This is a genomic window from Actinomadura xylanilytica, from assembly GCF_030283145.1.
Taxonomy (GTDB): Bacteria; Actinomycetota; Actinomycetes; order Streptosporangiales; family Streptosporangiaceae; genus Spirillospora; species Spirillospora xylanilytica.
In genome coordinates, this window is the sequence record NZ_JASNWE010000004.1 from 1,028,659 (window position 1) to 1,085,119 (window position 56,461).

A 56,461-nucleotide genomic window follows, 5' to 3' on the forward strand; every position below is an offset into this window, starting at 1 on the left:
GGGCAGCACGGCACAGCAGGTGACGGCGATGATCGCCGTTCCGGCACGCGTCCAGTGGCGAACCATCTGACTCCCGGTCATCCGCAGATCAGTGGCGAAGATACACCGGCCGTCCGCCGGGTGACAGGTCGCGGCGCGGCGGGCTCACCCGAGGGAATGGAAATGGTTATCGTTGTGTTGTGCGGGGCAGCCCCCGAGGACACACCAGACCACACGATCTTCCGGGAGGAACGATGAAGAACGGCACCCACCCCGCCTACCGCCCCGTCGTCTTCCGCGACCGCGGCGCCGACACCGCCTTCCTGACGCGGTCGACGGCCGCCACCGACAGGACGATCACCTGGGAGGACGGGAACACCTACCCCGTCGTGGACGTGGACGTCTCGTCGGCGAGCCACCCGTTCTACACGGGCAAGGCCCGCACCATGGACTCCACCGGAGCCGTCGAGAAGTTCAACCGGCGCTATGCCCGTCCCCAGGACTGAGACAGGCGTCACACGACGAACGAACGCCCGCACCGCGCCACCGGTGCGGGCGTCCTCATGCGCGCACGCGCGGGCGCGCAGAGCGTCGGTTCAGTCCGATTCGACCTCTAGCGTGGCGACGCGCGTCCGCGCCTGCGCCATGGCCTCCTGATAGCGCGCCTCCCACTCCGGGTCGCCGTCCGGGATGGTCGCGACGATCTGGCGGCCGGTCTCGGCCACCTGCTCACCGGCCGCGTTCAGCGTGACGCGCCGCACCACGACGGTGGTCACGCCGCCGTCCGACTCGGTGCGGGTCTCCCAGCGGGACGAGCCCGGCGGCGCGGACGCCGAGGCCCCCGCGCCGCCGATCGCGTACACGATCAGGACGATGACCACGGCGGCGAGCGCGAGCGCCGCCAGGATGATCAGGAATCGCACGGTCCGGCCTCCTCGGTCGCGGCGGTCACTTCTTCGGCAGCAGCGGCCCGTTCGGGTTGCCGGGCGCGTAGACGGTGATGCCCTGCGGCAGCGCCTTCAGCTCCTCGATCCGCGCGCAGGTCGGGCACTTGGTGTAGCCGTCCTGGCGGGCCTTGTTGGCCGCCGCCTCGGCCTTCGCCGTCGCGACCTTGGCCTGGGCCTCGCTCACCTGGGCGAACGCCGCCTGCGCGCGGTCCACGGCCTCCTGCACCCGGGCCGGCAGCGTCACCCGCACCAGGTTGAAGTGGATGTTGGTGACGAAGGTGCCGCCGAGCGTCGACTCCAGATCCGCGGCGAGGCTGGTGTTGATCGCGTTCTGGACCTTGGCGATGTTCCCGTTGTTGCTCTGCGCCGCGGCGCCGGTCGACGTCCTGGCGGGCACCGAGGCGTTCTGCACCAGCGCGCAGGACGAGACCAGTTCGGCGCAGCGGAAGCTGTTGACCTGCCCGCGCAGGTCGTTGTCGATCACCGGCCGGACCACCTGGTCGAGGAACGCCGACCAGCCGGCGTCGCCGTCCCACGGGTGGTAGGTGTCACCGCCCGCGCTGCGGAACTTGCGCGTCCCGTACTTGTCGTCGAACGACCTCAGCGCGGCATGGTCCAGGTTGAGGGTGAAGTAGAGCGTCCCCTCGATCCCCATGTTCACGCCGTCGGCGCTCGGCACGGTGACCACGTCCACGCCGGACTCCTCGCCCTTCCGCGCGTCCGAGGTGATCGTGTAGAAGCGCTGCTGGGCCGGGTACATGTGCACCTTGGAGTACAGCCCGATCCAGATGCGGCCCGATCCGGGGTCGATGACCTGGCGGATCCGGTTGTTGTCGAAGAACCCGCCGTTGCGGACGACCGCGATCTCACCGCCGCCGGTCCGCTCGAATCCGCCGAACAGCGCGCTCAGCGCGGGCCCGCCCACCACGACCAGCGCGACCGCGAGCACGATCGCGGTCCGGCGGCGCGGGACCCTGAGCATCGAGAATCGCGCTGCCCCGCCCCGTCCCGCCGCCGCGGACGACTTCTTCTCGGCCACCTGTGCCTCCTCTCACCCCCCGGCCCGGACGGCCCGCGGGGACGCCGATCTGACGCCGGAGGGCGCCGCCCGGATCCCGGGCACGGCAAGTACCCGGCATCCTGTACACCGCAGGAGGAATCGTCCATAAGGTGGGGCTTACGAAATCGACCACGGGCGATTACCTAGACTGCGCGTGCGAGGTTGAGGGAGGAGAACCCACGTGCGTAAGGTCCTGATCGCCAACCGCGGAGAGATCGCGGTTCGAATTGCCCGCGCTTGTCGCGATGCCGGGTTGACCAGTGTCGCGGTGTACGCCGAGCCGGACCTGGACGCCCTGCACGTTCGGGTCGCGGACGAGGCGTACGCCTTGGGCGGCCAGACGGCCGCCGAGAGCTACCTGAGCATCGACAAGCTGTTGAAGATCGCCGCGGACGCCGGCGCGGACGCCGTGCACCCCGGTTACGGCTTTCTCGCCGAGAACGCCGACTTCGCCGCCGCGGTGCAGGCCGCGGGGCTCACCTGGATCGGTCCGCCGCCCGCCGCGATCACCGCGCTGGGCGACAAGGTGCAGGCGCGGCACATCGCCGACAAGGTCGGCGCGCCGCTGGTGGCCGGCACCAAGGACCCCGTCTCGGGCGCCGACGAGGTCGTCGCGTTCGCGCAGGAGCACGGGCTGCCGATCGCCATCAAGGCCGCCTACGGCGGCGGCGGGCGCGGGCTGAAGGTGGCCCGCACCCTGGAGGAGGTCCCCGAGCTGTACGAGTCGGCGGTGCGCGAGGCCGTCGGCGCCTTCGGCCGCGGCGAGTGCTTCGTCGAGCGCTACCTCGACAAGCCCCGGCACGTCGAGACCCAGTGCCTGGCCGACCGGCACGGGAACGTGGTGGTGGTGTCCACCCGCGACTGCTCGCTCCAGCGCCGGCACCAGAAGCTGGTCGAGGAGGCCCCGGCCCCCTACCTGAGCGAGGAGCAGCTCGACCTGCTGTACACCTCGTCCAAGGCCATCCTGAAGGAGGCCGGGTACGTCGGCGCGGGCACCTGCGAGTTCCTCGTCGGGCAGGACGGGACGATCTCGTTCCTGGAGGTCAACACCCGGCTCCAGGTCGAGCACCCGGTGACCGAGGAGGTCGCGGGCATCGACCTGGTGCGCGAGATGTTCCGCGTCGCCGATGGCGAGGAGCTCGGCTACGGCGACCCCGAGCTGCGCGGCCACTCGATCGAGTTCCGGCTGAACGCCGAGGACGCGGGCCGCGGGTTCCTGCCCGCGGTCGGCACCCTGACCGGCTGGGAGCCCCCCTCGGGCCCCGGCGTGCGGCTCGACTCGGGCTACGTCGCCGGGCAGACCGTCCCCCAGGCGTTCGACTCGCTGATCGCCAAGCTGATCGTCACCGGCGCGACCCGGCGGCAGGCCGTCGAGCGGTCCCGCCGCGCGCTGGCCGAGTTCGTGATCGACGGCATGCCGACCGTGCTGCCCTTCCACCGCGCCGTCCTGGACGACCCGGCGTTCGTCCCCGAGGGCGACGACGAGCCGTTCACCATCCACACCCGGTGGATCGAGACCGAGTTCGACAACCGGATCGAGCCCTACGACACCGCCGCTACGGCGGGCGAGGCCGAGGCGGGCGAGCGCGAGCGGGTCACCGTCGAGGTCGGCGGCCGGCGCATCGAGGTCGTCCTCCCGGCCGGGCTCGGCGCGGCGGCGGCGCCGGCCGGCCAGGCCGGCCCGGCCAAGCGGCGGGCCGGCAAGAAGGGCGGCGCCGCCCAGGCGTCCGGCGACTCCCTGGTCTCCCCGATGCAGGGCACGATCGTCAAGCTGGTCGCCGAGGACGGTGCGACCGTCGCGGCCGGCGACACCATCGTGGTCCTGGAGGCCATGAAGATGGAGCAGCCGCTCACCGCGCACAAGGCCGGGACCATCACCGGCCTCGCCGCCGAGGTCGGCCAGACCGTCTCCAGCGGCGCGGTCATCTGCGAGATCAAGGACAGCTGACCTCGAACCGCAGTCCAGGGGCCCCGCGATCGGTCATCGTGGGGCCCCTGCCGCGTTCCGGCGCCGGCCGAGGGTGCCACCCGGGATCGCCGTCCCGTGGCTGGCACCCCTGACCGGCGGGGCGCTCCAGCGCTCTGAAGCCCGCCTCCTTGGCCGCACCGCTCCTGTCGGCCGAGGTGCGAGGGGCCGTGCCCGCCCGTCGCTCCTAGAGCTTCTCAAGGCCGCGGACGGGGCCCTCCACCCGACCCGCCGCCCCGGCGGGGCCAGATTCGAGAACCACGGCAATGGGGACGGAACGGACTAGGGCGGCGGATCGTCCTACCTGGTGAGGAGGCACACCGTGACCATGAGTTCCGTGCTTCGGTCCACCCGGACGGCACGCCGCGGCGCCCTGGCGGCGATCATCGCCCTGGCGGCCGTGCTGCTGCTCGGATTCGGCGCGCCCGCCCAGGCTGGCGACAACGTGGGCCAGATCGCCAAGGCCCTGACGAGCTCCCGCGTCTACGTCACCTCCGGGGCCGGCCCGGTGCTGTCCGCCTCGGACCAGTCCGAGATCAACGCCGCCCTGGACCGCGACAAGGACGCCGACGTCCGCGCCGTGGTGGTGTCGAACGACGTGACGGGCCCCCAGGTCCAGCAGATGCTCGTCGCGGTGCGGGAACGGGTCGGCAAGGACGGCATCTACGCCGCGGTGACCGCCGACGGCCGGCGGATGGCGGCGACCACGGGGCAGTTCAGCCGGCCGGAGATCAACCAGCTGATCACCCAGACCAGCGGCACACCGCTGAAGGAGCGGCTGATCCGGTTCGGCGAGGTCGCCGAGAAGAAGGCCGAGGCCAAGGCGCACTCGAGCACGGTGGGCATGTTCGTGACGCTGGGCGTGGTGATCGTCCTGGTGGCGGGCGCGGCCGGGACGTTCCTGGTGGTGCGCAAGCGCACCCGGGAGCGGGAGGCCCAGCAGATGGCCCAGCTCAAGCTGGGCGTGGAGGAGGACGTGACGGCGCTGGGCGAGGACATCGCGCGGCTCGACCTGAACGTCATGGACCACGACCTCCACCCCGACACCCGCTCGGACTACGAGCACGCCATGAACTCCTACGACGCGGCGAAGCGCGCGACCGACAAGGCCGCGCGTCCCGAGGACATGCTCGCCGTGACGACGTCGCTGGAGGACGGGCGCTACTACATGACCGCGACGCGCGCCCGGCTCGCCGATGAGCCGGTGCCCGAGCGGCGTGCACCCTGCTTCTTCAACCCGCAGCACGGCCCGTCGGTGAAGGACGTCACGTGGGCGCCTCCAGGCGGCGTGGCACGTTCGGTGCCCGCCTGTGAGGCGGACGCCGAGGCGGTGCTGCACGGGCACGCTCCGGACGTGCGGATGGTGCCATACGGCGACGGGCGCCGTCCTTACTGGGACGCCGGACCCGCGTACGGCCCGTACGCCGGTGGCTACTACTCCTCCTACGGCGGCATGGACCTGATCAGCGGCATGATGATCGGCACCATGCTCGGCTCGATGATGAACGGCGGCTGGGGCGGCGACGGAGGCGGCATGGGCGGCTTCGGCGACGGCGGAGGCGGAGGCGACTTCGGCAGCGGCGACTTCGGCGACTTCGGCGGCGGGGGCGACTTCGGCGGGTTCTGACCCGCCGACCCGGCGGTGGGTGGTGGGGAAGGGTGCCCTCCCCGCCACCGCCTCACACGAGTCCGTCCAGGCCGTCCAGGACCGCCAGGTCGAGCCGCCGCAGGCGCTCCGGGTCGGCGATCAGCTCGTACCCGGCCACCCGGTCGCCCTCCACCGTGACCGCCAGGACGAGCAGCAGCCGGCCGTGCGGCGCGACCACGACGCCGACCGCCCCGTCCACCAGCGCCGGCTCCGCGACACGCGCACGCCGTCCGAACAGCAGCATCTCCCGCGCCACGGACTCCGCGCCGCGGAGCACCGCGTCCCGGCCCGGCCCCAGCGCGGCGCGGTCGGCCCGCCGGACGACGTCGGGGGCCAGCACGGCGAGCATGGCGTCCAGGTCCCCGCTGCGCGTGGCGGCGAGGAAGGCGTCGACGACGCGCCGCTGGTGGGCGAGTTCCGCGCTGGGCACGGAGGTGGCGCCGCGCAGCCGCTGCCGCGCCCGGCTCGCGAGCTTCTTCGCGGCGACGGGCGTGCGGTCGACGATCGGCGCGATCTGATCGAACGGCACGGCGAACAGGTCGTGCAGCACGAACGCGACCCTTTCGGCGGGGGCCAGCGTGCCGAGCACCACGAGCACGGCGCGGCCGACCGCGTCGACGAGCTCCGCCTCCTGCTCGGGATCGCCCTCCCGCGCCCGCGCGGGCGCCTGCCCGTCGAGCGGCTCCTCCCGCCGCGACCTGCGCGTGCGCAGCATGTCGAGGCAGAGCCGCGACACGACCGTGCGAAGCCAGCCGCCCAGGTGGTCGATGCCGGTGAGGTCGGTGCGGCTGAGCCGGAGCCACGCCTCCTGGACGGCGTCGTCCGCCTCGCTCGGCGAGCCCAGCATCCGGAAGGCCACCGCGCGCAACTGCCCGCGATGCTCCTCGAACCGTTCGGCCAGCGCGGCCTGCTCATCCATCGGTCACCTTTCCTCGTCGCCTTCCGTCTGGTTCGTGGGATCGATGCAGACAACGCGACAAGGGGACACTTCGATGATCCGACACCGTCAGGGTAGCGACCCCGACGAGCTCCGGCCCCAGCCGCTGCTGCGGCCGGTGGACCTCGGCGGCCTCCGGCTGCCCAACCGGGTGGTGATGGCGCCGCTGACGCGGTGCCGGGCCGACAACGGCGGCATGCTGCCGACGGAGCTGCACGCCGCCTACTACGCCCAGCGGGCCGGCGCCGGGCTGATCATCGCGGAGGGCAGCTGGGTGAGCCGGCGGGCGGTCGGCGTCCCCGGCGCCCCCGGCATCTTCAGCGAGCGGCAGGTCGAGGCGTGGCGCCGGGTCACCGGCGTCGTGCACGCCCTGGGCGGACGGATCGTGCTCCAGCTCTGGCACGCCGGCGCCAACTCGCACCCCGACCATCTCGGCGGCGCGCTGCCCGCCGGGCCGTCGGCGATCAACCCGGACGAGATCTCGCCCACCCCGTCCGGGCCGAGGGGGACCCGCACGCCCCGTGCGATGACCGTCGCGGAGATCGAGGGCACGGTCGCCGACTACGGCGCCGCGGCCGGGCGGGCGCGCCGCGCCGGGTTCGACGGGGTGGAGATCGCCGCGGGCGGCACGTACCTGATCTCGCAGTTCCTCAACCCGCGGCTCAACCGCCGCACCGACGGCTACGGGACGGACCGGGGCCGCCTGCTGATGGAGATCGTGGACGCGGTGGCCGCCGCCTGGGACCGGCGGCGGGTCGGCGTGCGGCTGGCGCCGTACTGGACCGCCGCCGACCGGTCCGGCGCGGGCCGGCCGCACGAGGGGTACCACTACACCGCCGACGCCCGTACCCTCGCCGACCACGACGGCCTGGTGGCCGAGCTCGGCGAGCGCCGGGTGGGCTACCTGCACCTGCGCGGACGCGCCCCGGACGGCCCGGGAGCCGCCCCCCGCTTCGACGAGGTCGCCCGCTACCGCGCGCTCTTCGGCGGCCCGCTGATCGCCAACCACGGCTTCGACCGGGACACCGGCAACGCGATCATCGAGGCGGGGCTCGCCGACGCGGTGTCCTTCGCCCGGCTCTTCATCGCCAACCCCGATCTCGTCGGCCGGTTCGCGCTGGGGCACGAGCCGGCCGCCGGCGACCGGAGCACCCACTACTCCGGCGGGGCGCGCGGCTACGTCGACTATCCGATCTGGCCGGGGCCCGGGGTGACGTCGGCAGCACCCGCGTCCCCCGGCTAGGGCCTGTCTTAAAGTGCCTCGGCCGTCGCGCGAGCGCGTTACCCGCACGGTGGGGCGAAGCCGGAGGCGAGCCCCACCGGCCAGATCGCGAAGCGATGTCGCGCTCGCCCAAGCCAGGTCGGTGTCCGAGCCGCCAGGCGAGGACGCCGGGCCGGGCTTTGAAACACGCCCTAGTTGTACTGCCCAGGGAGGTTGGTTGAGGTTGTGTGACGACACGGTGTGAATGTGCGCGATGGTGAAGGCCTCCGGTTGTGGAGTGGAGCTGTCTAGGAACCGCTCCGCCAACAGGAGGCCTTCGTGTCCCACGCTAACGCTGCTTTGACTCCTCGCGGGCGTCTTCGGCTGGCGCGTCTGATCGTTGATGACGGCTGGCCGATCGCCAGAGCGGCCGAGCGTTACGAGGTTTCGTGGCCGACCGCCAAACGCTGGGCCGAGCGGTACCGCCGGCACGGCGTGGCCGGGATGGCCGACCAGTCATCGCGGCCGCGCACCAGTCCGTCTCGGACGCCGCAGCCGGTGGTCCGCAAGATCGTGCACCTGCGGTGGAAGCAGCGACTGGGGCCGGTGCAGATCGCCGGACGCCTGGGCATGCCGTCCTCGACCGTTCACGCCGTTCTGACCAGGTGCCGCCTCAACCGGCTGTCGCACATCGACCGCGCCACCGGCGAACCCATCAGACGCTACGAACACGACCACCCGGGCGCGATGCTGCACGTCGACGTCAAGAAACTGGGCAACATCCCCGACGGCGGCGGCTGGCGCTACGTGGGCAGGGTCCAAGGTGAGCGCAACCGCGAGGCCACCGCCCGCCGCACCGGTGCCCGCAACACCCGCTACGAGCCCAGGGTCGGCACCGCGTTCGTGCACACCGTCATCGACGATTATTCCCGCGTCGCCTACGCCGAAATCCACGACGACGAGAAGGCCGCCACCGCGATCGCAGTACTGCGCAACGCCGTCGCCTGGTTCGCCGCCCGCGGCGTCACCATCGAGCGGGTGCTGTCCGACAACGGCTCGGCCTACAAAGCCCACGCCTGGCGCGACACCTGCAACGAGCTGGGCATCCGGCCCAAGAAGACCCGGCCCTACCGACCACAGACCAACGGCAAGGTCGAACGCTTCCACCGGACCCTGGCCGACGGCTGGGCACTGGGCCGCTTCCACAACTCCGAACAAGCCCGCCGCAAAGCCCTGCCCGCCTGGCTACATCACTACAATCACCACCGACCCCACACCGCAACCGGCGGCAAACCACCAATCACCAGATTGACCAACGTCCCTGGGCAGTACACCTAGTCGCCGGTCAGCTCCCGCGTGGCGTCGCGCCCGGCGTCCGCGGTGCGGGCGAGGAAGCCGGCGAGCAGCTCGAGTTCGGCGTCGTCGTAGCCGGCGCAGAGGTCGTCCATCGCGGCGTTCATGCCCGCGTAGAGGTGGAGCAGCTCGGCGTTGCGGTCGCGCAGGACGCGCAGGACGACGGCGCGGCGGTCGGACGGGTCGCGTTCGCGCGCGACCCATCCGCCGCGTTCGAGCCGGTCGAGGATGCCGGTCAGCGTGGCCGGGTGCAGCCCGGCGCGGCGGGCGAGCGCGCTCGGGCTGAGCGGGCCGAACCTGGTGATCAGGTCGAGGCAGTCGATGTCGACGTCCTTGAGCCCGAGGCGCGCGCCGACCTGGTGGGTGAGCAGGGAGAGCTGGACGCTCAGCTCGCGCAGCGACTCCTTGATGCCGATGCCGATGCCGAGCCGGCGCCGCGCGGCGCCGCCGTCGCCGTCCCCGCCGTCCCCAGGTGGTACGGAACTCATCTGTCATGCTCCTCGCACGATCTCGACCGCGGACCTCGCGCCGAGCCCGTCCGCCCTCCCGGCACCGGGCCGGGCGGCCGGCTCAGTAGGCGTGCTCGGACATCAGCCGGCGAGACGCCTCGGTGATGCTGCCCGACAGCGACGGGTAGACGGCGAAGGTGTGCGCGAGCTGGTCGACGGTCAGATGCTGCTGGACCGCGACCGACACCCCGAGGATCAGCTCGCTGGCGCGCGGCGCCACGATCACGCCGCCGAGCACGATGCCGGTGGACGGGCGGCAGAACACCTTGACGAAGCCGTCCTCGAAGCCCTGCATCTTGGCCCGCGCGTTGGTGAACAGCGGCAGCATCACCGTGCGGGCGTTGACGTCGCCCGTGTCGACCATCTGCTGCGTCACGCCGACCGAGGCGACCTCGGGGTCGGTGAAGATGTTGGAGGAGACCCAGCCGAGCTTCAGCGGCTGGACCGCCTCGCCCAGCGCGTGCCACATCGCGATGCGGCCCTGCATGCCCGCGACGGACGCGAGCATCAGGATGCCGGTGCAGTCGCCGGAGGCGTAGATGTGCGGGACGCTGGTGCGCGACACCTTGTCGACCTCGACGAAGCCGCGGGCGCTGAGCCGCACGCCGGCCTTCTCCAGGCCGATGCCGCGGGTGTTGGGCTCCATCCCGACCGTCATCAGGCAGTGCGTGCCGGTGACCTTGCGGCCGTCCTCCAGCGTGACCACCACGCCGTCGCCGGTGCGTTCCACCGCGCCCGCGCGGGAGCGCGACATGACGTTCATGCCGCGGCGCAGGAAGACGTCCTGGAGCACCGCGGCGGCGTCGGCGTCCTCGGTCGGCAGGATGCGGTCGCGGGAGGAGACCAGCGTCACGTGCGAGCCGAGCGACAGGTAGGCCCCGGCCAGCTCGGCGCCGGTGACGCCGGACCCGACCACGATCAGCTCGCGCGGGAGCTCGGGCAGGTCGTAGAGCTGCCGCCAGTTGAGGATGCGCTCGCCGTCGGGCTCGGCGCCGGGCAGCACCCGCGGGGTGGCGCCGGTCGCCACCAGCACGATGTCGGCCTGGAACCGGCGGTCGCCGACCGCGACGACATGCGGCTCGACCAGCCGGGCCTCACCCCGGACGATCTTGACCTCTTCGTAGGCGAGCCGTTCGGCGACGTCGAACGACTGGGCCCGGGCGAGTTCCTTCACCCGCTTGTTGACCGTGGCCATGTCGGCCTCCAGGCCGCCGACGATGCCGTCCGGGCCGCCGCTGAAGCGCAGGCCGAGGGCGGCCGACTCCGACATCACGGCCATGCGGGTGGAGGTGGCGATGAGCGTCTTGGAGGGGACGCAGTCGGTGAGCACGCACGCGCCGCCGGGACCGTCGCGTTCCACCACGGTCACGTCGGCGCCGAGCTGCGCCGCGACGAGCGCGGCCTCGTAGCCGCCCGGTCCTCCTCCGATGATCACAATGCGGGTCACGCTTCCATTGTTTCCTACCCGCGGCAGTGACCCGACCGGCCCCCCGGGGTCGAACGCCCACGTGGCCGGGGGTGCCCCGCGGACCCGCCACCTCGCGTACCCTTGGCGAACGTGGCACTGTACGCGGCGTACGCCTCCAACATGGACCCCGAGCAGATGTCGGCACGGGCTCCGCACTCGCCCATGCGCGGCACCGGCTGGCTGACCGGCTGGCGCCTCACCTTCGGCGGTCAGGACAAGAGTTTCGACGGCGCCCTGGCGACGGTGGTCGAGGACCGCTCCGAACAGGTCTTCGTCGTGATGTACGACGTTCCGTCCTGGGACGAGAAGGAGCTCGACGGCTGGGAGGGCGCGGCCCTCGGCGTCTACCGCAAGACCAGGGTGCGGGTGCAGACCCTCGACGGTGACGCGCTGTGCTGGATGTACGTGCTCGACGACTACGAGGGCGGCCTCCCGTCCGCCCGCTACCTGGGCATCGTCGCCGACGCGGCCGAGTCCGCCGGGGCCCCCGACGACTACGTCAAGGAACTGCGCACCCGCCCCTGCACCTCCATCGGCGGCTGAGCCCCCGCCCCGGGGGTTGATCACGGCGGTAGTGTCGGCGGCGTGAGCAATGACGCCTATGCCGCGGCGCGGGCGGCGGCCACCGAGCTGCGCGCCCGCACCTCCTTCGACTCCTTCGACGTCGCCCTGGTGATGGGCTCGGGCTGGCTCCCGGCCGCCGACGCGCTCGGCGCCCCAGTCGCCGAGCTGGCGGTGACCGACCTGCCGGGGTTCGCGCCACCGGCCGTCGAGGGCCATGCCGGACGGATCCGGGTCGTGGAGGTGGCCGGCCGCCGCGCCCTGGTCTTCCTCGGCCGCACCCACCTGTACGAGGGGCTCGGCGTCGACCCGGTGGTGCACGGCGTCCGCACGGCGCTGGCGGCCGGGGCGGGCACGGTCGTGCTGACCAACGCGGCGGGCGGGCTGCGGCCCGAGCACCAGCGCGTCGGCGACCCGGTGCTGATCTCCGACCACCTCAACCTGACCGGCGCCAACCCGCTGACCGGCGCCACCTTCCTCGACCTCACCGAGGCGTACTCGGCGCGGCTGCGCGCGCTCGCGAGGGCGGCCGACCCGACGCTGGCGGAGGGCGTGTACGCGGCGTTCCGCGGCCCGACCTTCGAGACCCCCGCCGAGATCAGGATGCTGCGCGGCCTCGGCGCCGACCTGATCGGCATGTCCACCGTGCTGGAGACGATCGCGGCGCGGGAGGGCGGCGCGGAGGTGCTCGGCGTCTCGCTGGTGACCAACGTCGCGGCCGGGCTGTCCGACGGGCTCCTCGACCACGAGGAGGTCCTGGCCGCCGGCCGGGCCGCCGCCGCCCGCATGGGCGGGCTGCTCGCCACCGTCCTCGCCGGTCTGTGATGGACGAGCCCGCGCGGGACGTGCCGATGGACGCCGCACCGGACGTGCCCGCGCAGGACGGCCTTCGCGAGGCCGCCGCGGCGTGGCTGGCGCAGGATCCCGATCCGGAGACCCGCGCCGAGTTGCGCGCCCTCCTGGACGCGGACGACGGCCCGGCGCTGGCCGGGCGGTTCGGCGCCCGGCTGGAGTTCGGCACGGCGGGCCTGCGCGGCGAGCTCGGAGCGGGCCCCAACCGGATGAACCGGGTGACGGTCATGCGCGCCGCCGCCGGCCTGGCCGCGCGGATCCGGCAGGACCACCCGGCGGGCGCCGCGGTGGCGATCGGGTACGACGCGCGGCACGGGTCGCGGCGGTTCGCGCTCGACACGGCGGCGGTGCTGACCGGGGCGGGCCTCGCCGCCCGGCTGTTCCCGCGGCCGGTGCCGACGCCCGTGCTGGCCCACTACGTGGGGGCCTCCGGCGCGGTGGTGGCGGGCGTGATGGTGACCGCCAGCCACAACCCGCCGCGCGACAACGGCTACAAGGTCTACTGGGGCGACGGCGCGCAGATCGTCCCGCCGCTCGACGCCGAGATCTCGGCGGCCATCGACGCGGTCGGCCGGGTGGACGGGCTGCCCCTCGGCACCGGCTGGGACCTCCTCGGCGATGCCGAGATCGACCGGTACCTCGACGCGGTGGCCGGGCTGCGGCTCGGCGCCGCCCGGGACGTGTCGGTGGCCTACACGCCGCTGCACGGCGTCGGCCGCGACGTGCTGCTGCGGGCGTTCGGGCGGGCCGGGTTCCGCGCCCCGGCGGTGGTGCCCGAGCAGGCCGAGCCCGACCCCGACTTCCCGACGGTGGCCTTCCCCAACCCCGAGGAGCCCGGGGCGATGGACCTGGTGCTCGGGCTGGCCGAGGCGGCGGGCGCCGACCTGGTGATCGCCAACGACCCGGACGCGGACCGCTGCGCGGTGGCGGTGCCCGGCCCGGACGGGTGGCGGACGCTGACCGGCGACGAGGTCGGCGGGCTGCTGGCCGAGCAGGTGCTGGCGCACACCGCCGGCGACGACCGGCTCATCGCCAGCACCATCGTCTCGTCGTCGCTGCCCGCCGCGATCGCCCGCGCGCACGGCGTGCGGTTCGCCGAGTCGCTGACCGGGTTCAAATGGATCATGAAGGCGGGCCGGCCCGGCGACCGGCTGGTCTTCGGGTACGAGGAGGCGCTCGGCTATAGCGTGGGCGACGACCGGGGCCTGCCGGTGCGCGACAAGGACGGCGTCGGCGCCGCGCTCGCCATCGCCGCGCTCGCCGCCACCGCCGCCCGCGACGGCCGGACGCTCGGGGACCTGCTCGACGACCAGGCCCGCCGGTACGGGCTGCACGCCACCTCGCAGCTCTCGTTCCGGGTCGCCGACCCGGCGCTCATCACCGGTGCGGTCGCCCGGCTGCGCGCGGACCCGCCCGCCGAGATCGCCGGACGCACCGTCGCGTCGTTCGACGACCTCGCCGAGGGCGCGGGCGGCCTGCCACCCACTGACGGGCTCCGGTTCCGGCTCGCCGCCGGGCCGTCCGGCGGGACCGCCCGGGTGGTGATCCGGCCGTCCGGCACCGAGCCCAAGCTCAAGTGCTACCTGGAAGTCGTCCTACCGGTCGGCGACGGTGACGGCGATATCGCGGCCGTGCGGGCGCGGGGGGCCGCCGAGCTGGACGCGCTGCGGACCGCACTGTCGGCCGCGCTCGGCCTCGGCTGACCGTCCCTCCGGGGTGCGCGGGGTGCGCGTGCGGGCTAGGCGAGCAGGCCCGCGATGATCACCGCGAGCAGCAGGAGCAGCGGCACGCCGAGGGCCACCGCCGCCGCGACCGACCAGGTCACCGAGCCCGTGGCCTCGGGCCGGGCCTCCGCGCCGCCGTCCACCGCCCCGGCCTCGGCCGTGGTCGGACCGGCCGCGCCGGACCTGCTCCGGGAGCGGCTGCGCTCCCTGATCTCGTCGAGCTGCCCGGCCGTGAAGTCGGCCGGGGTGCGGCCCTTGATCAGCGCGGCGGCGGACCGGTCGCCGGCGGGCCGCCTGGACTCGTCCCGCCGCGCCCGCGCCTCGGTCTTGGCCTGGGCGCGCGGCGAGGTCTGGAGCACCCAGGCACGGGTCTTCCGCTCGGCGCCGCCGGGGCCGGTGAACCGGACCGTCACCGCGGTGCCGCCCTCGACCTCGCGGACGGCGGGCCAGGGCGCCCGCGTGTCGCGCGCCGGGTTGCGGACGGTCACCCCCGCCTCGTCCGCGACGATCGCCGGGCGCAGCCCGACCACGTACGCGATGCCGCTGCCGAGCAGCAGGAGCGCGGCGATCGAGGCGGAGGTCAGGTTGTAGCGGGCCGAACCGGTGATGCCGATCGCCAGGTCCAGGAGGTTGAACGCGGCGAACGCCAGCCAGACGTACGCGCTGACGTGTGCGGCGGTGGAACGGACCGTGAGCTGCGGGGTCATCCCCCGATCATGCCAGGGGCCGGGTGCCGCGCCACTTGAGCTGTGCGAATCCCGGCTTGATCACGCCGTTGATCAGTTCGAGCCGCTCGGTGAAGCCGACGAACGCCGACTTCATCGCGTTCACCGTGAACCACTGGAGGTCGTCCCAGCCGTAGTCGAAGGCCTCGGTGAGCTCGGCGAACTCGCGCGACAGCGTGGTGCCGCCCATCAGCCGGTTGTCGGTGTTGACGGTGACCCGGAAGCTCAGCCGCCGCAGCAGCCCGATCGGGTGCTCGGCGATCGACTTGGCCGCACCCGTCTGGATGTTGGACGTCGGGCACATCTCCAGCGGGATCCGCTTGTCGCGCACGTAGGCGGCGAGCCGGCCGAGCACCGGGCCGTCGGCGCCGCCCTGGACGATGTCGTCGATGATGCGCACGCCGTGCCCGAGCCGGTCGGCCCCGCACCACTGGATCGCCTGCCAGATCGACGGGAGCCCGTAGCCCTCGCCCGCGTGGATGGTGAAGTGCGCGTTCTCCCGCTGGAGGTACTCGAACGCGTCCAGGTGCCGGGTGGGCGGGTAGCCGGCCTCGGCGCCCGCGATGTCGAACCCGGCCACGCCCGCGTCGCGGTACCGGACGGCCAGCTCGGCGATCTCCCCGCTGCGCGGCTGGTGCCGCATCGCGGTGAGCAGCGCGCCGACCCGGATCCCGTGGTCGCGCCCGCCCTTGGCGAAGCCCTCCAGGACGGCCTCGACGACCTGGTCGAGCGGCAGCCCGGTGCGGGTGTGCTGCTCGGGCGCGTACCGGACCTCGGCGTAGACGACGCCGTCCTCGGCGAGGTCCTCGGCGCACTCGTAGGCGACGCGGGTGAGCGCCTCCTTGGTCTGCATGACCCCGACGGTGTGCGAGAACGTCTCCAGGTAGCGCTCCAGGGAGCCCGAGTTCGCCGCCTCGGCGAACCAGGTCCGCAGGTTGTCGGGGTCGGTGGTGGGCAGCGCGTCGTACCCGCCCTCCCGCGCCAGGTCCACGATCGTGCCGGCCCGGACGCCCCCGTCCAGATGGTCGTGGAGCAGGACCTTCGGGGCGCGGCGGATGTCGTCGAGGGACGGGCGCTCGTTCATCCTCAGAATCTACCCCCGAAACCCGCCCTGTTCTTCGGCAACTTCCGCCAACCGGAGCAGGACGCGGAGCGCCGGTCCGGCGTGCCGGAGCGGTGACGATCACCGCAGGGCCCGCGACCCGAAGTGATCACCGCGATGGGAGATCTCCCGGCCCGAAGACGTTTAATCCCCGGTCGGGGCACTTCGCGACGGCGGCCACTCCATTCAGCCTTCCATTAAGATCGGGACAGTGCCGGCCTTTTCTCTCCCGCACCCGCCGCCAAGAAGCATGCGGGGGACGACCTGGAGCCAATATTTAAGTAACGCGGCGACCGTGGTTGAGTAACCGGAGAAGCGGCTTGAGTCAGAGCCGACTTTCCGCAACCTCAACGCTCTGACCTCACCGAAGGTGATCCGACAACCGCAGCCGGAGATCATCGCAGCTCCCTCCCGGGACGAGGACCGAGACGAACCGTCAGAGTTGATCCAGCTCGCGGATATTCGCACCAAGATCCTACAAACGGTCATGTTGCCATTATTTAGGTCTTGCCGCTTTCCCTGGGACCCGTGTACTACTTGGTCCCGTGCCCGCCAGGGCAGCAATTCCACCGAGGCAAGAAGTGGTGGCGCGGGCCCTAGAGCTTCGCGCCATATCCGGTCGCCGACCACCGATATCCCCCAGCCCTTCTTGCCGAAGACGCCAAAAAGGGAGCGTCATGAACCGTCTGATCGATCGCCTGCTGGACCGGCTCGCCCCCCGGGAGGACGCGTCCGCCTGTAGCACCAACTACTTCTGCGACGCGGCCGGCCACCCGGGCTACTGGTACCGCTTCTGCTGCCTGGACAGCGGCTGCGAGTGGACCAAGATCCGCAACTCCTGCTGATCCGGTCGTAGGAACGCCGCCGGGCGGTGGCGTCACGCCACCGCCCGGCGCGCGCACCGGCGCCGGCCGCGGCACCGCCGCCCCGCATGTCCGCGAGGACCGACTCCCGTTGCCCGCCAATGGCGGCAGTGCGGTAATGAGTAGCGCGATCGTGGTGATTGAGTCATCGACGGCGCCGCTTGAGTCGATGCCGATACACCCCCTCAACTTCAGTGCCCCCACCTGACGCAACGCGTTCTCTTGACTGCATTCAGAGATCATCACCGCGCGATTCCGGGTGCCCGGCCTGCACAAACCAGCGACAAGTGATCTTCCTCACGGGTGTCCGTCAACAAGATCCTACAAACGGTCACGTTGCCATTAATTAGGTCTTGCCGTTTTCCCCGCGTCCCGTGTACTACTTGGTCCCAGCCCGCCACTGCGGCGAATGAGCCGGAGCAAGGAAGGGGTAGCGGCACTCGAACTTCGTGGCATATCCGGTCGCCGACCTGCGATATCGCCCTCGTCCTTCCTGTCGAAGCTGCCAAAAGGGAGAAGTCATGAACCGCCTCATCGACCGAATGATCGACCGGATCGCCCCCCGGGAGACCGCGTCCGCATGCAGCGGCACCTACTTCTGCGACGCGGCCGGCCACAAGGGCTACTGGTACCGCTACTGCTGCCCGGACAGCGGCTGCACCTGGAGCAAGGTCCGCAACTCCTGCTGATCCGGTCGTAGGAACGCCGCCGGGCGGCGGCATCACGCCGCCCGGCGCGCACGGCGCCGGCCGCGCCGCCGCCGATCTGTTCGTGAGGACTGACTCCTGATGCCCTACCTTGTGGCCGCCGTGGTACTACTCGGCGTGCTGTGCCTGCTGAACCTGCTGCTCACGCTCGGGGTCCTGCGCCGGTTGAGGGAGCAGGCGGGGAGCGGTCACGCATCGCTGTTCGCGCTCGGACCGGGCTCGACCATCGGGGACTTCACCGCCCTGACGACCGATGACGAGCCGGTGTCCCGCGACACCCTGATGGGCGTCGTCGCGTTCTTCTCCGCCGCCTGCGACTCCTGCCACGAGTTGCTGCCCCGGTTCGTCGAGCACGCTCGCGGGCAGGGCCGCGAGAACGTGCTGGCGATCGTCGGCGGCGACGACCCCGAGACCGTGCGGGCGCTGACCCCGGTCGCCCGGGTCGTCCAGGCCGAGTTCGACGGCGGGCCGGTGGCGCGCGCGTTCCAGAACACCCTGACCCCGGCGCTGTACCTCGTCGGCGAGGGCGGCCTCGTCGCCGCCACCGGCCACCGGGTCGAGGACATGCCGCAGCCGCCGCCGCGCCGGTCCTCGCGCGAGCCGGTCGCGGGCAAGGGCTGAGCGAGTGAGCCGCACCCCGAAGGGGGAACCGGGCCTCGGCCTGCGGGACATGCGGGCCGCCGGCGCGGCGGCCGTCGCGCTCATCTGGCGGTCGGCCCCCGGCGGCGTGGCCGCGTTCCTGATCATGACGCTGGCGGGGGCCGCCGCGCCGATCGTGACCGCATGGCTGACCAAGCTGGTGATCGACCGCCTGACGACCCCGCACGGGGAGGTCGGCGGGCTGGCGCTCGGGCTGGTCGCCGCGGGGCTGGTCGCCGCGGGGCTGCCGGGCATGGTCCAGTACCTGCGGGCGCAGATGGGCCGGTCCGCCGGCCTGACCGCGACCGAGGGACTGTTCCAGGCCGCCGAGCGCCAGGTGGGCCTGCGCAACTTCGAGGATCCGGGATTCCAGGACCGGCTCCGGCTGGCCCAGGACAGCATCACCCGCATCGCCGAGATCGTGGACGGCATCGGCAGCGGGCTCGGCGGGATACTGTCCCTGGTCGGGTTCATCGGGTCGCTCCTCGTCCTCAGCCCGGCCATGACCGCCATGGTGCTCGCCGCCGCCGTCCCCGCGCTGGTCGCGGAGATCCTGCTCTCCCGGCGCCGGGCGGCCATGGAGTGGAGCATCGAGCAGTACTACCGCCGCGAGTTCTTCTACGGCCAGCTCCTCACCGGGACGGCGCCCGCCACCGAGATCCGGCTGTTCGGGATCGGCGCGTTCCTGCGCGCCCGGATGATGGCCGAGCGGCGCAGCGTCAACGCGGCCACCCAGCGGATGGACCTCCGGGAGCTGCGCACCCAGGGCGGGCTGACCGTGCTGAGCGCGGCGGTGGCGGGGGCCGGGCTGTGGTGGGCGATCACGGCGGCGCGGCACGGCCGGCTCAGCATCGGCGATGTGTCCATGTTCCTCGCGGCCGTCCTCGGCGTGCAGGCCGCCCTGTCGACGCTCACCACGGCGATCGCCGGCGGGCAGGCGCGGCTGCTGTCCTTCACCCACTACCTCGCCGTCGTCCGCGCCGAACCCGACCTTCCCAGCGCGATCGAGGGCGACGCGCCGCCGCTGCGGGACGCCATCGAGCTGCGGGACGTGTGGTTCCGCTACAGCGACGACCACCCCTGGGTCCTGCGCGGGGTGGACCTGACGATCCCGCGCGGGCACGCGGTCGCGCTCGTCGGCCTGAACGGGGCCGGGAAGAGCACCCTCGTCAAGCTGCTGTGCCGGATGTACGACCCGACCCGCGGACAGATCCGCTGGGACGGCGTCGACCTGCGCGACATCCCGCCGGCACTGCTGCGCGAGCGGATCAGCGCCGTGTTCCAGGACCACATGAACTACGACATGACGGCCGGCGAGAACATCTCCCTCGGCGACCTGGGCGCGATCGGCGACCAGCGGCGGCTCACCGCGGCGGCCGTCCGTGCGGGCATCCACGACAAGCTCACCGGGCTGCCCCGGGGCTACGACACCCCGCTCACCCGCATGTTCGTGATGGGGGACGACAAGGACGACCCGGTGACCGGCGTCGTCCTGTCCGGCGGGCAGTGGCAGCGGCTCGCGCTGGCCCGCGCGTTCGTCCGGGAGGGCCGGGACCTGATGATCCTGGACGAGCCCAGCTCCGGCCTCGACCCCGAGGCCGAGCACGAGATCCACACCCGGATGCGGGAGCACCGCGAGGGCCGCACCAGCCTGCTGATCTCGCACCGGCTCAGCGCCGTCCGCGACGCCGACCACATCGCGGTACTGAAGGAGGGCCGGATCATCGAGCAGGGAACGCACGACTCCCTGCTCGAGACCGGCGGCAGCTACGCCGGGCTGTTCCGGCTCCAGGCATCCGGATACCAGGAGGTCCCGTGACCACCGCCCTGCCGGTCGCCGGAGCGGCGGCGGCGCTCGGCCTGCTGGCACTGTCGATCCGCCTCCGCCTCATCGTCACGACCGTCGACGGCGACAGCATGGAGCCGACGCTGCGGTCCGGCGACCGCGTGCTGGTCCGCCGGACCAAGCGGGTCCGCTCCGGAGACGTCGTCCTCGTCCGGTTCCCCGACCTGCCGAACGAGCGGCGGCCCGTGGCCGACCGCCAGCTCCTCCTCAAGCGGGCGACGGCCGTGCAGGGCGACCGGGTGCCCGCGGGCTGGGCGGACCCGGACGTCGCGGGGCTGGCCGGCATGACGGTGCCGCCCGGTTCCGTGGTGGTGCTGGGCGACAACCGTCCGACGAGCTGGGACTCCCGGCACTACGGCTTCGTGCCCCGCGAGCGGATCGTCGGCGTCATGGTCCGGCACCTGTCCGCCGCGCCGTCCCCCGAACCCGAGCCCGCTCGCTCCCGCTGAGCTCAGGGCGGTCAGGCGATGCGGTCGATGATCAGGGGATGGAGGTCCGGGGTGCCGGATTCGGTGATCTCGAACGCGCCGTCCAGTGACTCCAGGGCCCGGTCGAAGCGGGACGGCTCGTCGGCGTGCAGGGTCAGCAGCGGCTGGCCCTCGGTGACGGTGTCACCGGGCTTGGCGTGGCAGATGATGCCGGCACCGAACGACACCGGGTCCTCCTTGCGGGCGCGGCCGGCACCGAGCCGCCACGCGGCCACGCCGACGCCGTAGGCGTCCAGCCGGGTGAGGACTCCCGAGGACGGCGCGGTCACCTCGTGCGCCTCGTTCGCGACCGGGAGCGCGGCGTCGGGGTCGCCGCCCTGCGCGGAGATCATCCGGCGCCAGACGTCCATCGCCGAACCGTCCTGGAGCGCGTCGGCGGGGTCCTTGCCGTCCGCCAGGCCGGCCGCGGCGAGCATCTCGCGGGCCAGCGCCACGGTCAGCTCGACCACGTCGGACGGGCCCGCGCCGGCCAGCACCTCGACCGACTCGGCCACCTCGACCGCGTTGCCGACCGCGCGGCCGAGGGGACGGTCCATCGCGGTGAGCAGCGCGACGGTGCGCAGCCCGTGGTCGGTGCCGATGCCGACCATCGTCTCGGCCAGCTCGCGCGCGTCCGCGACCGTCTTCATGAACGCGCCGGAGCCGACCTTGACGTCCAGCACCAGCGCCCCGGTGCCCTCGGCGATCTTCTTGGACATGATCGAGGACGCGATCAGCGGGATCGACTCGACCGTCCCGGTCACATCGCGCAGCGCGTACAGCTTGCGGTCGGCCGGGGCCAGGCCGCCGCCCGCCGCGCACACCACCGCGCCGGTGCCGGTCAGCACGTCCAGCATCTCGCCGGTGCTCAGCGACGCCCGCCAGCCCGGGATCGACTCCAGCTTGTCGAGCGTCCCGCCGGTGTGCCCGAGGCCCCGCCCCGACAGCTGCGGGACGGCCGCGCCGCACGCGGCCACCACCGGCGCCAGCGGCAGCGTGATCTTGTCGCCGACGCCGCCGGTGGAGTGCTTGTCGGTGGTCGGGCGGTCCAGCGCCGACCAGTCCATCCGCTCGCCCGAACGGATCATCGCGTCCGTCCAGCGGGACACCTCGGCCCGGGTCATCCCGTTCAGCAGGATCGCCATGGCCAGCGCCGCCATCTGCTCCTCGGCGATCGCCCCCCGGGTGTAGGCGTCGACCGCCCAGTCGATCTGCTCACCGGTCAGCCCGGTCCGGTCGCGCTTGGCGCGGATGACGTCGATGGCGTCCACAGCTCTCCTCACCTCTCAGCGGCGCAGCAGGTCGTCCGGGCCGAACGCGTCCGGCAGGACCTCGGTCATCGGCAGCACGCCGCGCACGGTCTCCAGCAGCAGCGCCGCGCCGCCCTGCTCCCACAGGAGCTGCCGGCAGCGCCCGCACGGCATCAGCGGGTCGCCGTTCCGGTCGACGACCGCGACCGCGACCAGCTGCGGCGCCGCGGTCGCCTTCCCCTCGCCGTGCAGCGCCGACACCAGGCTGCACTCGGCGCACAGGCCGACGCCGTACGAGGCGTTCTCCACGTTGCATCCGGTGATGGTCCGGCCGTCGTCCACCAGCGCCGCGGCGCCGACGGGGAAGCCGGAGTACGGCGCGTACGCCCGCCCCATCGCCGCCCGCGCCGCCGCGCGCAGCGCCGGCCAATCGATCTGTTCGGTCATGTCCCCATGATCTCCCGCGTCCGGCCCGTCCCGGGCCATCGCCCGATCAGCGCGACTCGCCGCGCCGGTACTGGATCCCGTTGGCGGCCGGCATCCGCAGCCGCTGGCTGGCGAGCGCCAGCACCAGCAGCGTGGTCAGGTGCGGGGTGAACGACACCAGCTCGCCGGGCACCACGTCGCTGCTCAGGAACCACGCCAGCAACGCGGCGGCGAACACCACCGACAGCGCGCCGCCGACGAACGCGTTGCGGACCGCGCGGCGCTCCACGTCGGTGGTCACCAGCGGGCGCATCCGGTTGCCCCGGACGAGCTGCCAGATCGCGACGGCGACCAGCAGGACGGTCACGAACAGCAGCAGCGCGTGCACCGCCTGGCCTCCGCCGCGCACGTTCATCGCGTCGGTGTAACCGAACAGCAGCGATCCGGCGGCGAGCCCGCCCGGACGCCAGTTACCGAAGATCATCGCGGCCAGGCCGATGAAGCCGCGTCCGCCGGTCTGCCCGTCCTGGTACAGCGGGGCGGCGACCGTGACCAGGAACGCCCCGGCCAGCCCGGAGAACGCACCGGAGATCGTCACCGCCAGATACTTCATCCGATAGACCGGCACGCCCAGCGACTCGGCCGCGTACGGGTCCTCGCCGCACGACCGGATCCGCAGCCCGAACGCGGTGCGCCACAGCACGAAGAAGGTCAGCGGGACCAGCAGCAGCGCGACCAGCGTCAGCAGCGACATCCCGCTGGTCAGCCCGCGCAGCACGCCCGCCAGGTCCGACGCCAGGAACCAGTGGTGCCGCTCGACCGAGCCGAGCCAGTCCGGGCTCCGCCACCCGAAGATCTCGCCGCCGGACAGCACCGGCAGCGTCAGCGTGCTGATCGGATCGACCGGCGGGGACTGCCGCGGCCCGCCGCCCAGCGCCTTCGCCGCACCGGTGTCGAAGATCAGCCCGGCCAGGAACTGGGTCAGCCCGAGACCGAGGATGTTGATCGCGACACCGGAGACGATGTGGTCGACGCCGAACGACACGGTCGCGACGGCGTGCAGCAGCCCGCCGAGCGCGCCACCGGCGATCCCGGCGGCCACCCCGGCCCACGGGCCCCACTGGTAGCCGGCCCAGGCGCCCGACCAGGTCCCGAGGATCATCATGCCCTCGAGGCCGATGTTGATGACGCCCGACCGCTCCGCCCACAGCCCGCCCAGCCCGGCCAGGAAGATCGGCACCGCGAGCCGCAGCGTCGCGCCGACCGTCCCGCTGGACGTCACGTCGTTCGCGTCATCGATCAGCCGGACCAGCGACAGCAGCACCAGCAGCGCCGCCGCGATCAGCAGGTGGTGCGGCCAGCGGAGCCGGCGGCCCGTGGTCAGCGCCTTGGCCTTGCCCGCGGCCGTGGTGACCGTGCTCATCCCGCCTCCCGTGCCAGGTCGTGTCCGGTGGCCAGCTCGACCGCCACGGCCCGCTGCTGGAGCCGGATCTCCCAGCGCCGCACCAGCTCGTAGACGATGACGACGGTCAGTACGACCACGCCCTGCATCACCCCGACGATCTCCTTGGGCACATCGACCTCCTGGAGCACGTCGGAGGTCTGGTCGAGGAAGGCGAACAGCAGCGCCGCCAGCGCGATGCCCACCGGATGGTTGCGGCCGAGCAGCGCCACCGTGATGCCGGTGAAGCCGAGCCCGGCCGGGAAGTTCAGCGAGTACTCGTGCGAGGCGCCGAGCAGCTCGGGCATCCCGATCAGCCCGGCCACCGCGCCGGACGCCACCATCGTGACGACCACCATCCGGCGCGCGCTGACCCCGCTGGCCTGCGCCGCCGTCGGCGACAGCCCCGACACCCTCATGTCGAACCCGAACCGGGTGTGGTTGATCACCACCCAGAACACCACGCCGACCACGATCGCCAGCGGCAGCAGCCCGTACAGCCGGCCGGGCAGGTCGAGCCCCACCGCCGACAGCACCCCGTTCAGGTCGCCGACCTGGCCGGACTTGGGGATCGGCGGGGTCGCCACGTTGTTGCTGCCCGGCCGCACCTCGGCCAGCCGCTTGTCGTTCAGCAGGTAGGCGATCAGCCCGGTCGCGATCGCGTTCAGCATGATCGTGGACAGCACCTCGCTGACCCCGCGGGTGACCTTCAGTACGCCCGCGATCGCGGCCCACAGCCCGCCGACCAGCATCGCCGCCACGATCACCAGGAGCTGGCCGAACGGGGCGGGCAGCGTCAGCGCGCCGCCGAGCGCCGCCGACAGCATCGCCGCCAGCCGGTACTGCCCGTCCACGCCGATGTTGAGCAGCGCCATCCGGAACCCGATCGCGACCGCGACCGCCGACAGGTAGTACCGCGTCGCCCGGTTGACGATGTCGACCAGGGAGTTCTCGGTGGTGCCGAAGCTGACCATGCTCTGGATCGAGCTGACCGGGTCGGCGCCGGTGACCCGCAGCAGCAGCATCGTGATGGCCAGGGAGATCAGCAGCGCCAGCACCGGCGCGCCGATCTTCAGGCCGAGCCCGCGCGGCCCGAGCCCCTGGAGCACCGCCTTCCACGCCGGCACCTCGGCGGGCCCGGACGGATCGCCGGGCTCGGCCGGGTCGGTCTCGCCGGGCTCCGGCCCGCGCGGCGCGGGCACGCCGGGCCCGGCCTCGCCCAGGTCGGGCACAGCGTCCTTCGCGACACCGGAGTCCTTCGCGACACCGGAGTCCTTCGCGACGCCGGAGTCCTTCGACGCGGCGGGGCCCGCCGTGTCGCCCGGCTCCCGCTCGTCCCTCGGGTCCTTCTCGTCCCGGGGTTCCTTCGGGTCGCTCATGGGGTGTCTCCCGCGCCGGTCATGGCGGAGCCGAGCTGCTCGGGGGTGACCGTCCCCGGGTCGACCTCCGCGACCAGCCGCCCGCGCAGGATCACGTGCAGGGTGTCGGACATACCGATGAGTTCCTCAAGATCGGCGCTGATCAGCAGCACGGCCAGCCCGCTCGCGCGGGCCAGCCGCAGGTACTCCCAGATGGCGGCCTGGGCGCCCACGTCGATGCCGCGGGTGGGATGGGCGGCGATCAGCAGCCGCGGGTCGCCGGACATCTCCCGGCCCACGATGAGCTTCTGCTGGTTGCCGCCCGACAGCGCCGCGGCCGGCACCTCGATCCCGGGGGTGCGCACGTCGTAGTCGCGGACGATCCGGGTGGTGTCGCGCCGCGCGCCGCGCCGGTCGACCCACGGGCCGCGCACGTTCGGCCGCTGGGTCTGGTGGCCCAGCATCCGGTTCTCCCAGAGGCTGCCCTCCAGCACCAGCCCGTGCCGGTGCCGGTCCTCGGGGATGTAGGCGATCCCGGCCTCGCGGCGGCGCCGGGTCGTCCAGCCGGTGATGTCGTGCTCGCCATAGGTGATCGTCCCGGCGTCCGCGCCGCGGATCCCCATGATCGCCTCGATCAGCTCGCTCTGCCCGTTGCCCTCGACCCCGGCCAGACCGACGATCTCGCCGCGCCGGATGCGCAGCGACACCCCGTCCACGACCGGACGGCCCTCGGCGGTCAGCACGCTCAGGCCGCCGATGTCGAGCTGCACGTCGTCGGTCACGGTGGACTCGCGCAGCTCCGGCTTGGGCAGCTCGGAGCCGACCATCAGCTCGGCCAGCCGTCCCGAGGTGATCTGCCCCGGGTCCAGCCGGGTGGCGACGGTGGTGCCGCGCCTGATCACCGAGATGGTGTCGGCGACCGACAGCACCTCGTCGAGCTTGTGCGAGATGAATAGCACGGTGAGGCCTTCGGCGCGCAGCTCCCGCAGGTTGCCGAACAGCTCGTCGACCTCCTGCGGGACGAGCACCGCGGTGGGCTCGTCCAGGATCAGCACCCGGGCGCCGCGGAACAGCACCTTGAGGATCTCGACCCGCTGCCGGTCGCCGACGCCGAGCGTCTCGACCAGCACGTCGGGGTCGACGCGCAGCCCGTACGCCTCCGACATCTCGCGGATCCTCGCGCGGGCGGCGGCGAAGTCGATCCGGAACCCGCGCCGCGGCTCGGCGCCGAGGATCACGTTCTCCAGCACCGTCAGGTTGTCGGCCAGCTTGAAGTGCTGGTGCACCATCCCGATCCCGCGCGCGATCGCGTCGGCGGGGGTGCGGAGCACCGCCTTGGCGCCGTCGATCTCGATGGTGCCCTCGTCCGGCCGCTGCATCCCGTAAAGGATCTTCATCAGGGTGGACTTGCCGGCACCGTTCTCCCCGCACAGCGCGTGCACCTCGCCGCGCTCGATGGTGAGGTCGACGTCGTGGTTGGCCACCACGCCGGGAAACCGCTTGGTGATCGATGTCAGCCGGACGGCCGGCATCTGCTCAGGCACGTGTGGCCCCTCCCGCTTCGGACTACCCGCTGCCCCGCTGTCTCGGAGTACCGCGCTCCCGGCCGACCGGCCGACCGGCCCGCCTCCCGACGGCCGGTCCGGGGCGCCGCCGTCGCCACGGCGGCGCCCCGGTCACGCAGTACGGCGCGAGGTCAGGACCCGGTCGGAACCTCGATCTTGCCGGCCACGATCCCGGCCTTCAGCTCGTCCAGCTTGGCCTTGATGTCGTCGATCTTGCCGCCCGACACCGAGTAGCCGACGCCGTCGTTGGCCAGGTCGTACTTCTTGGTGCCGGCCTTGAAGGTGCCGTTCCCGACGCCCTCGACGAAGTCGAGCACCGACGAGTCGACCCGCTTCACCATGGAGGTGAGGATCTGCTCCTTCACGCCCTGCACGGCCGGCAGGTTGTACTGGTCGGAGTCGACGCCGATGGCCCACTTCTTGGCCCCGCCGACGGTGTTGATGACGCCGATGCCGGCGCCGCCCGCGGCGTGGAAGATCACGTCGGCGCCGCCGTCGAGCTGGCCCTTGGCCGCCTCGGTGCCGAGCGCCGGGTTCTTGAACCCGTCGAAGTTCGGCGGCTGGGTCAGGTACTTGGCCGGCAGGATCTTGATGCCCGGCTTGGCCTTCTTGGCGCCCGCCTCGTACCCGGCCTGGAACCGCTGGATCAGCGGCACGTTCACGCCGCCGATGAAGCCGATCGTGCCGGTCTTGGACTTCAGCGCGGCGGCGGCGCCGACCAGGTAGGAGCCCTGCGCCTCGGCGAAGCACGCGCCGAGCACGTTCGGGCCCTCGACCTTGCACTGGTCGGCGTCCACGACCAGGAACTTGGTGTCCGGGAAGTCCTTGGCGACCTTGATCACCGAGGCGGTGTAGGCGAATCCCACCCCGATGATCATCTTGTAGCCCTCGTTGGCCATCAGGCGCAGCCGCGACTCCTTGTCGGCGTCCGGCTCGTCGGGCTTGGCGGAGATCTCCTTGGTCTGGACGTTCAGGTCCTTCTTGGCCTTGTCGAGCCCGGCCGCCGCCGAGTCGTTGAACGACTGGTCGCCACGACCGCCGATGTCGAAGGCCAGCCCCACCTTGACGGTCTTCTTGCCGTCCGCGCCGCCGCCGTCGTCAGCGGCCTTCTTGCCACCGCAGCCGGAGGCGCTGAGCACCAGCGCTGCGCCCGTCACACCGACGAGCGAGATCTTCAGTCCACGGCGCAAGAGAGCGCTCCTTCCGGTCCCACCTGAACGGGCATAGCGGCCCATGGCGGGCCACTGAAATCGATGGGACGTTATCTCGGGAACGGCAGGAAACACCCCAGGGTGCACCGTTTCGCAACGCGTCCGTTACCAATGCGTACGCTTATCGCCACAGGTCAGCGTGTGAAGCGTCACCGCATGTGATCGATCTCGGGTGGGCGGCCGGCCCCGGCGGGGCGGACGGCGCGGATCAGGCGAGGGCGGCGCCCTCCATCGGCTCGGGCTCGGCCGGACGGCCGCCGTCCCACAGCGCGGTGAGCGCCGTGGCGGTCAGCACCCGGATGCCGACCCCGACGCACCGCTCGTCGACGTCGAAGTCGCCGCGGTGCAGGTCGTACTCGGCGGGCGATCCGGGCGTGCGCACACCGAGCCGGGCCAGCGCCCCCGGGATCGACTCCAGGTACCAGCCGAAGTCCTCACCACCGAGGCTCTGCGGGGTCGGGACCACGCCCTCCTCACCGATGACCTGCGTCGCGGCGTCGCGGAACATCTGCACGCTCGCGGGGTCGTTCACCGTGGGCGGCACCCCCCGGACGTACTCCAGCGTCGCCTCCACGTCGTAGGCGGCGGCGACCGACTGGAGCAGCGACTTCATCATGTCCGGCGCGCGGTGCCACGCCTCGTCGTCGAGGCAGCGCACCGTCCCCTCGGCGATGCCGTCGTCGGGGATGGCGTTGGCGACCGACCCGGCCGACACCCGCCCCCACACCAGCGACAGGCTGGAGCGCGGGTCGACCCGCCGGGACAGCGCCGAGGGCAGCTCGGTGACGATCTTGGCGAGCGCGTAGACCAGGTCGGCGGTCAGGTGCGGCCGGGCGGTGTGCCCGCCGGGCCCGGTCACCTTCACGTACACCTTGTCGCAGGCCGCGGTGATCGGCCCGCTGCGCAGGCCGAGCCGCCCCACCTCGTTGCGCGGGTCGCAGTGCAGCGCGAACGCGCGGTCGACGCCGGCGATGCCGCCGGCCGCGATCACGTCCAGTGCGCCGCCCGGGGTCTCCTCGGCGGGCTGGAACAGCAGCCGCACCCGGCCCGGGAGCAGCCCCGCCGCCGCCTGCTGCGCCAGGAACAGCCCGGCGCCCAGCACCATCACGGTGTGCACGTCGTGCCCGCAGGCGTGCGCCACGCCCGGCACCGTCGAGCGGTACGGGACGTTCTCCTTCTCGTCCTGCAACGGCAGTGCGTCGATGTCGGCACGCAGCGCGATGGTCGGCCCCTCCTCGGGACCGACGTCGCAGAACAGGCCGGTGCCGCGCGGCAGCACCCGCGGCCGGAGGCCGGCCGCGGTGAGCCGCTCGACGACCAGCCGCGTGGTGCGGTGCTCGGCGTACCCCAGCTCCGGATGCCGGTGCAGGTCGCGGCGGAACGCGATCAGCTCGTCCTCGTGCCGGCGCAGGAACGCGTCGAGCTGCGGCTGAAGCGCCGCGCCCCGCTCGTCCCGCCGCGCCGATGCCGGGGCGGCCGGTCGGTCGAGTCCGGGCATCACCCCGGGCCCCTGATATGTCATGTGCGCCCCCTGCGCGATGGCGGGGCCGGACGGCGCCCGCCGGATGGTCTGCCCTCTGGTGTTGTCGCCGGGCGGGCCGGCCGGCTTCTCAGGGTCCGGCATGGGCGACCTCCCCCAGCGTGACGAATCTGTCCTGTGCGAGCTCGGCGACGGCGGCGTCGACCACGTTCTCCAGCGTCCCGCCCTCGGCGCGGATCGCGCGCTGGCGTTCGTACGGCGCCCCGTGCGCGAGCACCTCGCTCGCGACCTTGAGCTCCTCGGCGCAGCCGAGCCGGTCGGCCACCGGCTCCAGCTCCCGGATCAGCTCGTAGAGATCGTCGCGGAGCGGGGCGGTGCTGCCGGTGTCGTCGGTGATGACGGTGGCGTCGAGCCCGTACCTGGTGGCGCGCCACTTGTTGTCGCGGACCACCCAGGCGGCCGGCCGCGGCAGCGTGTAGCCGCGGTCGAGCTGCTGGTCGAACAGCGTGACGAGGCTCTGGCAGAGCGCGGCGGCCATGCCCACCTCGCGCAGCGTGGGAATGCCGTCGAACATCCTGATCTCGATGGTGCCGAAGTCGGGATGCGGGCGGATGTCCCACCAGACCTCCTTGATGGTGCGGATGGTTCCCGCACGCATCAGGGTGGCCATGTAATCCTCGAAGGCCGCCCAGTCGTCCAACGAGTGGGGAGGTCCGGCCGTCGGGAGCTGACCGAAGACGACGGCCCGGCTGGAGGCCAGCCCGGTGTCGGCGCCGCTCCAGAACGGGCTCGACGCGGTCAGCGCGAGGAAGTGCGGGAGGTAGGCCGACAGGGCGTTGACGATCGGGATCGCCTTGGCCACGTCGGTGATGCCCACGTGCACGTGCACGCCGAACGTCTGGATGCGGCGGGCCAGCCACTGCATCTGCTCGATCAGGTCGGCGTAGCGCTGCACCGGCGCCATCACCGCGTCGCGCCAGTCGCTGATGGGGTGGGTGCCCATGCAGGCCAGCGTGATGTCGCGCTCGGCGGCGGCGGTCCGCAGCGCGCCGAGCGTGCCGGCCAGGTCGCGCTTGGCCTCGCCCACGGTGTGACTGATATCGGTCACCACCTCGACCGTCGACTCCATCAGCTCATGCCGGACCTTGGCGAACCCGGCGCCCTCGGTGAGCGCGGGCAGCGACGCGAGCACCTCGCGCGCGTCCTGCCGCAGGTGCCTGGTGCCGGTGTCGACGAGCTGGATCTCCCACTCGACGCCCAGCGTCGCCCCGCGGGATGCGTTGAAGTCAATGGCCACGGCCAACCTCCGTCCACAATCCTTGCAGGTCGTTGCGTGGCACGTGGCGCGATTCGGCCAGCCGGTCACCAAGCCTGGACGAACGCCGATCCAGGGTCACGTAGCCCCCATGATGACTCCCCGCGCAGGCCGCCTGCCGGGCTCCTCTGCCCTTTGCGGATCATTTGACCCGTACGGGCGGGGGACGAACGCGTCCGGCCCCACCTTTCGGTCAGGGTTCACCCCGGCGGCCCCCCTCAAACAGACTAGTCAGTCCGTCCAAAATTCTCCCCAATAACGGAGGGTGAGACCCGCCGTTCACCCCTTACGCACCGTGAGTCCCGTCCGTCCCATGCGTCGCCGTCTTTCGCCGGGGGTACCTGTTCTCCGGATACGTCGCCTAGTCTTCGGAAGGTCATGAGCACCGTTCGCCGCGCCTCCGCCGCGCTCTCCGTGCCGCTGGTCGCGGCTTCCCTGGTCACCCCCGCCGGGACGGCCCATGCCGCCGCATCCCAGGCCGCCGGACCGCGCGCCGCCGGCAGCGGGGCGCAGAACGCGCCGCCCACCGACCCGGTCGGCGGCCCGCAGCTCGGCGGCAGGGGGATGGTCGTCAACCAGGAGCCGGGCGTCCCCGCCCCGCCCAAGATCAAGGCCGCGTCCTACCTCATCTCCGACGGCGACACCGGCCAGGTGCTCGCGGCCAAGGACCCGCACGGCCGCTACCTCTCGGCGAGCACGCTGAAGACCCTCACCGCGCTGACCCTGGTCCCCAAGCTGGACGCCGGGCGGCTCGTCCGGCCCTCCCAGAAGGCGTGCGACGTCGAGGGCACCAAGGTCGGGCTGACCCCCAAGATGCAGTACAAGGTCTCCGACCTGTTCCACGCGCTGATGATGATGTCGGCCAACGACGCGGCGGTGGCGCTGGCCGAGGCCGACGGCGGCATGAAGAAGACCCTGGCCGACATGAACGCCGAGGCCGGGCGGCTGAACGCGCACGACACCCTGGCCGGCTCGCCCGACGGGCTCGACAAGGACCGCGGGCTGAACATCCGCACCCAGCACACCTCGTCCTACGACCTGGCGCTGATCCTGCGGGAGGGCATGAAGAACCCTGAGTACCGCAAGTACGTGCAGGCCATCGACTTCTTCTTCCCGGCGCCGCCGACCAAGAAGCAGCGCAAGAAGGGCAAGAAGACCGGCGGCTACCCGATCCACACCCACAACCGGATGCTGGCCGGGCAGGCGCAGGAGTACGACGGCATGCTCGGCGGCAAGAACGGCTACACGGTCACCGCCGGGCAGACCTACGTGGCCGCCGCCAAACGCGGCGAGCACACGATCATCATCTCGCTGATGCGCGCCGACAAGCCGCCGTCCGCGTACGCCGCCAAGCTGCTCGACTGGGGGTTCGCGGCGCGCGGCAAGGTCAAGCCGGTCGGCACGCTGGTCCCGCCCGGCGACAACGCGAACGGCACCGACACCGGCAAGGCCGGGAACGACCGGTCCAACAGCCTGCTGCCCACCAACCCGCTGACTCCGGACGACTCCATCCGGGGCTGGGCGCTGCTGGGCGGCGGCGCGGTGGGGGCCGTCCTCGGCGTGGGGGCCCTGTTCCTGGTGCTGCGACGGCGCCGGCGCGGCGGCTACGTCGCCCCGGCCGGCGCGGCGGCGGGGCGGGCACCCCGTCCGCCCGCCGACGCCTCGCCCGACAACCCGTACGACCAGTAGAGCTGGAGGAGGGTAGGGCCGGTCAGCCGGTGCGGCCGGCCGGTTCCGTCGGTCCCGTGACCCGCGAGGCCCCGCCCTGACCGCCTTCGCCCGCGACGCCCGCATCGGCAGGGCCGGCGACGATCCCCGGCCCAGACTCGGTATCCGGCTCGGACTCAGCCGCGGGCTCGGTCGCAGGCTCGGTCGCGGCGTCGGCGTCGGCCTTCAGGACGACCCGGCGGGTCGCCGTCCAGGCCGCGGCGAACAGCAGGAACCGCGACACGAAGTTGATCCACACCATCAGCCCGACCAGCACCGCGAACGAGGCGTACACGGGGTTCCGCGTCGTCTGGGCGAGCAGCAGCGTCGCGCTCTGCTTCAGGATCTCGAACCCGACCGCGCCGAACAGCGCGCCCCTGGCGATCCGCCGCCACGGCGCGCGGGTGCCCGACAGCCGGGAGAACAGGAACAGGAAGATCACCGTGTTGACGCCGACCGCCAGCGCCAGGGACAGCAGCCGCAGCCCGGTCCCCGCGCCGGGGACCGAGCCGAGCCCCACCTGGTCGAGCACGGCATGGCTGGTCGAGGTGGCGACCGTCGTCACCGCCATGCCGAGCACGAGCGCCGCGCCGAGGAAGGCCAGCACCGCGGCGTCCCAGAGCTTCTTCACGAGGAAGTTGCCGTCTCCGTTGGGCTCGTTGCCCCAGATGTCGCGCAGCGACTCGCGCAGCACCTGCACCCAGCCGAGCCCGGTGAACAGCAGCGCGGCCAGGCCGACCAGGCCGACGGTGGCCTTGGACTTGGCGATCTCCTGCACCTGGAGCTGGTCGGACAGGCCCGGCAGCAGCGAGTTGACCGCCCGGACGAAGTAGTCGCGGGCCTCGTCGCTCACCCCGACCAGGTAGCCGAGCAGCGAGTACGCCAGCGCCAGCAGCGGGAAGAAGGACAGGAACCCGTACGAGGTGAGCGCGGCGGCCAGGCGGTCGCCGCGCCGTTCCTGGTAGCGCCCGTACGCGCGGCCGAGATGGTCGAGCCAGCCCCAGCGGGCCCGCGCCGCGCGCAGCAGGCGCTTGGCCGCCTCGGTCAGCGCGCCCACCCGGCGCCGGCCCTCGTTGATCACCTGAGGCATGTACGCAACGTACCCAGGCGAACGCACTCGATGCGGCGCGGGGCGGCCGGACGGGCGCCGTTACGCGCCCGGCGCGGCACCGAACACGAAGTCGCGCTGGGGGCGCCACACCCCGTCGCGGCCGTGCTCGTACAGGGAGAAGCCCCACACCTCGAAGTCGGCCCGGTACCCGGCGAGCTCCTTGAACGCCCGGTCCATGACCTCCTCGGGGAGGTGGTGGGCGATCGTCACGTGCGGGTGGTAGGGGAAGGTCGGCTCCCGCACGAGCGGCCCCGACGCCACCCGCGCCTGGAGTTGCTCGCAGCCGCCGATCCCGTCGGCCAGCGCGACGAACACCACCGGCGAGACGGGACGGAACGTGCCGGTGCCGCGCAGCCTGATCCAGAACGCCCGCTCGGTGCGGGCGATCCGGACCAGGTGGTCCTCGATCCCGGCCATCGCCGCGCCGTCCACCGTCGTCGGGGGCAGCAGCGTGATGTGGGTCGGGATCGCGGTCGCGAGCGGGTCGCCGAACGACTCGCGGCGGCGCTGGAGCCGCCGGCCGTACGGCTCGGGGATCGGGATCGCCACCCCGATCGTGCGGGCGCCGTCCCGCGCCGGTACCGCCGGGTCGCGGGCGCCGTCGCCCGGGGCCGGCTCCGGGGCCGCCCGGTCAGCGGCCACGTCCCACGAATCCCACCCGGTCGCGCACGATCTCCATCGTCCGCGCGGCGACCTGCGAGGCGCGGTCCGCGCCCTGGGCCAGGAGCCGGTCGAGCTCCTGCTCGTCGGCCAGCAGCTTGTGCGTGCGCTCCCGGATCGGCGTGAACGTGTCGAGCACGACCTGGGCGAGGTCCTTCTTGAACTGGCCGTAGCCGGTGCCCGCGTAGCGGCCCTCCAGATCGGCGACCGGGGTGCCCTCCAGCGCGGAGAAGATGCGCAACAGGTTGGTGACGCCGGCCTTGTTCTCCTCGTCGTAGCGGACGTCGGTGCCGGTGTCGGTGACCGCGCGCATGATCTTCTTGCGCATCGGCCCCGGGTCCTCCAGCACGTCCACGATGCCCTGCGGGGACGAGGCCGACTTGCTCATCTTGGCGGTCGGGTCCTGGAGATCGGTGATCTTGGCGGCGCCGGCCGGGATGTGCGCCTCGGGCACCACGAAGGTGTCGCCGAACCGGTGGTTGAACCGCTGCGCGAGGGTGCGGGTCAGCTCCAGGTGCTGCCGCTGGTCCTCGCCGACCGGGACCCGGAGGTCGCGCTCGCCCTCCCCCGGCTCGGGCGAGTAGAGCAGGATGTCGGCGGCCTGGAGCACCGGATAGGTGAACAGGCCCACGGTCGTGCCCGACGTGCCCTGCTTAGCCGACTTGTCCTTGAACTGGGTCATCCGGCCCGCCTCGCCGAACCCGGTGAGGCTGCCCAGCACCCACGCCAGCTCGGCGTGCTCGGGCACGTGGCTCTGGAGGAAGAGGGTCGAACGGTCCTGGTCGAGCCCCATCGCCAGCAGCTGCGCCGCCGACACCCGGGACCGGACCCGCAGCGCGGCCGGGTCGTAGGCGACGGTGATCGCGTGCATGTCGACCACGCAGTAGAACGCCTCGTGCGTGTCCTGCATGGCGATCCACTGCCGCAGCGCGCCCAGGTAGTTGCCGAGATGGAACGAGCCGGCGGTCGGCTGGATGCCGGAGAACACGCGCGGGGTCGCGGTGCCGCTGGCGGGGCTGCTGGGGCTGGACGCTTCGGACATGTGCACAGACCGATTCTCTCAGGCCTCATTCGAGGCGGTGTCGCCGGTGGAGGTGGCGGACGTGGAGGTGGCGGACGCCGCGAGCGGCACCACCACCGCCTGCGGCGTGACGCGCACGCGGGCCACCCGCCGGCCGTCCATCCGGGCGACCGCGAGGCGGCGGCCCGCGGCCTCCACCGAGTCGCCCTCGGCGGGGACCTGCCCGAGCGCCGCCATGATGTGGCCGGCGACCGTCTCGTAGGGCCCGGCGGGCAGCCGGATGCCGGTCTCGGCGGCGAAGTCGTCCAGATTGAGCAGGCCGTCGACCTCGACCACCCCACCGTGCAGGCGCCGCGCCTGCGCGTCCTGCACATCATATTCATCCCGGATGTCGCCGATCAGTTCCTCCAGGAGGTCCTCCAGCGTGACGATCCCCGCGGTGCCGCCGTACTCGTCCAGGACGACCGCCAGGTGGCAGCGCTCCCTGCGCATCTCCGACAGCACCGGCAGCACCCGCTGCGACGGCGGCAGGAACTTCACCGGCCGCACCAGCTTCCCGACCGGGGCGGCCCGGTCGGGGACCTCGGGAACCAGCAGGTCGCGGATGTGCACGAACCCGATGACCTCGTCGTGGGAGTCCCGGCACACCGGGAACCGGGAGTGCGGGCTGCCCGCGGCGATCCGGGCGGCGGCGGCCAGCGGGAGCGCCGCGTCCAGGAACACCACCTCCGTGCGCGGCACCAGGACCTCGCGCAGCGGACGCTCCCCCGCCGCGAACACCTCCTCGATCAGCGCCCGCTCGTCCGCGGGGAGCGCGGTGGTCTCGGCGACCAGCGCCCGCATCCGCTCGGCGGTGAGCTCCTCGCGCAGCGCGCGCGGATCGCCCCCGGCGAGCCGCACCACGAGGTCGGTCGACCGTGACAGCAGCCATACCAGCGGGCGGGCGGCCCGCCGGGGCGCCCCGCGCGACATCCGGTCCATGGGTTCACCCTTCCCCGCTCACCGTTCCGGATAGCCTGGGGCGTCCGGCGGCACGATCGGTCGTTTCCGGCATTGCACCGTTCCATGATTCTGGAGGTCGTTCGTGAAACTGCTCGTCACCGGAGGCGCCGGCTACATCGGCAGTGTCGTCACGGCCCAGCTCCTGGAGGCCGGGCACCGGGTGGTCGTGCTCGACGACCTCACCACCGGGCACGAGGACGCGGTCCCCGCCGGCGCGCGGCTGGTGCGCGGCACCCTGCGGGACGAGGCGTTCGACGTCCTGGACGGCGGCGGCTTCGACGCGGTGCTGCACTTCGCGGCCAAGTCCCTGGTCGGCGAGTCGGTCGAGAAGCCCGGCCTGTACTGGGACAAGAACCTCGGCGAGTCGCTGGCCCTGCTCGACGCGATGAGCCGCGCGGGCGTGGCCCGCATCGTGTTCTCCTCGACCGCGGCGACCTACGGCGAGCCCGAGTCCGCCCCGATCCCGGAGACGGCCCCGACCCGGCCCACCAACCCCTACGGCGCGTCCAAGCTGGCGATCGACACCGCGCTCGCCGAGTACGCCCGGCTGCACGGCGTCGGCGGGGTCTCGCTGCGCTACTTCAACGTCGCGGGCGCGCGCGGGGCGCAGGGCGAGCGGCACACCGTGGAGACCCACCTGATCCCCAACGTGCTCAAGGTCGCGCTCGGCGAGCGCGAGTCGGTGCAGATGTTCGGCGAGGACTACCCGACGCCCGACGGCACCTGCCTGCGCGACTACATCCACGTCGTCGACCTCGGCGACGCGCACCGGCTCGCGCTGGAGGCGTGCACGCCCGGCACCCACCAGATCTTCAACCTCGGCAGCGGCCGGGGCTACTCGGTCCGCGAGGTGATCGAGGTCTGCCGCGAGGTGACCGGCCACCCGATCCCGGCGTCGGTGAGCCCGCGCCGGCCCGGCGACCCGGCGGTGCTGGTGGCCTCGTCCGACAAGATCAGGACGGAGCTCGGCTGGAAGCCCGAGCTCGACCTGCGGGCGATGGTCTCCGACGCCTGGACCTTCATCCGGTCCCGCTGACCGGGCACCGATGACCGCCCCGCGCACCGCCCCGCCCGCCGGCCCCGACCCGGCCGCGCTCGCCGCCGCGTTCACCGAGGCGTACGCGGCGCCGCCCGAGGGCGTCTGGCACGCGCCCGGCCGGCTCAACCTGATCGGCGAGCACACCGACTACAACGACGGCCTCGTCCTGCCGTTCGCGCTGCCCCTCGGCGTCTCGGTGGCGGCGGCGCGGCGCGACGACGGCGTCCTCGTCGTCCGCTCGCTCCAGGCCGCCGGCGACGGCGTCCGCACACCGGTGGACGGCGGCCCGATCAGCGCCGAGGACTGGCCCGACGGACGGCGCTGGGCCGCCTACCCGGCCGGCGTCGCCCGAGTGCTGCGGCCGTCCGGCACCGGCGGCGCGTCCCTGCTGATCGACGCCGACCTGCCGCAGGGCGCCGGGCTGTCCTCCTCGGCCGCGCTGGAGTGCGCGACCGCGCTGGCGCTCTGCGAGCTGTACGGGGTCCAGATCGCGCGGCCCGAGCTGGCCCGGCTGGCACAGCGCGCCGAGCACGAGCACGTGGGCGTCCCCTGCGGGCTGATGGACCAGTCCGCGTCACTGCTGTGCACGGCGGGCCACGCCCTGCTGCTCGACTGCCGCAGCGGCCTGTCCGCACAGGTCCCGTTCGCGCCGTCCGGCGCCGGACTCGCGCTGCTGGCCGTCGACACCCGCGCCGGGCACGAACTGGCCGGCGGGGAGTACGCGCGGCGGCGGGACGAGTGCGAGCGGGCCGCGGCGGCGCTCGGCGTGGACGCGCTGCGCGACGTCACGGACCTGGCCGGGGCGCTGGCCTCGCTCCGCGACCCGGTGCTGCGCCGCCGCGCGCAGCACGTGGTCACCGAGAACCACCGGGTGGAGGCCGCCGCCGGGCTGCTCAGGGCGGGCGCCGTGGCCGAGCTCGGCGCGCTGCTGACCGCCTCGCACCTGTCGCTGCGGGACCAGTTCGAGGTCTCCTGGCCCGAGGCCGACACCGCGGTCGAGGCGGCGCTCCGGGCCGGCGGCCGGGGCGGCCGGATGATCGGCGGCGGCTTCGGCGGCTCGGTCATCGTGCTCACCGCGGCGGCCCGCGCGGACCGCGTCCGCGACGCGATCACCGCCGCGTACGCCAAGCGCGGCTGGACGGCCCCGGCCTTCCTGGAGGCCGACCCTGCGGAAGGCGCCCACCGCGTCCGCTGACCTGGCTGCCCGCCCAGGACCTGCCGAGGGGCCGGTTTCAGATGCCCCAGCCGTCGCGCGGGCGCGTTACCTGTCCGGTGAGGCGAAGCCGGAGGCGAGCCTCACCGGACAGATCGCGAAGCGATGCCGCGCCCGCCCGGACACGGTCAGGTACGAGCCGCCAGGCGAGTGCCTGGGCCGGGACCGTAAAACACTAGAGGTCAGATGAGGCCGAGCTTGCGGACCGCGTCGCGCTCCTCGGACAGCTCGCCCACGGACGCGTCGATGCGGGCGCGGGAGAAGTCGTCGATCTCCAGGCCCTGGACGATCTTCCATTCGCCGTTCGCGGTGGTGACCGGGAACGAGGAGATCAGGCCCTCCGGGACGCCGTAGGAGCCGTCGGACACCACGGCCATCGAGGTCCAGTCGCCGTCCGCGGTGCCGTTCACCCAGGTGTGCACGTGGTCGATGGCGGCGGACGCCGCGGACGCCGCCGAGGACGCGCCGCGCGCCTCGATGATCGCGGCGCCGCGCTTGGCCACGGTCGGGATGAAGTCGTTCTCCAGCCACGCCTGGTCGTTCACCGTGCCGGCGGCGCTCTTGCCGGCGATCTCGGCGTGGAAGATGTCGGGGTACTGGGTGGCCGAGTGGTTGCCCCAGATCGTCATCTTCTTGATCTCGGCGACGGTCACGCCGGCCTTCTTCGCGAGCTGCGCGAGGGCGCGATTGTGGTCGAGGCGGGTCATCGCGGTGAACCGCCCGGCCGGGACGTCCGGCGCGTGCGACTGGGCGATGAGCGCATTGGTGTTGGCCGGGTTGCCGACCACCAGCACCTTGATGTCGTCGGCGGCACCGGCATTGATCGCCTCGCCCTGCGGCTTGAAGATCCCGCCGTTGGCCTCCAGCAGATCGCCGCGCTCCATGCCCTTGGCACGGGGCCGGGCGCCGACCAGCAGCGCGACGTTGGTGCCCGCGAACGCCTTGACGGCGTCGTCGAAGATGTCGACGCCGGCCAGCAGCGGGAAGGCGCAGTCGTCCAGCTCCATCGCGGTGCCTTCGGCGGCCTTCACCGCCTGCGGGATCTCCAACAGGCGCAGCCGGACGGGTACGTCCGCCCCGAGGAGCCGACCGGACGCGATGCGGAACAGCAGCGCGTAGCCGATCTGGCCCGCGGCGCCGGTGACGGTGACGTTGACTGGGGTGCGAGTCATGCCTTCACTTCTCCTGCTGTGACCTGACGGGGCTCAGGCGGCCATGCTTCGATCTCGAACCCGACCGCCCGGGAGGCGAGCCGCCGCGCCGGTTCTCTCGTCGTCGAGATACTCCACCGGCCAGGCTATCGCGCGCCGCCGGTGCCGCATCCCCCAGGTCCACACACGGGCATGGCGAGGCCGCTTGGCCGCCGCCCGTCGGACCGCTCCAAGGAACGCCGAAGGCCGCCCCGGATTCACCAGGGCGGCCTGGAGTGCCCACGCGGGCGGGCCTCACGACGATCAGGCGTGATCCGACGATCAGCCGTTGATCTTCTTCTGGAGGTTGGTGTCGAGCGCCTCCAGGAACTCCTGCGTGGTCAGCCAGGGGGCGTCCGGCGCGACCAGCAGCGCCAGGTCCTTGGTCATCTGACCGTTCTCGACGGTCTCGACGCAGACCTGCTCCAGCTTGCGGGCGAAGTCGACGAGCTGGGGGTTCTCGTCGAGCTTGCCGCGGTGCTCCAGGCCCCGGGTCCAGGCGAAGATCGACGCGATCGGGTTGGTCGACGTCGGCTTGCCCTGCTGGTGCTGCCGGTAGTGCCGGGTCACCGTGCCGTGCGCGGCCTCGGCCTCGACGGTCTTGCCGTCCGGGGTCATCAGCACCGAGGTCATCAGCCCGAGCGAGCCGTAGCCCTGGGCGAGGGTGTCGGACTGGACGTCGCCGTCGTAGTTCTTGGCCGCCCAGACGAAGCCGCCCTCCCACTTGAGCGCGGCGGCGACCATGTCGTCGATCAGCCGGTGCTCGTAGGTCAGGCCCTTGGCCTCGAAGTCGGCCTTGAACTCGGCGTCGAAGATCTCCTGGAAGAGGTCCTTGAACCGGCCGTCGTAGGCCTTGAGGATGGTGTTCTTCGTCGACATGTACAGCGGCATCTCACGGCTCAGCGCGTAGCGCATGCTGGTCCGGGCGAAGTCGCGGATCGAGTCGTCGTAGTTGTACATCCCCATCGCGACGCCGCCGCCGGGGAAGTCGGCGATCTCGAACTCCATCGGCTCGGAGCCGTCCCGCGGGGTGTAGGTCATGGTGACCGTGCCCGGGCCCGGCACGACGAAGTCGGTCGCGCGGTACTGGTCGCCGTGGGCGTGCCGGCCGATGATGATCGGCTTGGTCCAGCCCGGGACCAGCTTGGGGATGTTGGAGGCCACGATGGGCTCACGGAAGATGACGCCGCCGAGGATGTTGCGGATCGTCCCGTTGGGCGAGCGCCACATCTTCTTGAGGCCGAACTCCTCCACCCGGGCCTCGTCCGGGGTGATCGTGGCGCACTTCACACCGACGCCGTACTTCTTGATGGCGTTGGCGGCGTCGATCGTGACCTGGTCGTCCGTGGCGTCACGGTGCTCGATCCCCAGGTCGTAGTACTTCAGGTCCACGTCGAGGTAGGGCAGGATCAACTGGTCCTTGATGAATTTCCAGATGATCCGCGTCATTTCGTCGCCGTCGAGTTCGACGACCGGGCCCGCTACTTTGATCTTGGGCATACTGTTGCTGTCCCTTTCCTACACCGGCCAGCAGTCCTTGTAAGGCTCAACTGGCTAGGCTAGCCGAGGCCAAGTTGAGGTCTAGACCTGGCCTGTTCCCGCGGACGACCCGGGTTCTTCGGAGGGTCCCGAGCGTCCCGCCCGCCGCTCGGCGAGCAGGAACCGCACCGCGCGGACCCCGAGGGCCAGCGCGATGAGCACCCCGAACACGCCGGCGAGCAGCAGGCCCGTCTTGTTCATCGGCGGCACGCTCAGCGCGACGAAGGCGACCATCTCGCCGAGGATCACCAGCGTCCAGCAGTCGACCGGGCGGCTGCGCACCGCGAGGTGGCCGAGCTGCGACTCGGGGAGCAGCAGCCGGGCCAGCGCGCCGAACAGCAGCGCGGCGGCCATCAGCCCCGACCCCTTGCGGAAGTAGGCGAGCGCGCAGAGCACCAGCCCGCCGGCGACGCCGGACAGCACGATGAGATAGGGGAGCTGGCCCAGCCAGTGCGGGGCGGCCCCCCGGCCACGCGGTGCCCTGCGGCGCCGCCGGTGCACCTCGGTGCTCATGCCTGGCTCCACTCAGCGACGGTCCGTGGGCCTTCCACCGTACTGCCATCCAGGAACCCCGACGACATCCGCGCTCCGGTACGGCTGGGGCCCGACTGATGGCGATGGACCCCATATGGGTACTGAATCCCTTGTGTCATCGCTCCTACCGGCCAGTAGGAGGGTGTGACGGTGACGCGGCCGGGTAACCCGCTGGACAGGGGTCGCTAACTAGCTGGGAGGACTGCCGTGGAGGGGCCGTTCATGCGGATCGAGGACAGCGGGCTGGTGATGCCGTTGCGCCCCGACGTGACGACGGTCGGAAGAGGGAGAGGAGTGGACATCCGCCTCGACGACCCGAGTGTGTCCCGTTTGCACGCAGAGATCATTCGGCGCGGCCCGTACGTCTACGTCGTGGACATGGGCCTGTCCCGCAACGGGACCAGGGTCAACGGCCGGCCGATCGCACGGCGCGTGCTGGAGGACGGTGACGTCGTGAGCTTCGGCACGGCGCGCTGCCGCATGGGGGGCATCCCCCGGGAGGAGGTCGATCCGGACGTCGAGCTGCGGCGTGCCATCGCACCCGAACTGACCCGCCGCGAGGTCGATGTGCTGACCTCGCTGTGCAGGCCCGCCCTGTCGGACGAGGCCTTCGTCGCACCCGCCACCGCCCGGGAGATCGCCGGCGATCTCGTCGTCACCGAAGCCGCGGTGAAGCAGCACCTGCTGCGGCTCTACCAGAAGTTCCGCATCCCCGAAGGAGCCAACCGCCGAACCCGGCTCGCCAATGAGGTCATCGCCATGGGCCTGGTCCGGCCGCTGCCACCGGTGCACGTCCCGCAGCAGGGGCGTCCGCCGATGGAGGGCCGGCCGGCCCCGGGCGGACGCCCGGACGCCCGCCGCACGGGCCCCCCGCCGGGCGGCGGCCACGGACCGGGCCACGTGACCGGCCCGGTCCGCCCGGCGGCCGGCGCGGCAGGGCGGCGGGCCAGCTGATGTGATCGTGCGATCGCCCCCATCGGCAGCGCAATACGGGGGCGGTCGCCGGCCAACCCGACGGGGCCGCGCCTGGAGGAGGGCGCGGCCCCGCTCGGTGTTCCCCCACGCCCCCGGGCGCGGCCCGCTGCGGCGGCCTAGGCGGGTTCGGCGGCCCTCTCGGCGGCCTCGACCACGTTGGTGAGCAGCGTCGCGCGGGTCATCGGGCCCACGCCGCCCGGGTTGGGGGCGACCCAGCCCGCGACGCCGTGGACGTCCGCGGCGACGTCGCCGGTGAGCTTGCCGTCGACCCGGGAGACTCCGACGTCCAGCACCGCCGCGCCGGGCTTGACCATGTCGGCCGTGATCAGGCCGGGGACGCCGGCCGCGGCCACCACGATGTCGGCCGCGCGGGTGTGCGCGGCCAGGTCGCGGGTGGCGGTGTGGCAGAGCGTGACGGTCGCGTTCTCGCTGCGCCGGGTCAGCAGCAGCCCGAGGGCGCGGCCGACGGTGATGCCGCGGCCGACGATGGTGACCTCGGCGCCCTTCAGCGGGACGTCGTAGCGGCGCAGCAGGTCGACGATGCCCTTGGGCGTGCACGGCAGCGGGCCGGGCTGCATCAGGACCAGCCGGCCGAGGCTCATCGGGTGCAGGCCGTCGGCGTCCTTGAGGGGGTCGATCCGCTCCAGCACCCGCTGCTCGTCCAGGCCCTTGGGCAGGGGGAGCTGGACGAGGTAGCCGGTGCAGGCCGGGTCGGCGTTCAGCTCGGCGACGGCTCGCTCGACCTCGTCCTGGGTGGCGTCCGCGGGCAGGTCGCGGCGGATGCTCTCGATGCCGACCTCGGCGCAGTCGCGGTGCTTCATGTTCACGTAGGCGTGGCTGCCGGGGTCGTCGCCCACCAGGACGGTGCCGAGGCCCACGTTCACGCCGCGCTCGCGGAGCGCCGCGACCCGTGTCTTGAGGTCGGCGTGGATCTCCGCCGCGATGGCCTTGCCGTCCAGAATCCGTGCCGTCATCCGTACCTCCGCGCTGATTCGCCAGGGGCCCGCGCAGGACCGAGCCCGGCTCGGGTCCCGTCCACCCAGGCGCGCGGTGTCCGGACTGTGGTTCGCTCCCCGGTGGTGAATCCACCTTGACCGCGCCAGTCGCGTCCGGGCCATGCTATCCGGCGGCGCGGGCACCGCGGCGGGAGCGGTCTCCGCGAAAGGGCGTCGAGTGGCCCTGCGGGGGCGCCTCCGCCGATCCATACACTGGACGGTATGAACGACGCCTGGTTCGACCGTCCGGCCCTGACCGGGCGTCGCGTACGGCTGGAGCCGCTCTCCGCCGACCACGCCGAGGGCCTCTTCAAGGCGGGCGCGGACCCGGCCGTCTGGACGTGGCTGAGCTCGTTCCAGCCGGACGGCGTCGACGGGATGAGGGTGATCGTCGAGAAGGCGCTGAACGCGTACCAGCACCGGATCCAGGTGCCGTGGGTGCAGCTCGACGCCGCCACCGGAGAGGTCGCGGGCACCACCTCGTACTACGAGGTCGCCCCGGCGCACCGCGGCCTGTGCATCGGCTCGACGTGGCTCGGCGCCCGCTGGCACCGCACCGGGATGAACACCGAGGCCAAGCTGCTGCTCATGGAGCGGGCGTTCGAGGGGCTCGGCGCGATCCGGGTCGGCTGGCACACCCATCACCGCAACGAGCGGTCGAGGCGGGCGATCGAGCGGCTCGGGGCCTCGTTCGAGGGGATCCACCGCAACCACCGGATCATGCCGGACGGCTCGACACGCGACACCGCCACCTACGGGATGACCGACGCCGAGTGGCCCGCCGCGCGCGCCGCCCTGCGGGCCCGCCTCCGCTGACCTCTCGCCGGCCTCCCCCCGCGGGGCCGGAAGTCAGTCCTCGTCGGGGCGGTGGCGCCAGGCGATGAGCCGGTCGGTGCCGTGCCAGCCGAGCTGGGCGGCGAGCATCGCGGCCAGGACCGCGGCCAGCATCCCGATCACCTGGCGGCCCTCCATCAGCAGGGAGGCGGTCTGGGACACCGTCCCCAGCATGAGGGTCATGAGGAAGTCCATCGCGCCTCCATCGGCGAACGCGCGCGCCCGGGGTCATGGAGGGGCAAGGGGAGGGCGCGGCCAGGCCGAGGCTACCAACGCGGGAAGGTAAAACCGCCCATGATCAGGGAGAACACCGGATCGGGGCGGTCCGGCGCGGCGGGACGGACCCGCCGCGCCGGACCCCGCGATCAGTGGAAGAAGTGCCGGACGCCGGTGAAGTAGAGGGTGATCCCCGCCTTCTCCGCCGCGGCGATCACCTTGTCGTCGTTGATCGACCCGCCCGGCTCGACGATCGCCTTCACCCCGGCCGCCGTCAGTACCTCGAGGCCGTCCGGGAACGGGAAGTAGGCGTCGGACGCGCCGACCGCGGTCGCCGCGCGGTCCTCGCCCGCCCGCGTCACCGCGAGCTTGGCCGAGTCGACCCGGTTGACCTGGCCCATGCCGACGCCGACCGTGGCGCCGCCGGCGGCGAGCAGGATCGCGTTGGACTTGACCGAGCGGCACGCCGTCCAGGCGAACGCCAGGTCGCGGAGGGTCGCCTCGTCGGCGGCGGGCCCCGTCTTGAGCTCCCACGTGGACGGCGCGTCGCCGGCGGCGTCGACCCGGTCGACGCCCTGGAGCAGCACGCCGCCGTCGATCCGGCGGAACTCGACCTCGTTCCGCGGGCCCTCGGGGCAGCGCAGCAGCCGAATGTTCTTCTTGCGGGTGAGGATCTCCAGCGCCTCGGCGTCGAACGCCGGGGCGACCAGCACCTCGGTGAAGATCTCGGCGACCTGGGCGGCCATCGCGGCGGTGACCGGCGCGTTCACCGCGATCACCCCGCCGTAGGCCGACATCGGGTCGCAGGCGTGCGCCTTGCGGTGCGCCTCGGCCACGTCGGCGCCGATCGCGATGCCGCACGGGTTGGCGTGCTTGATGATCGCGACGGCGGGCCCGGCGAAGTCGTAGGCGGCGCGGCGCGCGGCGTCGGCGTCGACGTAGTTGTTGTAGGACATCTCCTTGCCGTGGAGCTGCTCGGCCCCCGCCAGGCCGCCCGTGCCGTCGGTGTAGAGCGCGGCGCGCTGGTGCGGGTTCTCGCCGTACCGCAGGACGTTCGAACGCTCCCAGCTCGCCCCGAGGAAGTCGGCCCACCGCGACTCGGCGGCCGTCTCGTCCGGCGCGTACTCGCCCGCGAACCAGGACGCGACCGCCACGTCGTACGCGGCGGTGTGCGCGAACGCGCGCGCGGCCAGGCGGCGGCGCTCGTCGAGCGTGAAGCCGCCCGCCGCCGCGGCCTCCAGGACCGCCCCGTACGCGGACGGGTCGACCACGACCGCGACGCTCGTGTGGTTCTTGGCGGCGGCGCGGACCATGGTCGGGCCGCCGATGTCGATCTGCTCGACGCACTCGTCCGGCCCGGCGCCCGAGGCGACCGTGTCGGCGAACGGGTACAGGTTCACCACCGCCAGGTCGAACGGCTCGACGTGCAGGTCGTCCAGCTGCTGGAGGTGGTCCTCCTTGCGCCGGTCGGCCAGCAGGCCCGCGTGCACCTTGGGGTGCAGGGTCTTGACCCGTCCGTCGAGGCACTCGGGGAATCCGGTGAGCTTCTCCACCTTCATCACCGGCACTCCGGCGGCGGCGATCCGCCCCGCCGTGGAACCGGTGGAGACCAGTTCGACCCCGGCCGCGTGCAGGCCCCGGGCCAGCTCCTCCAGCCCCGTCTTGTCGTAAACGCTGATCAGCGCACGCTTAATCGCCACCCGACTCACCGGTCGAGCTCCCCTCGTTCATCCGACGCATCACTGCATGTACGGCTCTTCATGGAGACCCGTCTGCCCTCTTCGGTCCACCCGTCGCGGGCCAGCCGCCCGACGACGTCGACCAGGAGCCGCCGCTCCACCTGCTTGATCCGCTCGTGCAGGGAGTCCTCGTCGTCGTGCCGGCGGACGGGTACGGCCTCCTGGGCGATGACGGGTCCGGTGTCCACGCCCTCGTCGACGAAGTGCACGGTACAGCCCGTGAGCCTCACCCCGTACTCCAGGGCCTGCCGCACGGCGTGCGCGCCCTGGAAGGACGGCAGCAGTGCCGGGTGCGTGTTGATCGTCCGGCCACCGAACCGGGCCAGGAAGCGCGGCCCGAGGATCTTCATGAAGCCGGCCGACACGACCAGGTCGGGCTCGTGCGCGGCGACCGCCTCGGCGAGCGCCCCGTCCCAGTCGGCGCGGCTGCCGAAGTCGGGGATCCGCAGGGTGAAGGCGGGCAGCCCGGCGCGTTCGGCGCGGCCGAGCCCGCCGGCGTCGGCCCGATCGGCGCCGACGGCCACCACGCGGGCACCGTAAGCTGGGTCCGCGCACGCGTCGAGCAGCGCTTGTAGGTTGGTCCCCGCTCCGGAGACGAGGACGACGAGCCGGGCGGACACCATGACTCCCTGGTGGACGTGGGGTTGACGAGCCGATACGCAGCCTATCGGCCATGCTGAGCGCGCAGGAATCCACACCAGAGGTCAGCGGCCAGGAGGAACAGACGTGACTGAGCAGCCGGGCGGAACCGGCCCCGGTAAGGACGGCGGCGACGGCGCCGAGGCCCCCGACCGCACGCCGGACGGCGCGGGCCCGGCCGGGCGGCCCCCGCTGGGCGGACCGCCCTCCAAGACCGACGCCAGCGGCCTGCGCGCCCTGCTGCTCGGGGGTCTGGCCCTGGTGTTCGCGCTGTTCTTCTTCCCCGCCGGGCTGATCCTCGGCATCGCGGCGGTGGTGGTGGGGATCAGGGCTCGCCGCCAGGCCAAGGGGCGGCGGGCCACCGCGCCCGGCGCCGCCGGGGGCATCGTGCTCGGATCGATCGGCCTGGTCGTCGTGGTGTTCTCCATCACGGTCACCGCGCTCCTGTGGCCGCAGATGAGCGCCTACCAGGACTGCCTGGGCGCCGCCAACACCGTCTCCGACGAGAAGGCGTGCAAGACCACCTACGTCCACGAGCTGGAGAAGAAGTTCGGCCGGCCGGGCCTGGACCTGAGCCGGCTCGAACAGTGGACCTGAGCCGCGGCCGTCAGTCCCGGCGGGGGTCGTCCCTGAGCACGTAGATCGCTCCGCCGCGGGTCTCGGTGCGCTCGGGGTCCTCCCGGGGCGTCGGGACGTCCGGGTCGGTCTCGGGCCCAGGGCGCCGGGCGGACCCCGCCGGTCGTGCGGGGCGGGAGGACCGGGACGGCTGCTCCTCGGCCTCCAGCGGCTCGGGCGGCACCGGCCCAGGGTCCTCGACCTGCTCGGGCAGGGACTCGGGCGCCGGCTCGGCCGCACGTCCCCTCGCCCGCGCCGGCCGGCGCGGGGTGAGTACCGGCTCGGCCTCCTCGAACTCCAGCGGATCCGACGCGTACGGCGAGGCCAGGGGCGCGGCCGGACGGACCGGCGCCTCCTCGTCCGCCCGGACGGGCTCGGCCCGCGCGGCGGGCGCGCCCCGTTTGCCCGGCGCGCCGGGCTGAGCGGACTTGGTGGGCTTAGCGGACTTAGCGGCCTTGGTGGGCTTGGACGGCGGGGCGGACGCGGGCTTCTCGGCCCTCCGCCGGACCCGCCCGCGCTCGCGGGGCTCCGCCGCGCCGGACGCCGACGACTCCGTGGACTCCACGGGACGGCGCAGGATCAGCCAGTTCGTGACCCAGGCCGCGATCGCCGCCGAGACCCCGACCTCCAGCGTGGCCATCAGCCCGACCTGCCAGGCCGACGGCCCCACGGTCGCCATCCCGCCGCTGCCGAGCGGACCGCCCGACAGCGCCGTCAGCAGCGCCGTCACGGCGCCCGTCATCGCTCCCGACACGAACCCCCACAGCGGCGCGCCCTCGTACACCGGGCTCGGCATCGCGCGGATGGTGAGCACCCCGCCCACGGCCCCGGCCACGAACGGCGCCGCCAGCGCCAGCAGCGACACCACCGGCGCCGGGCCCGGCTCGGGCAGCGCAGCCAGTGGCGGGAAGGCCGGCACGGCGCTCAGGAACACCCCGGTCGGCGAGACGCTGGTGCCCGCGCCGACCGAGAAGCCCGGCCCGACCGCGTAGGCCATGCCCCAGATCACCGCGTTCGGCAGGAAGGCCAGCTCGACCAGCAGCAGCAGGGCGCCCCCGACGATCCCCGGGGCGAGGGTGTTGTACAGGTCGGTCGCGGCGCCCATGTGCCCCAGCAGGGACCCGCCGACCAGGATCGCGCCCGACGCCAGCAGCACCCCGGTGGCGCCCGCGACCCCGACCACCAGCGAGCGCTGCCGGTCCGGCAGCAGCCGCAGCAGCGCGCCGAGCCCCGAGCGGACCCGCCGTCCCCCCGCGGTGCCCGCCACGACGGCCCGCGCCGCACCGAGGGCGCCCGCCGCGAACGCGACCAGGAAGCAGGCCGGCAGCCCCTCCCAGGTCGACGGCCGGATCGCCGAGGACGTCGCGGCGAGCGCGAGCAGCCCGGCCAGCAGCGCGTAGGGGACCGCCAGCGCGACCGCGACGTGCACCACGCCGATCCGGGGACGGCTCGGCATCCCCACGGTGCGGATCATCCAGGCGCCGCTCCGGTACAGCAGCGCCCCCGGCAGGACGATCAGGCCGAGGGGCAGCAGCCCCACCCGCCCGTGCTCGCTGGAGAAGCCCGCGTGGTGTGCGACGAGCCAGAAGTTGACGACCGTCCGGAACACCCCCGGCAGCCCCGCCCCGAGGGCGGTCCGCGGCGCGGCGATCCAGCCGATGAGCGTGATCGTCGTGAGCACGGCCAGGCCGATGCCGACGCACCACAGCGCGCCCACCAGCCCGGCCACGTACAGCGGCCTGGGCGGCCCGGAACGCGGGTCCTCCCCGGCCTCGGGCGGCTCAGCGGTCACGCGCGGTCCGGGCTTCTGGTCGCTCACCCGCCCATGCTGGCACCCCGCCCCGGCACGGGCGGGCTGCCCGCCCGGCGTGTCGTCTTTGTCATCACCCCTCCCGGCCCGGCCGCCGAACGAAAGACACCCGGGCCGTCCCGCGGCTCGGGTGTCTTTCGTGGCCTGGGCCCCCTCGGGGTCCCAGGGTCAGAGGTTCTTCATGACCTCGCGCATCAGGCGGGCGGTCTCGCTGGGGGTCTTGCCGACGCGGACGCCGACCTTCTCCAGGGCCTCCTTCTTGGCCTGCGCCGTGCCGGCCGAGCCGGACACGATGGCGCCAGCGTGGCCCATGGTCTTGCCCTCGGGGGCGGTGAACCCGGCGACGTAGCCGACGACCGGCTTGGTCACGTTCTGCTCGATGTAGGCGGCGGCGCGCTCCTCGGCGTCGCCCCCGATCTCACCGATCATCACGATCGCGTCGGTGCCCGGGTCCTCCTGGAACGCCTTGAGCGCATCGATGTGGGTGGTCCCGATGATCGGGTCGCCGCCGATGCCGACGCAGGTGGAGAAGCCGATGTCGCGCAGCTCGTACATCATCTGGTACGTGAGCGTGCCCGACTTGGAGACCAGGCCGATGCGGCCCGGCGTGGTGATGTCGGCCGGGATGATGCCCGCGTTGGACGAGCCCGGGGTCGCGATGCCGGGGCAGTTGGGCCCGACGATCCGGGTCTTGCTCCCCTTCTCGCCGGCGTACGCCCAGAAGTAGGCGGTGTCGTGCACCGGGATGCCCTCGGTGATGACCACGCACAGCGGGATCTCGGCGTCGATCGCCTCGACCACGGCGTCCTTGGTGAACTTCGGCGGCACGAACACCACCGACACGTCGGCGCCGGTCGCGGCCATCGCCTCGGCGACGGTGCCGTACACGGTCAGCTCGGTGCCGTCGAAGTCGACCTTCTGGCCGGCCTTGCGCGCGTTGACCCCGCCGACCACGTTGGCGTCGGCGGCGAGCATCCGGCGGGAGTGCTTCATGCCCTCCGAGCCGGTGATGCCCTGCACGATGATCTTGCTGTTCTCCGTGAGCCAGATGGCCATGCTCATGCACCTGCCGCAGCGAGTTCGGCGGCGCGCTTGGCCGCGTCGTCCATGGTGTCGACCTGTTCGACGCCGGGCAGCGCCGCGTCGTCGAGGATCTTGCGCCCGAGGTCGGCGTTGTTGCCGTCCAGCCGGACCACCAGCGGCCGGTTGACGGTCTCGCCGCGCTCGCCGAGCAGCTTGTAGGCGGACACGATGCCGTTGGCGACCGCGTCGCAGGCGGTGATGCCGCCGAACACGTTCACGAACACCGACTTGACCGCGGTGTCCGACAGCACGATCTCCAGGCTGTCGGCCATCACCTCGGCGGACGCGCCGCCGCCGATGTCGAGGAAGTTGGCGGGCTTCTGCCCGTTGAACTCCTCGCCGGCGTAGGAGACCACGTCGAGCGTCGACATGACCAGGCCCGCGCCGTTGCCGATGATGCCCACGCTGCCGTCGAGCTTGACGTAGTTGAGGTCCTTGGCCTTGGCCGCGGCCTCCAGCGGGTCGGCGGCGGCCTTGTCCTCGAGCCCGCCGTGCTCCTGGCGGAACGAGGCGTTGTCGTCGAGGGTGACCTTCCCGTCGAGCGCCTTCACCTCGCCGGCGGTGGTGAGGATCATCGGGTTGACCTCGACGAGGCTGGCGTCCTCGTCGGTGAACACGGCCCACAGCCGCTCGATGATCTCGGCGGCGCCGGCCAGTGCCTCCTCGGGCAGCCGGCCCTGCTCGGCGATCTCGCGGGCCTTGGCCCGGTCGACGCCGGTCAGCGGCGAGATGGGCACCAGCCCCAGCCGGTCGTGCGGCACGTCCTCGATCTCCACGCCGCCCTCGACGGAGCAGATGGAGAGGAAGGTGCGGTTAGCCCGGTCCAGCAGGAAGCTGAAGTAGTACTCCTGCGCGATCGCGCTGCCCTCTTCGACCAGGACCTTGTGGACCGTGTGGCCCTTGATGTCCATGCCGAGGATCTGGTCGGCGAGGGTCTGCGCCTCGTCCGCCGAGTCGGCCAGCTTCACGCCACCGGCCTTGCCACGACCACCGGTCTTGACCTGGGCCTTGACGACGACCTTCGAGCTTCCCGCGGCGAACAGCTCCGCCGCAATAGCTCGTGCTTCCTGGGGGGTACGGGCGACCTTGCCGGTGGGCACCGGTACCCCGTACTCGGCGAAGAGTTCCTTCGCCTGATGTTCGAACAGGTCCACGAGGCGTCCTTTAACGGATCGACAGCCAAATGACCGCTGAGTGGGGGTACACGTGTGTCCGTGCGGCCTGCCACTCTGCGGTCCGCTCCGTCGATGGAGCCTAGTCAACCCGGGCCCATGGTCATGCCGCCGGGTCGGTTTCCCCTGCCCCCTGTCCGGTTCCCGGAACCCTTTGGGGGAGGCGGGCGCGGCGGGACGTCGCCCGTGAGGAGGAAGCGGCGCGGGGTACTCACCTTGAGGGAGGAGGTCGCGCGCGGGCCCTGAGATGGATGAACGGGTTCGCGGAGTTTGATGTACTTAAGTGCGCCTTGCGGTAAAGCAAGGCTCTGAGGGGAGATGCGGCCGTGGCCGATGAGCGGATGAGGCCGGGCCGGGTCGGGGTGCGGCGGGGTCCGCGCGGCGGACCGTCCGCGGCCTCACGGCGGGGGCCGCGCCGGGTCCGGCGGGCCGCCGCGCTGCTCCTCGTCGCCGTGCTGGTCGCCACCTGCGGGGCCGGCAGCCCCGACCGGGCCGCCGGTCCGGGCTGGGCCAGCCCCGGGCTGGTCGGCGGCGGCGGCTGGCCGTTCAACAGCGTCCCCCTGTCCCCGGCCGAGGCCGAGGGCGCGTCCTACCTGCCGGACAGCTCGGTGGTGCGGCTGGGGAACGGCCGGATCCGGTTCATCCCGTTCGGCTCCGATACCCCGATCACCGTGGACCCCTCCGACCCGCGCGTGGCGGCGGCCGTACGGTCCGACAGCGCCTGGCTGGCGCGCGGCACCGTGCCGGGCCTCACCGTGCCGGACATCACAGTGCCCGGCGTCCCCAGACCCGGGGCCACCGGACCCGGCGTCACCGGACCGCCGGCGCCCGCGCCGTCGCCGTCCGCCGCCGTCCAGGCGGCGCCGGGGCCGCAAGGGGCGAAGAGCGCGGAGGCCGCGAAGGCCGCCGAAGCGGCGGAGGCGGCCGAGCGGAACCGGGACATGGCGGCGCGCGCGCTGCTCGACCTCCGGCTGCTCACCCGCCCCAACGGCGCCTCGCTCGCGTCCTGGTACGGGCCGTGGAACTTCAGCTGGCCGCGCGACTCGGCGTTCGCGGCGGCGGCGTTCGCGGTGTCCGGGCATCCGGCCGAGGGCCGGCGGGTGCTGCGCTTCATGGCCCGCGTCCAGCACGAGGACGGCCTGTGGGCCGCGCGCTACAACGCCGACGGGACGGCGGTGGCGGACGGCCGGCCCCCTCAGCTCGACTCGCTCGGGTGGGTGCTGTGGGCAAGCTGGTTCTTCCGCACGCAGGCGCCGTCGTCCGACCTGCCGGAGCTGTGGCCCATGGTGCGGCGCGCGGCCGACCGCCTGGCCCGCTCGCTCGACTCCACCGGCCTGCCGCCGCCCTCGTCCGACTACTGGGAGCGCGGCCCCGGCCACGAGCAGGACCCCGACCGTCCGACGCTCGGGGTCGTCGGGCCGGTCCTGGCCGGACTGCGGTCCGCCGCCGCGATCGCCGACGGGTACGGCAAGCACGACAAGGCCGCCCGGTGGCGGTCCGCGTCGCACCGGCTGTCGGACGCGGTCGGACGCGACTTCGCCCCGCACGGCTACCCGCGCTCCCCCATCGCCGGCGGGCTGATGGACACCTCCGTCACCTTCCTCGGCCCGCCGTTCGGCCCGGCCGACCCCGCCGTGGACGCCGCGGTCGCCAACGCCGCCCGCAAGCAGGCGCTGCCGAACGGCGGGGTGCTGCCGGGCGAGCGCTGGTCGGGGCACAAGCAGGTCGCCTGGACGCCGGAGATGGCGCTGTTCACGCTCTCCGCGGCCACCTCCGGCCGTACCGTCGAGGCGCACGACCGGCTCGGCTGGCTGGCCGAGCACAGCACCTCGCTGGGGGCGCTGCCCGAGAAGGTCGGCGAACGCGGCCAGCCCGCCGGGGTCGCCCCGCTCGGCTGGACGGCGTCCCTCGTGGTGCTCAGCCTGGCCGCGCTCGAACGCCCCCTGCCCGTCCCGCCCGCCTGAACGGTGCCGGGGCCTGGCCCGGGGTCGGGTCCGGGGCGGAGCGCCGGAGGCTCAGGCGAACTGCTCGTACCCGAGCTTGAGCACCAGGCCGCCGACCACGCACAGCAGCACCGCCCGGACGAACCCGGCGCCCCGGCTGATCGCCATGCGGGCGCCGAGCAGCGCCCCGGCCATGTTGCAGACCGCCATCACGAGGCCGAGGGCCCACAGCACATGGCCCTGCGCGGCGAACACGATCACCGCGCCCAGGTTGGTGCCGGTGTTGATGATCTTGGCGTTGGCGGAGGCGTTCACGAAGTCGACACCGAGCAGCGTGGTGAACGCCAGCACCAGGAACGTCCCCGTGCCCGGTCCGATCAGCCCGTCGTAGAAGGCGATCGGCACGCCGGGGATCAGGATCGCCGCCGCGGTCCGGCGGCGGGTGCGCAGCACCAGCGCGGGCACCCGGCCGAGGTCCGGCCGCAGCACCACGATCGCCGCCACCGCCAGCAGCACCACCATGATCACCGGCTTGAGCAGCTCGGACGAGATCGCCGCCGCGCAGAGCGCGCCGCCCGCCGCGCAGCACACCGCCAGCCCGGCGGCGGGCAGGGCGACCCGGACGTCCGGCTTGGCCTTGCGCAGGTAGGCGACGGCGGCGGTCGAGGTCCCCGCGATCGAGGCGATCTTGTTGGTGGCGAGCGCGGTCGCGACCGGCTGGCCCGGGTTGAGCAGCATCAGCGCTGGGAGCTGGATCAGCCCGCCCCCGCCGACCACGGCGTCCACCCAGCCCGCCGCCGCGGCGGCGAGGATGAGCAGGACCACTTGCTCGACGTGCACGGGGGCTCCCGGGGGTAAGGAGTCAAAGGATCGTCGCGCATGAACCTACTCACCCCCGCCGGCGCCGCGCGCACCGGCCGCTCCCGGGACGCCCGTCAGCGCATGACCGATACGCGGCAGTCGTCGCACCAGAATCCGTGCACCGTTCCACGCAGGCCCATCCGCCCGAACGGGGTGAAGCCGCCGTCGATGGACGTGACGTATCTCATGCACGTCCCGCACGCGGCGCAGGCCGGGTAGCGGAGCTCGTGCTCGGTCTCCCTCGGCAGCCCGCCCACGTGGTGGTTGGAGTGCCCGCCGAGCGCCATCATGCTGACGCCGTCCTGGTTCGGGTGCGGCTCCAGCGCCAGCGCCCGCGCCCCCGGCACGACCCGTCCCTGCGCGGCCGGCGCGCTCGGGCCGCCGAGCACCTCCTCCACCGCGCCGTCCAGGCCGATCCGCGCCATCGGGACGTCCGGCTCCCCGCAGCCGCACGCGAGCAGGAAGAACGACGGATCCGCGCTCAGCCCGAACGGCAGCAGGCGCGCGGCCAGGGTCAGCACCCGCTCGGCGGGCGCACGGCACGTCCCGCAGGCGGGGACCTCGCCGGGGAAGCCGCCGCCCATGACGTGCGCGCTCTCCCCCCGGTCGACGACCAGGCCCATGAACGCGGGCCGGTACCCGGCCGGTTCCAGGGTGTCGGGGAGCAGGCCGGCGAGAGTGGCGAAGGTCTCCCAGGCCGCCTCGCCCTCGATCTTCTCGAGTTCCTCGCGCAGCGAGATCAGCGTCCGCACTGCGTGGTCGGTCCGGACGAGGGCGATCGACTCCAGCGTCCCGTCCTCCCCCGACCGCCAGCGCTCCACCAGCCCGTCCACGAGCGCGTCCGGGGCGCCCGACAGCAGGCCGGCGCGGATGGCCCCGTCCTCCTCGAACCGGTCGGCGAACGGGCGCAGCCGGGCCGGCTGGTACGCGGCGATCTCGAAGACCACCGACGCGAGCGGGGTGCCGCGCACGGGCTCGGACAGGGAGTCGGCGACGAAGGCGTCGAGCAGCCCGCCGGGCAGCCAGGGCACCAGCACCCCCGCGTCCCGGGCCAGCGGCCCGGCCCCGCGCAGCCGCTCGGCCACCCGCGTCTTCTCCGCGTGCGCGCCGGGCATCAGCGCGAGGTGGGTGGAGGCGTAGGAGGCCGTGCGCTCGTCGGCCGTCTCCATCAGGATCTCGACCGCGTCGGCCAGGCCCCGCCCCGTCCTGGCCGCCAGCAGCTCGGTGATCCGCTCGCTCGTCTCGGGAACGTCCAGGGACGCGTCGTCGACCAGGTCCTGGACCATCTGGAGGATCTTCATCGGACGCAGTCTTCCAAGGACGAACTGACATTAGGGGAACAACTCAGACATTACCCCCAGCGGCCCGCCTCCGGGACCAGCGGACGCGCCGCCGGCCGGCGGCGCGTCACCGGCGCGGAGGGCCCTGACGGCCCGGCCGATCCGGTCCCCGTTGAAGCCCGCGGCGCCGGCGACCGTGATGATGTAGCGGCCCACCCGGACGACCGTCCTCTCCTTCCCCGGCTTCCCGAACTGGTAGGCCTCATCGCCCAGACCGGGCACCGCACGGACGTCCGGGGTGAACGCGGCGAGCAGCTCATCGGCCTCCCGCGCGGACCGGGCCACCCAACTCACCGCGATCCGGCGACCGGTGTCCCGGGGCGACTCGCAGGTCAGGCCGTGCAGGGTCACCGGGCCGATCTCGACCGGTTTCCCGGGCCGCCAGGACGGCTCGGCGACCAAGGTGCAGGCCTGCGGCCATTCCGACGGCCGGACACCGCCCAGTCCGACGGGAGCCCCGCCGGCACCGGGCTCGGCGTCCCACTCGTAGGCGGTCAGCCGGGTGCCGCCGCGCTCCCCTCGGGTGGGCCGGAAGAGCAGGCCGGCGGTCGCGAAGACGCCCGGTTCGGCGGCCGGCGCGTCCCAGAACTCCGGGTCCCCGAAGGGCGCCACCTCGGTCGTGA

At 73.0% G+C, this 56,461-nt stretch carries 53 protein-coding genes and 1 riboswitch (2 of these 54 running past the window's edge); of the genes, 20 read left to right on the forward strand and 33 right to left on the reverse strand.

Going from position 1 to position 56,461, the window contains the following annotated elements; translation table 11 throughout:
- Positions 1-81, reverse strand: partial view of a hypothetical protein gene (locus QP090_RS28550; RefSeq protein WP_285942553.1) — the start only. Its footprint begins 483 nt before the window's first position; 81 of the gene's 564 nt are visible here — the first part of the coding sequence; its start codon is at positions 79-81; its stop codon lies off the left edge, out of view.
- A 152-nt stretch (positions 82-233) separates the two neighbouring features.
- Here QP090_RS28550 and QP090_RS28555 point away from each other — a divergent pair, with 152 nt between their 5' ends.
- Positions 234-485 (forward strand): type B 50S ribosomal protein L31, encoded by a 252-nt coding sequence (locus QP090_RS28555; protein WP_285942554.1) that lies wholly within the window; start codon positions 234-236, stop codon positions 483-485.
- A gap of 90 nt (positions 486-575) precedes the next feature.
- Here QP090_RS28555 and QP090_RS28560 read toward each other — a convergent pair whose 3' ends face one another.
- Together QP090_RS28560 and QP090_RS28565 are read right to left on the reverse strand one after the other, a co-directional pair.
- On the reverse strand, positions 576-902 hold the full coding sequence (locus QP090_RS28560; protein WP_285942555.1) for a hypothetical protein: 327 nt from the start codon (positions 900-902) through the stop codon (positions 576-578).
- 25 nt (positions 903-927) lie between these two features.
- Complete coding sequence (locus QP090_RS28565) at positions 928-1,965, reverse strand: SPFH domain-containing protein (protein WP_285942556.1); 1,038 nt, start codon at positions 1,963-1,965, stop codon at positions 928-930.
- A 202-nt stretch (positions 1,966-2,167) separates the two neighbouring features.
- Between QP090_RS28565 and QP090_RS28570 the strand changes: the two genes are divergently transcribed.
- On the forward strand, positions 2,168-3,934 hold the full coding sequence (locus QP090_RS28570; RefSeq protein WP_285942557.1) for an acetyl/propionyl/methylcrotonyl-CoA carboxylase subunit alpha: 1,767 nt from the start codon (positions 2,168-2,170) through the stop codon (positions 3,932-3,934).
- Positions 3,935-4,280: 346 nt separating this feature from the next.
- Positions 4,281-5,579 (forward strand): hypothetical protein, encoded by a 1,299-nt coding sequence (locus tag QP090_RS28575; protein ID WP_285942558.1) that lies wholly within the window; start codon positions 4,281-4,283, stop codon positions 5,577-5,579.
- Positions 5,580-5,631: 52 nt separating this feature from the next.
- Here the strand turns inward: QP090_RS28575 and QP090_RS28580 are convergent, their stop codons facing one another.
- Positions 5,632-6,519: a sigma-70 family RNA polymerase sigma factor gene (locus QP090_RS28580; RefSeq protein WP_285942559.1), complete on the reverse strand. Its 888-nt coding sequence runs from the start codon at positions 6,517-6,519 to the stop codon at positions 5,632-5,634.
- A 73-nt stretch (positions 6,520-6,592) separates the two neighbouring features.
- On the opposite strand from QP090_RS28580, the gene QP090_RS28585 reads away from it, so the two are divergent.
- Together QP090_RS28585 and QP090_RS28590 are read left to right on the forward strand one after the other, a co-directional pair.
- Positions 6,593-7,780 carry an oxidoreductase gene (locus QP090_RS28585; RefSeq protein WP_285942560.1) on the forward strand — a complete coding sequence of 396 codons (1,188 nt, stop codon included), beginning with the start codon at positions 6,593-6,595 and terminating at the stop codon, positions 7,778-7,780.
- Positions 7,781-8,077: 297 nt separating this feature from the next.
- Complete coding sequence (locus QP090_RS28590; protein ID WP_285942561.1) at positions 8,078-9,076, forward strand: IS481 family transposase; 999 nt, start codon at positions 8,078-8,080, stop codon at positions 9,074-9,076.
- On the opposite strand, the gene QP090_RS28595 is transcribed toward QP090_RS28590, so the two are convergent.
- A complete protein-coding gene (locus QP090_RS28595) occupies positions 9,073-9,579 on the reverse strand; it encodes a MarR family transcriptional regulator (protein WP_285942562.1) in 507 nt (168 codons plus the stop codon). The genes QP090_RS28590 and QP090_RS28595 overlap by 4 nt on opposite strands.
- A gap of 82 nt (positions 9,580-9,661) precedes the next feature.
- Positions 9,662-11,047: an NAD(P)H-quinone dehydrogenase gene (locus QP090_RS28600; protein WP_285942563.1), complete on the reverse strand. Its 1,386-nt coding sequence runs from the start codon at positions 11,045-11,047 to the stop codon at positions 9,662-9,664.
- 111 nt (positions 11,048-11,158) lie between these two features.
- Here QP090_RS28600 and QP090_RS28605 point away from each other — a divergent pair, with 111 nt between their 5' ends.
- Genes QP090_RS28605 through QP090_RS28615 form a run of 3 tightly spaced genes read left to right on the forward strand, consistent with a single transcriptional unit; the run spans position 11,159 to position 14,184 of the window.
- Positions 11,159-11,611 (forward strand): gamma-glutamylcyclotransferase family protein, encoded by a 453-nt coding sequence (locus tag QP090_RS28605; protein ID WP_285942564.1) that lies wholly within the window; start codon positions 11,159-11,161, stop codon positions 11,609-11,611.
- A gap of 42 nt (positions 11,612-11,653) precedes the next feature.
- Positions 11,654-12,454, forward strand: a complete 801-nt coding sequence (locus tag QP090_RS28610) for a purine-nucleoside phosphorylase (RefSeq protein WP_285942565.1) — start codon at positions 11,654-11,656, stop codon at positions 12,452-12,454.
- 26 nt (positions 12,455-12,480) lie between these two features.
- Positions 12,481-14,184, forward strand: coding sequence for a phospho-sugar mutase (locus QP090_RS28615; RefSeq protein ID WP_285942821.1), 1,704 nt, complete (start codon positions 12,481-12,483; stop codon positions 14,182-14,184).
- Between the two features lie 35 nt (positions 14,185-14,219).
- Here the strand turns inward: QP090_RS28615 and QP090_RS28620 are convergent, their stop codons facing one another.
- Positions 14,220-14,912: a PH domain-containing protein gene (locus QP090_RS28620; protein WP_285942566.1), complete on the reverse strand. Its 693-nt coding sequence runs from the start codon at positions 14,910-14,912 to the stop codon at positions 14,220-14,222.
- Positions 14,913-14,919: 7 nt separating this feature from the next.
- Positions 14,920-16,014 (reverse strand): adenosine deaminase, encoded by a 1,095-nt coding sequence (locus QP090_RS28625; RefSeq protein WP_285942567.1) that lies wholly within the window; start codon positions 16,012-16,014, stop codon positions 14,920-14,922.
- 695 nt (positions 16,015-16,709) lie between these two features.
- Here QP090_RS28625 and QP090_RS28630 point away from each other — a divergent pair.
- The 5 genes from QP090_RS28630 to QP090_RS28650 all read left to right on the forward strand — a co-directional run bounded on the left by QP090_RS28630 (position 16,710) and on the right by QP090_RS28650 (position 20,536).
- On the forward strand, positions 16,710-16,877 hold the full coding sequence (locus QP090_RS28630) for a hypothetical protein (protein ID WP_285942568.1): 168 nt from the start codon (positions 16,710-16,712) through the stop codon (positions 16,875-16,877).
- 539 nt (positions 16,878-17,416) lie between these two features.
- Positions 17,417-17,584, forward strand: a complete 168-nt coding sequence (locus tag QP090_RS28635) for a hypothetical protein (protein ID WP_285942569.1) — start codon at positions 17,417-17,419, stop codon at positions 17,582-17,584.
- A 99-nt stretch (positions 17,585-17,683) separates the two neighbouring features.
- The gene (locus tag QP090_RS28640; protein ID WP_285942570.1) at positions 17,684-18,223 is read left to right on the forward strand and encodes a peroxiredoxin family protein; all 540 of its coding nucleotides are present in this window, start codon (positions 17,684-17,686) and stop codon (positions 18,221-18,223) included.
- Positions 18,224-18,227: 4 nt separating this feature from the next.
- Positions 18,228-20,060 (forward strand): ABC transporter ATP-binding protein, encoded by a 1,833-nt coding sequence (locus QP090_RS28645; RefSeq protein WP_285942571.1) that lies wholly within the window; start codon positions 18,228-18,230, stop codon positions 20,058-20,060.
- Entirely contained in the window at positions 20,057-20,536 is a 480-nt protein-coding gene (locus QP090_RS28650) for a S26 family signal peptidase (protein ID WP_285942572.1), read from the forward strand. Before QP090_RS28645 ends, QP090_RS28650 begins: the two co-directional genes overlap by 4 nt.
- Before the next feature lie 11 nt (positions 20,537-20,547).
- Here QP090_RS28650 and QP090_RS28655 read toward each other — a convergent pair whose 3' ends face one another.
- From QP090_RS28655 to QP090_RS28690, 8 genes are all read right to left on the reverse strand, one after another.
- Positions 20,548-21,825 (reverse strand): thymidine phosphorylase, encoded by a 1,278-nt coding sequence (locus QP090_RS28655; protein WP_285942573.1) that lies wholly within the window; start codon positions 21,823-21,825, stop codon positions 20,548-20,550.
- A 15-nt stretch (positions 21,826-21,840) separates the two neighbouring features.
- A complete protein-coding gene (locus QP090_RS28660) occupies positions 21,841-22,251 on the reverse strand; it encodes a cytidine deaminase (protein WP_285942574.1) in 411 nt (136 codons plus the stop codon).
- Between the two features lie 46 nt (positions 22,252-22,297).
- On the reverse strand, positions 22,298-23,653 hold the full coding sequence (locus QP090_RS28665; RefSeq protein WP_285942575.1) for an ABC transporter permease: 1,356 nt from the start codon (positions 23,651-23,653) through the stop codon (positions 22,298-22,300).
- Positions 23,650-25,050, reverse strand: coding sequence for an ABC transporter permease subunit (locus QP090_RS28670; RefSeq protein ID WP_285942576.1), 1,401 nt, complete (start codon positions 25,048-25,050; stop codon positions 23,650-23,652). The genes QP090_RS28665 and QP090_RS28670 overlap by 4 nt, the downstream gene beginning before the upstream one ends.
- Positions 25,047-26,561: an ABC transporter ATP-binding protein gene (locus tag QP090_RS28675; protein WP_285942822.1), complete on the reverse strand. Its 1,515-nt coding sequence runs from the start codon at positions 26,559-26,561 to the stop codon at positions 25,047-25,049. Before QP090_RS28675 ends, QP090_RS28670 begins: the two co-directional genes overlap by 4 nt.
- 164 nt (positions 26,562-26,725) lie before the next feature.
- Positions 26,726-27,784, reverse strand: a complete 1,059-nt coding sequence (locus QP090_RS28680; RefSeq protein ID WP_285942577.1) for a BMP family lipoprotein — start codon at positions 27,782-27,784, stop codon at positions 26,726-26,728.
- 229 nt (positions 27,785-28,013) lie between these two features.
- On the reverse strand, positions 28,014-29,303 hold the full coding sequence (locus tag QP090_RS28685; protein ID WP_285942823.1) for a M20 family metallopeptidase: 1,290 nt from the start codon (positions 29,301-29,303) through the stop codon (positions 28,014-28,016).
- Positions 29,304-29,415: 112 nt separating this feature from the next.
- On the reverse strand, positions 29,416-30,582 hold the full coding sequence (locus QP090_RS28690; protein WP_285942578.1) for a glutamate--cysteine ligase: 1,167 nt from the start codon (positions 30,580-30,582) through the stop codon (positions 29,416-29,418).
- A 396-nt stretch (positions 30,583-30,978) separates the two neighbouring features.
- Here QP090_RS28690 and QP090_RS28695 point away from each other — a divergent pair, with 396 nt between their 5' ends.
- On the forward strand, positions 30,979-32,289 hold the full coding sequence (locus QP090_RS28695) for a D-alanyl-D-alanine carboxypeptidase family protein (RefSeq protein WP_285942579.1): 1,311 nt from the start codon (positions 30,979-30,981) through the stop codon (positions 32,287-32,289).
- A 22-nt stretch (positions 32,290-32,311) separates the two neighbouring features.
- Here the strand turns inward: QP090_RS28695 and QP090_RS28700 are convergent, their stop codons facing one another.
- Genes QP090_RS28700 through QP090_RS28715 form a run of 4 tightly spaced genes read right to left on the reverse strand, consistent with a single transcriptional unit; the run spans position 32,312 to position 36,080 of the window.
- Positions 32,312-33,397, reverse strand: a complete 1,086-nt coding sequence (locus QP090_RS28700) for a YihY/virulence factor BrkB family protein (RefSeq protein ID WP_285942580.1) — start codon at positions 33,395-33,397, stop codon at positions 32,312-32,314.
- A gap of 60 nt (positions 33,398-33,457) precedes the next feature.
- Complete coding sequence (locus tag QP090_RS28705; protein WP_285942581.1) at positions 33,458-34,060, reverse strand: 2'-5' RNA ligase family protein; 603 nt, start codon at positions 34,058-34,060, stop codon at positions 33,458-33,460.
- On the reverse strand, positions 34,050-35,120 hold the full coding sequence (gene trpS / locus QP090_RS28710; RefSeq protein WP_285942824.1) for a tryptophan--tRNA ligase: 1,071 nt from the start codon (positions 35,118-35,120) through the stop codon (positions 34,050-34,052). Before trpS ends, QP090_RS28705 begins: the two co-directional genes overlap by 11 nt.
- Before the next feature lie 18 nt (positions 35,121-35,138).
- Complete coding sequence (locus QP090_RS28715) at positions 35,139-36,080, reverse strand: hemolysin family protein (protein ID WP_285942582.1); 942 nt, start codon at positions 36,078-36,080, stop codon at positions 35,139-35,141.
- 103 nt (positions 36,081-36,183) lie between these two features.
- Between QP090_RS28715 and galE the strand changes: the two genes are divergently transcribed.
- Together galE and galK are read left to right on the forward strand one after the other, a co-directional pair.
- Positions 36,184-37,137 (forward strand): UDP-glucose 4-epimerase GalE, encoded by a 954-nt coding sequence (gene galE, locus QP090_RS28720; protein ID WP_285942583.1) that lies wholly within the window; start codon positions 36,184-36,186, stop codon positions 37,135-37,137.
- Between the two features lie 10 nt (positions 37,138-37,147).
- Complete coding sequence (gene galK, locus QP090_RS28725) at positions 37,148-38,335, forward strand: galactokinase (RefSeq protein ID WP_285942584.1); 1,188 nt, start codon at positions 37,148-37,150, stop codon at positions 38,333-38,335.
- Positions 38,336-38,535: 200 nt separating this feature from the next.
- On the opposite strand, the gene QP090_RS28730 is transcribed toward galK, so the two are convergent.
- The 3 genes from QP090_RS28730 to QP090_RS28740 all read right to left on the reverse strand — a co-directional run bounded on the left by QP090_RS28730 (position 38,536) and on the right by QP090_RS28740 (position 41,595).
- Positions 38,536-39,525, reverse strand: a complete 990-nt coding sequence (locus QP090_RS28730; RefSeq protein WP_285942585.1) for a malate dehydrogenase — start codon at positions 39,523-39,525, stop codon at positions 38,536-38,538.
- Between the two features lie 300 nt (positions 39,526-39,825).
- Entirely contained in the window at positions 39,826-41,043 is a 1,218-nt protein-coding gene (locus QP090_RS28735; RefSeq protein WP_285942586.1) for an NADP-dependent isocitrate dehydrogenase, read from the reverse strand.
- Between the two features lie 81 nt (positions 41,044-41,124).
- On the reverse strand, positions 41,125-41,595 hold the full coding sequence (locus QP090_RS28740; protein ID WP_285942587.1) for a DUF3017 domain-containing protein: 471 nt from the start codon (positions 41,593-41,595) through the stop codon (positions 41,125-41,127).
- A gap of 270 nt (positions 41,596-41,865) precedes the next feature.
- Between QP090_RS28740 and QP090_RS28745 the strand changes: the two genes are divergently transcribed.
- Positions 41,866-42,570 (forward strand): FHA domain-containing protein, encoded by a 705-nt coding sequence (locus QP090_RS28745; protein WP_432763088.1) that lies wholly within the window; start codon positions 41,866-41,868, stop codon positions 42,568-42,570.
- A 137-nt stretch (positions 42,571-42,707) separates the two neighbouring features.
- Here QP090_RS28745 and QP090_RS28750 read toward each other — a convergent pair whose 3' ends face one another.
- The gene (locus QP090_RS28750; RefSeq protein WP_285942589.1) at positions 42,708-43,565 is read right to left on the reverse strand and encodes a bifunctional methylenetetrahydrofolate dehydrogenase/methenyltetrahydrofolate cyclohydrolase; all 858 of its coding nucleotides are present in this window, start codon (positions 43,563-43,565) and stop codon (positions 42,708-42,710) included.
- 56 nt (positions 43,566-43,621) lie between these two features.
- A riboswitch (ZMP/ZTP riboswitch) is annotated at positions 43,622-43,708 on the reverse strand.
- A gap of 100 nt (positions 43,709-43,808) precedes the next feature.
- Between QP090_RS28750 and QP090_RS28755 the strand changes: the two genes are divergently transcribed.
- Positions 43,809-44,402, forward strand: coding sequence for a GNAT family N-acetyltransferase (locus tag QP090_RS28755; protein WP_285942590.1), 594 nt, complete (start codon positions 43,809-43,811; stop codon positions 44,400-44,402).
- 33 nt (positions 44,403-44,435) lie between these two features.
- Here QP090_RS28755 and QP090_RS28760 read toward each other — a convergent pair whose 3' ends face one another.
- From QP090_RS28760 to purN, 3 genes are all read right to left on the reverse strand, one after another.
- Positions 44,436-44,615, reverse strand: coding sequence for a hypothetical protein (locus QP090_RS28760; protein ID WP_285942591.1), 180 nt, complete (start codon positions 44,613-44,615; stop codon positions 44,436-44,438).
- A 170-nt stretch (positions 44,616-44,785) separates the two neighbouring features.
- Positions 44,786-46,345, reverse strand: a complete 1,560-nt coding sequence (gene purH, locus QP090_RS28765; RefSeq protein WP_285942592.1) for a bifunctional phosphoribosylaminoimidazolecarboxamide formyltransferase/IMP cyclohydrolase — start codon at positions 46,343-46,345, stop codon at positions 44,786-44,788.
- Positions 46,342-46,998 (reverse strand): phosphoribosylglycinamide formyltransferase, encoded by a 657-nt coding sequence (gene purN / locus QP090_RS28770; protein WP_285942593.1) that lies wholly within the window; start codon positions 46,996-46,998, stop codon positions 46,342-46,344. Before purN ends, purH begins: the two co-directional genes overlap by 4 nt.
- A 103-nt stretch (positions 46,999-47,101) precedes the next feature.
- Here purN and QP090_RS28775 point away from each other — a divergent pair, with 103 nt between their 5' ends.
- Positions 47,102-47,611 (forward strand): DUF4190 domain-containing protein, encoded by a 510-nt coding sequence (locus tag QP090_RS28775; protein WP_285942594.1) that lies wholly within the window; start codon positions 47,102-47,104, stop codon positions 47,609-47,611.
- 10 nt (positions 47,612-47,621) lie between these two features.
- Here QP090_RS28775 and QP090_RS28780 read toward each other — a convergent pair whose 3' ends face one another.
- The 3 genes from QP090_RS28780 to sucC form a co-directional block, all read right to left on the reverse strand.
- Complete coding sequence (locus QP090_RS28780) at positions 47,622-49,448, reverse strand: cell division protein PerM (RefSeq protein WP_285942595.1); 1,827 nt, start codon at positions 49,446-49,448, stop codon at positions 47,622-47,624.
- Between the two features lie 159 nt (positions 49,449-49,607).
- On the reverse strand, positions 49,608-50,495 hold the full coding sequence (gene sucD, locus QP090_RS28785; RefSeq protein WP_285942596.1) for a succinate--CoA ligase subunit alpha: 888 nt from the start codon (positions 50,493-50,495) through the stop codon (positions 49,608-49,610).
- A 2-nt stretch (positions 50,496-50,497) separates the two neighbouring features.
- Positions 50,498-51,676 carry an ADP-forming succinate--CoA ligase subunit beta gene (gene sucC, locus QP090_RS28790; protein WP_285942597.1) on the reverse strand — a complete coding sequence of 393 codons (1,179 nt, stop codon included), beginning with the start codon at positions 51,674-51,676 and terminating at the stop codon, positions 50,498-50,500.
- A gap of 344 nt (positions 51,677-52,020) precedes the next feature.
- Between sucC and QP090_RS28795 the strand changes: the two genes are divergently transcribed.
- Positions 52,021-53,658 (forward strand): glycoside hydrolase family 15 protein, encoded by a 1,638-nt coding sequence (locus tag QP090_RS28795; RefSeq protein ID WP_285942598.1) that lies wholly within the window; start codon positions 52,021-52,023, stop codon positions 53,656-53,658.
- A gap of 51 nt (positions 53,659-53,709) precedes the next feature.
- Here the strand turns inward: QP090_RS28795 and QP090_RS28800 are convergent, their stop codons facing one another.
- The 3 genes from QP090_RS28800 to QP090_RS28810 form a co-directional block, all read right to left on the reverse strand.
- Positions 53,710-54,477 (reverse strand): TSUP family transporter, encoded by a 768-nt coding sequence (locus QP090_RS28800; RefSeq protein ID WP_285942599.1) that lies wholly within the window; start codon positions 54,475-54,477, stop codon positions 53,710-53,712.
- 95 nt (positions 54,478-54,572) lie between these two features.
- Positions 54,573-55,799, reverse strand: a complete 1,227-nt coding sequence (locus tag QP090_RS28805) for a hypothetical protein (RefSeq protein WP_285942600.1) — start codon at positions 55,797-55,799, stop codon at positions 54,573-54,575.
- A gap of 30 nt (positions 55,800-55,829) precedes the next feature.
- Positions 55,830-56,461 carry the 3' end of an outer membrane protein assembly factor BamB family protein gene (locus QP090_RS28810; protein WP_285942601.1) on the reverse strand. Its footprint extends 1,066 nt past the window's final position, so only the last 632 of its 1,698 coding nucleotides appear in the window; the start codon falls outside the window, past its right edge; it ends in the stop codon at positions 55,830-55,832.

What these genes read in the sequence shown, in the direction of transcription:
- trpS (WP_285942824.1), bottom strand. Translation starts at nt 35,120, where the DNA reads ATGTCCGAAGCGTCCAGCCCCAGCAGCCCCGCCAGCGGCACCGCGACC.
- QP090_RS28630 (WP_285942568.1), top strand. Translation starts at nt 16,710, where the DNA reads ATGAACCGTCTGATCGATCGCCTGCTGGACCGGCTCGCCCCCCGGGAG.
- QP090_RS28700 (WP_285942580.1), bottom strand. Translation starts at nt 33,397, where the DNA reads ATGCCTCAGGTGATCAACGAGGGCCGGCGCCGGGTGGGCGCGCTGACC.
- QP090_RS28755 (WP_285942590.1), top strand. Translation starts at nt 43,809, where the DNA reads ATGAACGACGCCTGGTTCGACCGTCCGGCCCTGACCGGGCGTCGCGTA.
- QP090_RS28740 (WP_285942587.1), bottom strand. Translation starts at nt 41,595, where the DNA reads ATGAGCACCGAGGTGCACCGGCGGCGCCGCAGGGCACCGCGTGGCCGG.
- QP090_RS28620 (WP_285942566.1), bottom strand. Translation starts at nt 14,912, where the DNA reads ATGACCCCGCAGCTCACGGTCCGTTCCACCGCCGCACACGTCAGCGCG.
- QP090_RS28695 (WP_285942579.1), top strand. Translation starts at nt 30,979, where the DNA reads ATGAGCACCGTTCGCCGCGCCTCCGCCGCGCTCTCCGTGCCGCTGGTC.
- QP090_RS28715 (WP_285942582.1), bottom strand. Translation starts at nt 36,080, where the DNA reads ATGGACCGGATGTCGCGCGGGGCGCCCCGGCGGGCCGCCCGCCCGCTG.
- QP090_RS28675 (WP_285942822.1), bottom strand. Translation starts at nt 26,561, where the DNA reads ATGCCGGCCGTCCGGCTGACATCGATCACCAAGCGGTTTCCCGGCGTG.
- galK (WP_285942584.1), top strand. Translation starts at nt 37,148, where the DNA reads ATGACCGCCCCGCGCACCGCCCCGCCCGCCGGCCCCGACCCGGCCGCG.
- purN (WP_285942593.1), bottom strand. Translation starts at nt 46,998, where the DNA reads ATGGTGTCCGCCCGGCTCGTCGTCCTCGTCTCCGGAGCGGGGACCAAC.
- QP090_RS28555 (WP_285942554.1), top strand. Translation starts at nt 234, where the DNA reads ATGAAGAACGGCACCCACCCCGCCTACCGCCCCGTCGTCTTCCGCGAC.
- QP090_RS28745 (WP_432763088.1), top strand. Translation starts at nt 41,866, where the DNA reads ATGCCGTTGCGCCCCGACGTGACGACGGTCGGAAGAGGGAGAGGAGTG.
- QP090_RS28615 (WP_285942821.1), top strand. Translation starts at nt 12,481, where the DNA reads ATGGACGCCGCACCGGACGTGCCCGCGCAGGACGGCCTTCGCGAGGCC.
- QP090_RS28635 (WP_285942569.1), top strand. Translation starts at nt 17,417, where the DNA reads ATGAACCGCCTCATCGACCGAATGATCGACCGGATCGCCCCCCGGGAG.
- QP090_RS28805 (WP_285942600.1), bottom strand. Translation starts at nt 55,799, where the DNA reads ATGAAGATCCTCCAGATGGTCCAGGACCTGGTCGACGACGCGTCCCTG.
- QP090_RS28585 (WP_285942560.1), top strand. Translation starts at nt 6,593, where the DNA reads ATGATCCGACACCGTCAGGGTAGCGACCCCGACGAGCTCCGGCCCCAG.
- QP090_RS28665 (WP_285942575.1), bottom strand. Translation starts at nt 23,653, where the DNA reads ATGAGCACGGTCACCACGGCCGCGGGCAAGGCCAAGGCGCTGACCACG.
- QP090_RS28595 (WP_285942562.1), bottom strand. Translation starts at nt 9,579, where the DNA reads ATGAGTTCCGTACCACCTGGGGACGGCGGGGACGGCGACGGCGGCGCC.
- sucD (WP_285942596.1), bottom strand. Translation starts at nt 50,495, where the DNA reads ATGGCCATCTGGCTCACGGAGAACAGCAAGATCATCGTGCAGGGCATC.
- QP090_RS28685 (WP_285942823.1), bottom strand. Translation starts at nt 29,303, where the DNA reads ATGCCCGGACTCGACCGACCGGCCGCCCCGGCATCGGCGCGGCGGGAC.
- QP090_RS28760 (WP_285942591.1), bottom strand. Translation starts at nt 44,615, where the DNA reads ATGGACTTCCTCATGACCCTCATGCTGGGGACGGTGTCCCAGACCGCC.
- QP090_RS28575 (WP_285942558.1), top strand. Translation starts at nt 4,281, where the DNA reads ATGAGTTCCGTGCTTCGGTCCACCCGGACGGCACGCCGCGGCGCCCTG.
- QP090_RS28660 (WP_285942574.1), bottom strand. Translation starts at nt 22,251, where the DNA reads ATGACCGAACAGATCGATTGGCCGGCGCTGCGCGCGGCGGCGCGGGCG.
- QP090_RS28735 (WP_285942586.1), bottom strand. Translation starts at nt 41,043, where the DNA reads ATGCCCAAGATCAAAGTAGCGGGCCCGGTCGTCGAACTCGACGGCGAC.
- QP090_RS28625 (WP_285942567.1), bottom strand. Translation starts at nt 16,014, where the DNA reads ATGAACGAGCGCCCGTCCCTCGACGACATCCGCCGCGCCCCGAAGGTC.
- QP090_RS28730 (WP_285942585.1), bottom strand. Translation starts at nt 39,525, where the DNA reads ATGACTCGCACCCCAGTCAACGTCACCGTCACCGGCGCCGCGGGCCAG.
- QP090_RS28670 (WP_285942576.1), bottom strand. Translation starts at nt 25,050, where the DNA reads ATGAGCGACCCGAAGGAACCCCGGGACGAGAAGGACCCGAGGGACGAG.
- QP090_RS28580 (WP_285942559.1), bottom strand. Translation starts at nt 6,519, where the DNA reads ATGGATGAGCAGGCCGCGCTGGCCGAACGGTTCGAGGAGCATCGCGGG.
- QP090_RS28750 (WP_285942589.1), bottom strand. Translation starts at nt 43,565, where the DNA reads ATGACGGCACGGATTCTGGACGGCAAGGCCATCGCGGCGGAGATCCAC.
- QP090_RS28640 (WP_285942570.1), top strand. Translation starts at nt 17,684, where the DNA reads ATGCCCTACCTTGTGGCCGCCGTGGTACTACTCGGCGTGCTGTGCCTG.